Consider the following 57,671-nt stretch of genomic DNA (forward strand, 5'->3'; position numbering starts at 1 on the left):
GTGGTCGCGGTGCGCCGCGGCCGCGAGCTCCACGCGCTCACGACCCGCGCGGATCGCGTCGCCCGCCTCGCGCGCTGACCTCGAGCCGTCCGCCCGGGGGCACAAACGTGCGGCAAACGCACCGAACGAGGTGCGCAAAGGTGCACACGCCGCACGTTTACCCCCCGCCGGGTGCTGAGCGAGCGCCAGCGAGCCGAAGCGACCGCCCTCAAGCCGCCCATCCGTGCGAGCCGTCATCTCGACTCGCTCCGCTCGCTCGATAACCGGGGTGGGCTACACACAGAGGTGCGGCAAACGCACCGAACGAGGTGCGCAAAGGTGCACACGCCGCACGTTTACCCCCCACCGGTTGCTGAGCGAGCGCCAGCGAGCCGAAGCGACCGCCCTCAAGCCGCCCATCCGTGCGAGCCGTCATCTCGACTCGCTCCGCTCGCTCGATAACCGGGGCGTGGTAACGGACCTGTGCCACCCATGTGCGAACGAAGTGAGCGTGGAGCGAAGCGACCAACGCAGCGCGAAGCGCTGCCGCAGCGGAGCGTCAGCGACGTTGCCTCGCTCGCAAGGGCGCCGCTTGCGGCCCCGAAGCGTGCGAGCCGCTTCTGAAAAGAACTGCGAAGCGACCAACGCAGCGCGAAGCGCTGCCGCAACGGAGCGCCAGCGACGGTGCCTCGCTCGCCGAGTGGCGGCGCGGAGCGTCGCCCGAGCGCGTGCGAGCCGCTTCTAAACAGACAGCGTCGCGTGCCGCACGACCGTCCAGCCCTGGGGCACGGAGAGGCGGTCGGTGTGGATGGCGCAGAGGTCGTGGGCGTGCGGGTCGTTGGCGGCGCCCAGAGGTCCGACGGCCGCCATCTGGTCGCCGTAGTCATAGGTCAGGGTGGTCACTGCCTCGCGGGCACAACCCACCTTCGAGCACACTCTCTCACGCATCGGTTCAAGGCTACGTCGGGCCGGCCTCGGGCGGCGACGCCTCGCCGAGGGTGCCCGGAAGCGGGTCAGAAGAAGCGGTAGCGGTCGGGTCCGAGGTCCCACGGGTCGCAGTCGAGGTAGTCGGCCGCGGCGCGGAAGACCTCGCCCTCGATCATCATGCGGCGCTCGTTCTCGTCGACCCGGTGGAGCCGGTTCAGCCGTTCGATCGGGATGCGGTAGAGCACGATCCGCTTGCGTTCGCGGTCGGCGGTCCAGCGCGGGATGCCGTCGGCGTCGGCCTCCCGCGGCAGGCGTCCGATCTCGAAGCTGACGTCCCGCAGCTCGGGCCAGGCGCCGCGGAGGTATTCGGCGGCGGCTCCGACGGAGACGTCGAAGCGCTCGATGCGCGTGTCGATGGGCGGCAGCGGCGGGCGGACGACGGGGCTGCGTCCGACGCGCCCGTGGCGGCCGTGCCGCGCGGCGCGGGCGCCAGAAGCGGGGCGCCGCGACCGTCCCCAGAGAGCCATGTCACCAGCCTACGCAGGATCGCGCGGCCCACTCGACGGGGCGCGGATGCGGCGGAGTCGCTACGGGTAGACGACGACGGGACGCGGGTGGGCGGCGTCCGGCCAGACGGCGATGGATGCGACGGCGGAGTCGTTCGCGAATCCGATCGCGGCGTGGACGGGGGCGCCCTGCGGGTCGATCGTGTAGAGCTTGTCGGCCGTGACGTCGATGACCGCCGATGTTCCCGCGGCGATGGCGATGTCCTGCGGCTCGTCGCCGAGCCCGGCGACGGACACGGTGATGTCCTCCGCGGCGGGGTTCGCGATGCTGATCGCCGCGTCGTCCCCCGGCGGAACGGCGACGAGCGTCGCGTCGGAGAACGCGGGTGCCGCGGTGTTCCAGGCGAAGTCGGCCCCGGCGCCGAAGCCGGTCGTCTGCCACGCCGCCGCGACAACCGGCTCGGCGGCATGGATGCTGACGGTGTACGCACCCTCGTCGAGCACGCCGAGATCCTGCTCGATCGGGGCCCCGGCGGTGAGTTCGACGGGGATCGGGTCGCCGACGGGCGTTCCCTCCTCGGCGTCGGTCACCGTGACGGTGGCGGTCGTGTCGGACTCGGAGAGCAGCCGCACGATGGCGGACGCCCCCTCGGTGCCGGCCGCGTCGCCGACGACGCGGAGGCCCGGGATGACCTGGTCGAGCGCCGGGCGGACCGCCGACTGCGTGTCGACCCCGCCGGGCTCGAGCGTGCGGATGAGGCTCGACTGCAGGCTCGTGCGCACGGGCGCGCCAGTGGCGGTGATGCGCAGCACGGGGCTCTGCTCGCCGCCCGCGAGGCCGGCGAGCGGGAGCGCGACCTGCGTGCGCGCCGGGATCGGCACCGCCTCGGCTCCCGGGGGTGTGACCGGGCCGGTGGCGCCGTAGACGGTGACCTGGACGGTGGCGTTGACGTCTCCGGGGTTCGCCAGCAGCAGGATGCCCGTGGTGCCGGTCTCGGTGTCGCCGCCGGCGATCCACGACTCCATCTGCGGCGGGCGGCAGGCCGACGCGGTGAAGCCCGCCATGTCGGTGTCGGCGAGGCTCGCGGAGGACGCGGCCGCGGCCGACACCGCCTCGCGCCCGTCGGGCCGCTGCACGTAGCGCGTCGCGGCGGCCTCGCCCTCGATGGTCGGCTGCGCGAGCGCATCCGATCCCGGCTCGTCTCCGCGGTCGTTGCCGACGGTCACGGCGCCCGGTCGTGCGACCGACAGGGCGGACGCCTCCTCCGCGGAGCGGCCGAGGGCGAGCACGGGCCCGTCGCACGCGAGCACGGTCTCGGCGGGCGCGGGCGTGATCTCGAGCATGCGAGGCGGTGTGGAGACCGCGGGCCACGGCAGCGCGGCCGCGGCCGTCACCCCGGCCACCGCGGCGACGGCGGTGACGGCGCCGAGGATCACCCGCACTCCGAGCGCGCGCTGCGCCCCGGTGATCCTGATGTGACGGATCCTCACGCGTCCACCTCCTCGTAGCCACGTCCGACGACGCGCGGCGCCCGGCGCGACTCGCGCCGGGACGCGAACGTCGGCACGGCAAGCAGCAGCGCGATGAGCAGGGCGATCGCCTGACCGGTCGCGATCGTGCCCGCGGTCGCGCGGTCGCGCTCATCCAGGGCGGGCCTCGGAGCGGGGTCGGCGTCGAGGCGCCACAGCACTCCCTTGGCCGTCTCGCCCACGCGCACGAACCCGGGGCGCTGGTCGATCGCCGTGATCGCGTCGAGACGGCGCGTGCGGGCGGCATCCGTCTCGGTGGGCGACGTGTCTCCCGCACTCAGCAGCACGAAGCGCACGCCGACGTCGCTGAGGCGCTCCTGCACCTCGCCCGAGCTCGCGGCGACGAGGTCGCCCGCGATCTCGGCGAGAGTGCGGTCGCCGTCGTCGATCGCCTGGTCCGTGGCCTGCAGCGTCGACTGACCACCGAGGGTCTCGCTCGCGCCCCACACCAGCTGCGCGGCGACGCCGCCATCCGGCTGCGCGGTGAGTACAAGCGTGCCGAGGTCGTGCTCGTCGGCGGCGCGTGCGGTCACATACGCGGGCAGGGTCGACGCGGGGCCGTTGGTGAGCTGCGCCTCCTCGCGCGCGACCGAGGTCAGCGGCGGGACGGCGACGATGGCGACGCCCAGCACGGCGACGACCGAGGCGAGGCGTGCGAGGCTTCGTCGGCGCAGGCCGGCGTCGAGTGTGACGGCGGCGGCCGCCACGGCGCCGAGCCAGCCGAGGCTCAGGCCCGTCCCCGGCCAGACCGGCACGGGCGAGGACTGGCTGACCGCGACCTGCACGCCCGTCACGAGGTGCGCCCCGATCAGGCCGACCGCGGCGACGACGATCGCGCCGACGCCGGCGCGCCAGCGGGGCGTCATCGGCGCGACGATCCCGAGGATCCCGACCGGCAGGAGCAGCAGGGGCACCCACGCCGCCGTCGCCTCGATGCCGAGCCAGGCGAGCATTGCGCCCCAGCCGCCCGGGTCGGCCCCGGGGAATCCGGCGGCGAGCAGCAGCGGGCTTGCGGGGTCGCCGCCGTTCCAGGCACGGCCAGGATCGGCGAGCAGGGCCCACGGCGTGCCGCGCGAGATCTGCGCCTGCACGAGCGGGAGGAAGAACACGGCGCTCGGGATGACCACCCACAGCACGCGCGCGAAGCCGCGCCGGATGCGGAACGCGATGGCGAGCAGCAGCATCAGCACCCACAGCACGGCGAGGGCGGGGGCGAGCGACGGCGCGCACGCGAGGACGGCGATGAGCAGGATGGACGCCGCCCCGGACGCGCCCCAGGAGCGATGCGCCACCGATGCGGTGTAGAGCAGCCACGGCAGCAGCAGATGAAGCAGCACGGCCGCGGGGCGCCCCTCGACCAGGGCCGCCAGGAAGGTCGGGGCGAGCGCCCACAGGATGCCCGCCGTCGCGCGGACGCCGGACCTGTCGGACACGCGGGTCGCGGCGAACCATCCGCCGAGCACGGCGAGCGGCAGCGCGAGCACCCACAGCACGACCAGCGCGAACGAGGGGCTGGCGGGCCACAGCGAGCCGAGCACCGCAATCACCGCGGCGAAGGGATCGGCAGGCGACACGACATCCAGCCCGGTCGCCCGCGGCCCGTAGGCGGCGTCGGCCCAGAGGCCGGCGAGCGTGTCGCGCAGCGGCAGCAGCCCGCCGCCGCCGAGCACGGGCCAGGCGAGCAGCGGCAGGAAGGCGGCGACCGAGACGACCAGCGCGGCGAGCACGGTCCAGGCGCCGCCGCCCGAGAAGAACCGCAGCTCGCGCCGGATGACCGGCTCGCCGCCGTCCGGATCCTGATGTTCGCGCAGCTGCGCGCGTGTCGCCCGCAGCGGGGTGATCTGCGCCCACGATCCGGTGCGGAACCTGCGGATCTCCCGGCGCGAGCGCGCGACGGCCCCCAGGCGCGCCATCACCGTGACGGCGGCGGCCCATTCGGCCGGCACGCGCGCCGGCGCCTTCGCGACGAGGTGAAGCAGCGTCCGCCACAGCGCGAGCGGCAGCAGCGACAGCCAGTGAAGCGGCACGGCCCAGGCGGGGGCGTAGGCGAGTCGCCGGTGGAGCTGGGCGGTGCGCACGGCGTACGCCTGCGCCATGGGGCGCTGCGAGACGCCCGCCATGCCGGCGACCGGGGCGTGGACGCGCGCGCCGGGGGCGAGCGCCACTCGGCGGCCGCCGAGCCGCGCACGCACGCCCATGTCGAGCCCCTCGTCGGCGCCGGCGAGCGCCGGGTCGGGAAGCAGGTGCGCGCGCGCGTCGCTGCGCAGCAGGACGCCGCGGACGTCCGTTCCGAGGACGTCGTCGTCGCCGTCGTGCTGCCCCTGGTCGTATTCGCCGCCGGCGAGGGCGACGGTGCGGCCGAAGCGGGTCATGCTGACGCCGAGGGAGACGATGACGGAGGGGTCCCGCGCGTCGACGAGCTTCGGCGCGGCGATCGCGACGGACGGCGCGCGCTCGAGTGCGGCGGACAGCGCCGCGAGGGTGCCCGGCTCGGGCTGCGTGTCGTGGGCGAGCAGCCACACGGCACGCCCCTCGGGCACGCGGCCGGCGGCGAGCCGCACGGCGGAGGCGAAGGAGGTGCCTGCGGGGGCCTCGATCGCGCCCTCGGCGCCGGACGAGTCGATGAGGGCGCGGAGCTTCTGCGCCGAGCCGCACACGACGACGGTCAGGGCGTCGACGGGACGCTCCTGCGCGCGCAGGGCGGCGAGGGTGCGCTCGAGCTGGGCGGCGGCTTCGGGTGTGGCGCGCGCGACGAGGATGGCGTGGACGGCGGGGGGCATGTCGCGGGCAACTCTAGGTCGCCGTCACTCCCGATCCGGCGCCACGCGCCGATGACCGAGGGATTGCTAAGCGACCCCGCGCTTGAGCTTGCGGCGCTCGCGCTCGCTGAGGCCGCCCCAGATGCCGAAGCGCTCGTCGTTCTGGAGCGCGTACTCGAGGCACTGGGTGCGCACGTCGCATGAGGTGCAGATGCGCTTGGCGTCGCGGGTCGAGCCGCCCTTCTCAGGGAAGAAGGCCTCGGGGTCGGTCTGCGCGCAGAGCGCGTCGCTCTGCCAGGCGAGGGCGCTGTCCTCTTCGGGCTGCGGCGTGCGGACGCCGGGGACGCCCAGGCTCACCGGATCGACGAACCAGTTGTCCGGAACGCCGGAACGGTACTGCGATGAGGACATTTCGCTCTCCCACTCCTTCAGGCCCGACGGGACGACGTGGAAGTAATTACACCCGTGTCATTCGCAAAGATCAAGCCGCAGATCGTAAAGCCTCAACCGAGACATGAACCTTCATTGAGCCCCGTCGGCGTGTCGCGCCCGGCGTGTCGCGCCGATTCAGGCCGCGGCGGTCGCCTGCCTGCCGGCCTCCGCGTCGGCGGATCCGGGCTGGGCGATGAACGCCTCCCCCTCCCCCGTGATCCGCAGCTCGGGCTCGTCCGGCGTCGCGAACACGGCGCGGCCGGGGGTGAGCTCGACGGCCGCTCCCGCGCCCTCGACGACCACGGCGCCCTGCGTCGCGAGCACGATGACCGGACCGGACGGCCGGATCACCGCGGGCGACGCGCCGGACACCCGCGCGCGCATCAGGGCGAAGTCGGGCACGTCCGCGGGGAACGCCTCGACACCGCGCGCGCCGTCGCCGGCCGACACGGGCAGCACGACCGGCACGGGGCCGGGCGTCGGGTCGAGGATGCGCAGCAGCTCGTCGACGTCGATCCGCTTGGGCGTGAGGCCGCCGCGCAGCACGTTGTCGCTTGCGGCCATCAGCTCCACGCCGAGGCCGGCCACGTAGGCGTGCAGCATGCCGGCGCGCAGAAACACGCTCTCGCCGTGATGCAGCACGACGTAGTTCATGAGGAGCGCCACGACGACGCCGGGATCGCCGGGGTACCAGAACGCGAGTCGGCGCGCGTTGGCGAGCTCGGCGGCGAACTCGGTGGACTGCGCGTCCGCGAGCGCCGCCACGATCGCGTCGACGACCTCCTGGGCGTCCCCGGACAGCAGCCAGCCGATCGCGGCGGCGAGGCCGTCCTCGTCCGTCAGCCGGCGGCGCAGCGGGTCGGCAGCCTCGCCGAGCGACTCGAGAAGGCGGCGCGTCGCGTCGAGCTCGCGCAGGCCGCAGAGGGCCTCGAACCGGTCGGACAGCGCGACGATCATCTCGGGCTTGTGGTTGTCGTCGGCGTAGTTCCGCGCCGCGCCCTCCGGCAGCTGCGACTCCCGCGCGAACGCCTCCTCGGCCTGGGCCTTCGAGGGGTGGACCTGGATGGACAGCACCGAGGATGCGGCAAGCAGCTTCAGCAGGTACGGCAGCCGGCCGTCGACGCCGTGGGCGGCGCCCTTGTCGGCGATCCAGCGGTCGAGCGTGAGGCCCGATCCGTCGTCGAGCTCCGACGGGTCGGACGGGTGGTCGCCGAACCAGATCTCGGCCTCGGGGTCTGCGGCCTCCGGGCGTCCCTGGAGGGCGGCGATCAGGGAGCGGGACCCCCAGGCGTAGTCACGCGGGGCGTTGGTGATGGGTACGAGCACGACCCCAGGTTATGCCTCGGGGTCACGGTAGCCTGGGAGGCACAATGGCCCAGATCACGCGGTATACGTCAGATACGCCTCCGGTCGCTCCGGAGCGCGAGGCCACGAGCCATCAGCTGCTGCGCGCGTATGCCGCATTCGTGATGTTCTCCGGGTTCGCCCACTCCGCGTGGTGGAACCTGCTGGGTCAGGCGGGCGCCGCCGTGGTGCTGGCGCTGACGACGGCCGCATCGATCGCGATGTGGGTGCCCCTCATCCGGCGGCACGGGCTGCGCTGGCGCCGGCTGCCGTGGATCGCCCTCGCGTACGTCGCGTGGGCGCTCGTGTCGGTGCTGTGGTCAAGCTGGCCGGGGGCCACGCTGCTGACCTGGACGCTGCTCGCCGCCGGCACCCTGCAGGGCCTGTTCTTCGCGCACGTGCTCACGTGGCACGAGCTGCTGCGGGCGCTGGATGTCGCCCTGAAGTGGGTCATGGGGCTGTCGATCGCGATCGAGCTGTGGGTCGCGCTCGTGCTGCGCCATCCGCTGCTGCCGAACTTCGTCTCCCCGCCGGAGGGCTTCGACCCGCACTGGTACTGGGTGCGCGGTCAGATCTTCGACGCCCTCATCGGCGAGCGCATCCAGGGCATCGTCGGCAACGCGAACTACCTCGGCGTGCTGTGCGTTCTCGCCTTCATCGTGTTCGCGATCCGTCTTGCGACGCACCCGCCGTACGCCGCGATGCAGACGGTCTGGATCGCGCTGACCGCCGTGCTGTTCGTGCGCTCGGGCTCGGCGACGGCGCTCGGGGCCTTCGCGGGGGCGTTCATGGTGCTCCTCGCCGTGCTCGTGATGCGCCGCGCGCGCACCGCCGGCGAGCGCACCCGCCGCTACCTGCTCTTCGCCGGGGTCGGCGCCGTCGGCGCGGTGTTCGTGTTCTCCCTCTGGGACCGCGTGCTCGGGATGCTCGGCCGCGACGGCTCGCTGACCGGTCGCGACGAGATCTGGAGCACCGTCTGGGAGCGGGCGATCATGCATCCGGTCCACGGCAACGGGTTCTCGAGCCCGTGGGTTCCGTGGGAGGACGCGTTCGACGGCTGGATCGTCGACCACGGCCTGTCGGTCTTCCACGCGCACAACATGTGGCTCGACGTGTTCTTCCAGCTCGGCGCGATCGGCGTGATCCTCGTGTTCGTCGCCTACGCCGCGATGACCTGGCGCGCGTGGTTCTTCGCGGTCGACCGGCCCCGCTGGGATCTCGACGCCGACCGCCCGTTCTCGCCCGTGTCGATGCTCCCCCCGCTCATCGTGGCGACGCTGCTCGTGCAGGGTCTGACCGAGTCCGGGCCGATCATGCTGTGGGGCTGGACCCTCCTCGTGCTGTTCTCGTTCAAGATGAAGCTCGCCCCGATCGTGGGCGTCGGGGCCGACGCGCCCGCGGGGGATCCCTCGCGATGACGCCCGCCGGCGGAACGCCGGGTTGGCTCATCCGGCTGCTGCAATCCGCCGATTTCGCGCGCGCCTTCACGGTCGCCGCCCTGGGCGCGGGGTTCGCCGCGATGCTGATCGGGCGGACGGCGGGGCCGGTCACCCTGGTCACGATCGTCGTCGCGCTCGACGTGATCGGCGTGGCGATCCTGATCGCACGGCGCGACGAGCTGACCCTGCTGCGCTTCGCGCCGACGAGCCTGCTGGCGTTCCTGGCGTGGACGCTCGCCAGCGTCGTGTGGACGTTCGACGAGGCGTCCACCCTCTCGGGATGGCTCGAGCTGTTCGGCTGGGGCCTGCTCGCCCTCGTGATCGCCCATGTGCGCGACACGCTGCAGACGGTGCGGGCCCTCGGCGACGTGCTGCGCTGGCTCCTCGGTCTCTCGCTCGGCGTGGAGATCCTGGCGGGCATCCTGCTCGACATCCCGATCCCATTCCTCGGCGTCGCGGGCGACATCGCCGCCGGCGGACCGGTGCAGGGAGTGTTCGGCACGCGCAACATGCTCGGGTTCGTCGCCGTCATGGCGCTGATCACGTTCGCCGTCGAATGGCTGACGCAGTCGATCTCGCGGAGGCTGTCGGTGTTCTCGCTGACCCTCGCCGGGCTGCTGGCGGTGCTGTCGGCCTCCCCCACGGTGCTCGTGCTGGCCGCGTCCGTCGCCGTCGCGACGCTCGCGCTGGGCCTCGTGCGCCGCGCGGCGCCCGACCAGCGGCGGCGGACGCAGGTCGCGGTCGCCACCGTCACGATCGTCGTGCTCGCCGCCTGCTGGGTGCTGCGGCACCGGATCATCCGCCTGCTGGATGCGGCATCCGACTTCTCCGTGCGTGCCGACCTGTGGAACCTGATCCTCGACTGGGTCCGCCCGCGCCCGGTGCAGGGCTGGGGCTGGCACGGCGTATGGCATCACGGGCCGGGCGATCGCGAGCCGTACCCGTTCAACGTGATCAACTTCACGCTCGACGACACGCACGCCTCGGCGCTGAATGCGTACTTCGACGTGCTGATCCAGGTGGGCTGGGCGGGGCTGCTGCTGTTCGGTGCGCTGTGCGCCGTGGCGATGGTGCGCTCCTGGCTCGTCGCCGGCTCGCGGCGCTCGGTGGTGCACGCCTGGACGCCGCTCATGCTGGTCGCCCTGCTCGTCGACTCGATGTTCGAGAGCTTCACCCTGACGGGCCTCGGCTGGATGATGCTCGTGGTGTGCGCGGTGCGCGCCGGGCAGTCGCGCTCGTGGCGCGAGCGCATCCGCGACCTGGCCGACGCCGGGGGATCCCAGGATCCCTTTACTCGTCCGGGGTAGGCTCGTCTGCGGTCCATCGCCCTCGATCGTTCGGAGCAACCACGTGCCGCATGTCCTCCAGAACGTGGTCTTCCCCCTCGACCGCGACCCCGATCTGATCCCTCTGTACTTCGACGCCGACACCTGGTCGGTCATCGATGACGAGGCGGTCCGGGTGACCGAGCACGCGCGGCTCGGCGACGTTCTTGGACGCGGTTCCATGGTGGTCAAGCCGAGTCGCCGCGTCTCGTTCGCGTCGTACTTCAACGCGTTCCCCGCCTCCTACTGGCAGCACTGGACGAGCGTGCGCTCCATCCGCCTCACCGTGCGGACCTCCGGATCGGGCACCGTGCTCGTGTACCGCTCGAACGGCGCCGGCGTCGCCCAGCGCATCGACACGCGCGAGGTGGATGACGCGGCCGAGTCGACCTTCGACATCCCGCTCACGCAGTTCAGCGACGGCGGCTGGATCTGGTTCGACCTCGTCGCCGACGACACACCGCTGACGCTCGAGCGCGGCGAGTGGAGCACCGAGCACGAGCCCGTCCGCACCGGCAAGGCGTCGCTCGGCATCACGACGTTCAACAAGCCGAACTACTGCGTCGACACCCTCACGGCCCTCGGCGAGGCGCCCGAGCTGCTCGAGCTCGTCGACCGCGTGTTCCTCGTCGACCAGGGAACGCGCAAGGTCGCCGACGAAGAGGGCTTCGACGCCACCCACGCCGCCCTCGGCGAGAAGCTGCAGGTCATCGACCAGCCGAACCTCGGCGGCTCGGGCGGCTTCGCGCGCGCGATGCTCGAGTCGCTCGACAGGCCCGAGAGCGACTTCGTCCAGCTGCTGGACGACGATGTGCGGATCGAGCCGGAGTCGATCCGACGCTCGATCCTGTTCGCGCGCTACACGACGACGCCGATGCTCGTCGGCGCGCATATGTTCGACCTGCTCGACCGCCCGCGCCTTCACGCGTGGGCCGAGGTGGTCGACGAGGTGCCCTTCATGTGGCGGAACCTGTTCCAGGACCGGATGCCGCACGATTTCCGGCGCGCGAACCTGCGCCAGTCTCCGCTGCTGCACATGCGCATGGACGCCGACTACAACGGCTGGTGGATGTGCCTGATCCCGCTGGACGTCATCCGCCAGGTCGGTCTCGCCCTTCCGGCGTTCATCAAGTGGGACGACGCGGAGTTCTGCCTGCGCGCCCGCGAGGCCGGCTTCCCCACCGTGTCACTGCCCGGTGTGGCGCTGTGGCACGTGTCCTGGGTGGGCAAGGACGACTCGATCGACTGGCAGGCGTACTTCCACGCCCGCAACCGCATCGTCGCGGGCCTGCTCCACTCCGGCGTGCCCCGCGGCGGCCGCCTCATCCGGCACAGCCGACGGGTCGACCTGAAGCACCTGATGATGATGCAGTACTACCCCGTCGCCCTGCGGGCGCGTGCCCTGCGCGACGTCCTGCGCGGGCCGCAGCACCTGTGGGAGACGCTGCCGACCGCGATGCCGGATGCGCGCGCCCTCGCGGCCCGCTTCCCCGAGACCGCGGTCCACACCGATCCCGAGACGGTCCTCCACTCGCGGCGCGGCCGCCAGGTGTTCCCTCCCGGCGAGCCGACCGACACCCCGTCCGGGCTGCGACTGCGCACCTTCACTGCGCGCACCCTGCTCGCCCACCTGCTGCACAAGCCGAACCCCGCGAACCTCGAGACCCCCGAGGTCGAGTTCGGCAAGAACGACGCGCACTGGTGGCGTCTGCCGCACTTCGACAGCGCGCTCGTCAGCGCCGCCGACGGCTCGGGCAAGAACATCTACACGCGGGACCGCCGCCGCTTCCGGCACATGCTGCGGGACTCGGTCCTGCTGCACCGCCGACTCGAGCGGGAATGGCCCCGTCTGGCGAAGGAGTACCGCGACGCGCTTCCGCAGCTCGTCGCGGCGGAGAGCTGGCGCGGCGTGCTGAAGGGCGGCGAATGAGCATCATGGAGACCCCCCAGGTCCCGGCGGGCGACGACGTCGCCTTCGATCCGGCATCGGCGACGATCGTCGTCGTGACGTACAACCGCTCGCACCTGCTGAGCGGGCTGCTCGAGTCGGTCATCCGGATGGACCCGAAGCCCGGGCACGTCGTGGTCGTCGACAACGCGTCCTCGGATGACACCACGCAGGTCGTCGAGTCGTTCCGCGACCGCCTCGGCACCCAGCTCGTCTACCGCCGCCTCGATGAGAACACCGGGGGCGCCGGCGGATTCAGCGCGGGCATGGAGACCGCCTACGACCTGGGTTCCACCTGGATGTGGCTGATGGACGATGACGTCGAGGTGCTTCCCGACGGCCTCGCCCGCATGGGCGACTGGGCGCCGCGCTTCCGCAGCATCCAGGGCCGCCGGTACGACTACGACGGCAGCGAGTTCTACTGGCAGTACCGAGTCTCGGTGCCGCTGGGCATCCCGATCCCGTTCGCCCCGGCCGACTTCGACGCCTCCGGCTACCGCGAGATGAACTCGGGCTGCTTCGAGGGGATGTTCATCCACCGCGACATCGTGGCGCAGATCGGTCTCCCCGATCCGCGGTTCTTCATCTACTGGGACGACACGATCTACGGCTGGCTCGCCTCGCGTGTCACGCCCGCCGCGATCGTGAACGAGTTCGTGCTGCGCCGCACACGCGAGATCAAGCAGTGGGACATGGGCGTGCGTCACTTCAACGCGTCCAGCGACATGTACCGCTACTACATCCTGCGCAACCGCGGCATCATGAAGCACTACTACGAGGAGCACGGCGCCTACCGTCCGCTCGCGTTCGCCGTCGGCACTGCCGCGACGTTCGCGAAGGAGATCCTGCGCCTGGCGTTCGTCGAGCGGAAGATCACGCGCGTCGGCTGGTCGAACCTGATGAAGGGTCTTCGCGACGGCCGCGCCATCGCGCGGGACACCTCGTGGCGGGTGATGCCGGCCCTGACGCCGACGGCGCCTCAGGGCCGCTGAGACCGTGCTGAGCATCGCTGACGATGCGGTCGTCGACCCCTCCGTCCGGCTCCTGCATCGCGACGGCGACCGCGACATCGCGATCGGAGCCCGCACCAGGATCTATCGCGGGGGCGAGATCCTCGGCCCTGTGCGCATCGGAGAGGACGTCTTCGTCAACCGCGACGCGTACATCCGCCCCGGAACTGTGCTGGGCGACCGGGTGAACCTCGGCCCGTTCGTGCGCCTCATCACGGACACGCACGAGATCGGCGGGCATGACAGGCGGGCCGGCGAGGTGCGGCACGACCCGATCGTCGTCGGCGCAGGGACGTGGATCGGGGCGGCGGTGACCGTCGTCGCCGGCGTCACGATCGGCGCCGGCTGCGTGATCGCGGCGGGTGCGGTGGTGACCTCCGACGTGCCAGACGACACGCTGGTCGGCGGAGTGCCCGCCGCGGTGATCAGGCGGCTTCGCTGACGCTCGCGCGCGAGCCGGAACCCGACCGGCGCTCCCACCTCATCGGAGTGAGTGTGATGCCGACCGCGAAGACGGCGCCGTGGATCATCGGGATGATGTACCGGGACAGTGCGATCGGGCTCGCGACGAGGAACGCGAGGGTGACGAACAGCGGCACGAGCATGAGCACGTGCAGCCAGCTGCGACGACGGATCGCGTAGGCGAGCGCCGCGAGCGGGATCAGCGAGGCATAGAGCGCCTTCGAGGACAGCAGGTTCCCCTCGTTGAAGGCGATGGTCAGGTCGTTCATCGTCGACCGCGCCCCGTCGAGCGCCGCCGGCTCGTACAGCGCGTCGGCGATCGCCTCGACCTCGGCGCGGGACGTGGTCTCGAGGCTGCGAGAGGTCCAGAAGTCGATGTACTGATCGAGCGACAGCGTGTTCTGCATCGACAGCCGCGTCACGGGCGCGAAGTACTCGTAGGTGTTCGCGATCGTGGCGGACGCCGCGGTGGCCGGGTAGCGGATGACCTGTGCGGCCCAGACCCGGAAGTACTCGAGCTTCTGTCCCGTCGTCGACTCGAGGTTCCACCGGCCCTTGACGCTGTCCGACCGCGTCGGCACATACGCCTCGGCGAGGCCGTCCCAGCGCAGCACCGCGTCGATCGCCGCGCGCTCCTCCTCGGGGATCTCGGCGCCATGCTCGGCGGCGATCCGCGCGGTCTGCTGGACGGGAACGGTCATCATGTCGGTCGAGGTGCCGGGCGTGATCCCCCACGCCGAGACGAGGAGCATGGGCCACGCGAGGCCGGTGAGCGCGAGTACGCCGGCGACGGTGAGCCCGATGCGCACTCGCAGCGCGCGCGACACGACGACGACGAGCACGACCGCGCAGATGAGCACGAGGTACAGGCTGGTCCGCTTCGAGAGGATCAGCAGCGTGGTCACGGCGATCGCCGCGAGCGCCACGCGCGGACGCGCCAGCACCGCCCCCCGGGTCCGCAGCGACTCCGCGAAGAGCACGAGGAAGGGCAGCCAGAACACCGCCGCGAAGGCGTCCTTGCTCATCACGGACGGCGCCATCACGAACGCGGGAAGGACCGCGACCGCGACCGTCAGCGCCCACCGCGCCACCGAGGGCATTCCGAGACGAGACAGGTAGACGAGCACGAGAGCGACGCCTGCGGCGGTCGCCGCCTCCTGGAGGAGGAGGTAGATGAACAGGCCCCAGCGGTCGTCTCCCAGGGCGTCCCCGAGGTTCCAGAAGAGACCGAACACCATCGTGTCGAACCACGGGTGGTGATCGGTCTGATTCTGCAGTCCGAGCCATTGAAGCTTCTGCGTGATGGTGTCGGAGTCGACGTTCCCCGGGAAGTGCACGAGCAGCCAGGCGAGCCAACCGACGAGGATGGTGCCCGCGCTGGGCAGCAGCCATCGCCGCATCGCCTCCCTCATCGGGATGATGCCGGTGGGCTCGAGCCCGTCGTCCGCCCATCGGCGGTCGAGCAGCCGGAAGACGCCGAGCAACGGCAGGTAGACGAGGATCGCGAGGCCCGCGCCCACGATCACCGCGCCAGCCGCAGCGCTGGCGGAGGACGCGATCAGCTCAGCGCTCTCCGACTCGCGATACGAGTACCCGACCACCGTGAACACGGCGACGAGGACGACGACGACGGCGGCGGCGGGGTCCCATGCCCGGCCAAGGAGCGTGCGCATGCCTCAGGCCTCGGGCTCGCGCCAGCCGCGCCACTGCTCGAAGGAGCCGTTGAGGAGCTGCGAGTCGCTGCGCTCCCAGGTGTGCTTCGACGAATGCCGGATGTACATGTAGCCGAGGGAATGCGTGCGGTATCCGATGCCGCCCTGCGACTCGACACGGATCAGCACCGAGCGATCCGTCGAGTTGGGCGTCGGCCGCCAGCCGCCGAGACCATCGAACGTCGCCCTTGACAGGAGCATCGCCCCTCCGGCCAGCTGATCGTGGTACCGCTCGGTCGCGAACGTGCGATGCACGGTCTGCTCGGCCTCCTCGAAGTAGAGGTACTCGGTCGTCTTGCCGACGATGTCGGCGCGCGAGTAGAGGTGCGCGAGCACGAGGTCGAACACGTGGTGCTCGCTGTACCAGTCGTCGTCGTCGAGCTTGGTGATGAGGTCACCCGACGAGCGGCGCACTCCCTCGGCGAGCGCCGCTCCGAAGAGGACGGTCTCGGGCTGCTCCACAACGGTGACGTCGAGGGCGCCGAGGTCGAGAGCCGAGAGATCCGGCGCGGCGACGCCATGCGCGACGACCACGACCTCCATGTGCGGGTACGTCTGCGCCGCCATCATCTTCAGGACACCCGGGATGAGGTCGGGACGCATCGTCGAGAGCACCACGCTCACCGACGGAAGGTAGCGGTGCCCCGTGCGGTGCTCGATCGCCGAGGCGAGGCGGAGGAATCCGCCGTGGTCGTGCATCGCCGCCCTGCGCAGGGCGACGGAGCGACGCTCGCGTGCCAGGCCCTTCACTGCGCGGTAGGGCTGCCGGGCGAGCTCGACGATGCGCGGCGACAGTCGCGCCGGCTCGATCTCGATGTTCTCGGGAAGCGAGTGAAGGATCACCCCCGCGGCGGCGAGCTCTGCGAACCGCGTGGTCAGCCCCTCCGGAAGGGCGCCGCGGACGCCGCGAAGCGCCGAAAGGTCCGCTGCCTCCACTCCCCGGAGCGCCGCCACGTCTCTGGCTGTGAGCGGGTCGGCGAGCGAGAAGGCGATCGGCGCGACGGCGTCGGCGCGGGGGCCGGTGGCATCCAGGCGCGCAACGCCCTGCTGCCTGTCAAGAACGAGCCGGCGGGGCGGAGGCGACGGGGAGAAGCTCAGCAGACGCCCGATCGGATTGTGCACGTTGAGGTCGACGACGGGCAGCTCCCTGCGCGGGTACCCAAGCAGCGCCTCCCCCACCGGCAGCTGATAGACGGCGTCCTCCGCCTCGCGCGCGAGATCGGTCTCCGCGGTGATCAGGACGTCGGCCTTGCGCAGGTGGGCGCCGTTGAGCGCCGGAGCGATGGCCTCGAGCTGCGGCACACGGCGACTCGGCAGCAGGGACAGCACGCCGCCATCGACGCTCCCGTCGACGGCGACGAGCGGGAAGCCCGCCCCGACGACGGGCGCATCCGGGGTGAAGGCGGGAATCAGCGCGTTGACGATGCGGGCAAGCGACTGCGGCTCACTGAGCGCGATGTGCGCGGAGGCCGTCCGCCGGGCGGCGTCGAACGAGACCTGGCTGGTCTTCACGTGCGGCAGCGGCGCGATGGCGCCACGCCAGCGCGCCGACGGCGGATCCCAGCGATCGATGCGGATCCGAACGTCCTGCGTCATCACGTCGGCACCGCTCACGACGACGTGCCGCAGGGCGTCGACGTCGGCGACGCGCAGCCGAACAGGTTCGCCATCCGGCAGTGCCAGGGTGCCGGCCCGCAGCGTCGACGCGTCAGCCACGGCGCCCCCGCCGTCCCGCTCAAGAGCGTCCGTCTCGGCATGGCGGCGGAACCAGCGGCTGAATGACATATGCGGAATCGGCTCCTGGTCGGACGGGGCGGCTGCCGACGGGCGGCGCGGCCGCGGGCGCGGCGGGAAAGGAGTCTAGCCTGAGAGGCTCGTCGCCCCGTGTGAGCGCCCGTGGAGCCACTCCCCAGGGGAGCAGAGGGCCGGTCACCTAGACTGATGCGGTGATCAGGCCCGCCGTTTCCTCCGAGCCCCGCCCCATCGTCTTCCAGAATCAGTGGCGTGACGTCTTCGACGGGACGCTCCCGGAGGACTGGGAGCCGACGAAGTCCGTCTCCGTGGTGATCGCGGCATACAACAGCGCCACCCTGCCGCTGACCCTCGCCTCGCTCGCTGCTCAGGACTACCCCGAGGAGCTGCTCGAGGTCGTCGTCGTCGACGACGGAAGCGAGCCGCCGGTGGTGCTGGGCGACGTGGTGCCGCGGAACCTGCGGCTGATCCGCGTCGAGGAGGGCTGGGGCCGCTCGAACGCGACCGACATCGGGATCAAGGCCACCTCGGGCGACATCATCTACTGGGTCGACTCGGACATGATCCTGTTCCGCGACAACGTCCGGCAGCACGCCAAGTGGGCCCACTTCATCCCGGAAGCCGCGACGATCGGCGACAAGGGCTTCATCGAGTCGTGGGACTACACGCCCGAGACGGTGTATAAGAAGGTGCTCGACGGCACGATCGGCGACGACTACGACCGCTCGACCTTGCACGAACACTGGTCCATCCAGATCTACCGCGATACCGACGACCTCAACACGTCACACGGACGGAACTACTCCACCCACATGGGGGCGTGCGCCTCGGTCACCCGCGAGGTCTATGACCGCACGTTCGGTCAGGACACGCGGCTGCATCTGGGCGAGGACACCGAGATCGCCTACCAGCTATGGCAGGCGGGCGCCGTGTTCATCCCCGTGCACGAGGCGCTGACCTGGCACCTCGGTCCCGGCACGGTGCAGAACCACGCGGCGAAGGTCGCCCACGTCAATGACGCGCACTTCGCCCAGCGCATGCCGATCCCCCGCTACCGCCGCACCTCGGACAACCGCGTCTGGGAGGTGCCGCTCGTCAAGGTCGTCGTCGAGGTGACCCTGGAGACGGCCCACCTCGCGCGCAACTGCGTGGACAGGGTGCTCAACAGCACCCTCACCGATGTGCACGTCGTGCTCGTCGGGCCGTGGTCGACCCTCGATGAGGGGCGGCGCAAGATGCTCGCTGACCCACGCACCGAGCTCTATCTGGTGCAGGAGTGGTTCCGCACCGACAACCGCGTGATCTTCGCCGAGGCGGTGCCCGACACCGTCTTCCCGGCGCCGTACCGCGTCGACCTGCCCGTGACCGTCGGAGTCACCAGCGACAGCCTGATGCAGATGTACCGCCACATCGACGGAGACCGCCTCGGCGCGGTCCGCTACTTCACCCCCGGCCACACCAAGGACGAGTCGGTGACGATCTGGGATTCGGCCGCAGTCGCCCGCGCGCGTCGCTACGTCGGCGGCGACGCCGTGCTCGAGGACGTCGTCGACCGGGTCTGGGGATTCCAGTGGGGCTCGAACGACCGCGCGCAGCTCATCGACCTGCGCGAGGCCGACCTCTCGGAACGCGTGACCCGCGTCGAGCCGAGGGTCGCCCAGCTCGAGGCCGAGCTTGCCGTACTTCGGCAGAGCGCCCGGCCGGCATCGCTGCCGCGGCAGATCGCCCGGCGGATGAACGAGCTCTCCGGGAACCGGCTCGCACCGGCCGCCCGCGGCGTCAACGCACGCCTGGGCGGGGTGCCCGCTGCGGCACTGCGCCGCCTTCGTCGAGCGCTCGGCTGATCGACGGGATGGCGTCTCTCACAGACAGCGCTCGGCAGGCAGGTCTCACGGACCGGGCTCGGCAGGCGGGCTTCCGGCCCGACATCCAGGCTCTCCGGGCCATCGCTGTCCTGAGCGTGCTCGTGTACCACCTCTGGCCGGACAGCGTGCCCGGAGGCTTCGTCGGCGTCGACGTCTTCTTCGTGATCAGCGGGTACCTCATCACGTCGCATCTCGTGCGTGAGCGCGCGAACACGGGTCGCATCGCCGTGGGCAGGTTCTGGGCCCGCCGCGCCGCGCGTCTCCTGCCGGCCTCGCTCCTCGTGCTTGCCGCGACGGCGGTGGCGGTCATCGTCTGGGCGCCGCGCTCGCTCTGGGAGCAGTTCCTCGCCGAGATCGCCTCGTCCGCGCTCTACGTGCAGAACTGGCGGCTGGTCTCGGACAGCGTCGACTACCTTGCTGCGGAGAACAGCGCATCGCCGGTGCAGCATTTCTGGACGCTCTCGGTCGAGGAGCAGTTCTACGTCGCGTTGCCCCTGCTGCTCCTGCTCGCCTGCTTCGTGTTCCGTCGACTGCCATGGCGCGCGGTCATGATCGGCACGCTCGCGGTCGCCACGGCCGCCTCGTTCACCTACAGCGTGCTGCTCACGGACTGGTCGGCGAGCGCGGCCTACTTCTCCACGCTCACCCGAGCCTGGGAGTTCGGCGTCGGCGCGCTGATCTCCTTCCTGCCCTTCGCCGGGCGTCGCGCCGCGGCGAACCTGCTCGCGGCCCTCGGCGTCGTCCTGATCGCGTCCAGCACGGTCCTTCTCTCGGGCGAGGTGCCCTTCCCGGGCTCCGCAGCCCTTCTCCCCGTGGCGGGGGCAGCCGTGATCGTGTGGGCGGGCGGCGGCTCATTCCTGGCCGGAGCGGGTTCGGCACGTCCGATCCGCTTCCTCGGGGACACGTCGTACGGGATCTATCTCTGGCACTGGCCGCCGATCGTGCTGCTGCCGCTGGCGACCGGGCATGACCTGACGATGCCGGAGAAGCTCGGCACCGCAGCCGCCGCGATCGCACTCGCCGGGTTCTCGACCCGGTTCGTCGAGAATCCCGTGCGGCTGTCGCCCCGGCTGCTCGCCGGGCGCCGCCCGCTCATCGTGGCGGTCTGGACGGCCGCCGGCATGGCGTGCGTCCTGGCGATCACCACCGCCGGGGCTGCATCCGCCGAGCTGCAGGAGGAGCGCAGCCGCACCCTGACGGCCGAGCTGCTCGCTGCGCCGCCCGACTGCCTCGGCGCGGCGACCCTCGCCTCGGGATCCTGCGAGAACCCGACGCTCGATTCGCTGCCGCTCGTACCGGACCCCGCGATCGTCGGGGAGGACAACTCGTACCGTGGTGACTGCTGGACCAGCGGAGACGACGGGACGCTGCGCGCGTGCACGTTCGGACCCGAGCACGACTACTCGCGACGCCTCGTTGTGATCGGCGACTCGCACAGCAACGCCTACCTCAGCGCGTTCGAGCGGATGGCGCAGGACCGCGGCTGGCGCGTGGATGTCATGGGCCGTGCAGCCTGCTACTGGACCGACGTCACCACGGAGCTCGCGACGCGGCAGCAGACGGAGGGCTGCGCCGAGTGGCGCGCCGCGGTCGCCGAGTACGTCGCCGACGCCGGGGATGCCGATGCGTTCGTCGTGACCCGGTCCTCAGGAGGCGAGGACGCCGACGAGCGGACCGTCGCCGGCATGGTCTCGGCCTGGGGGGCGCGCCCCGACCACGACATTCCCGTCCTGGCGATCCGCGACAGCCCGCATCTCTCGTCCGACACCGTGCAGTGCATCGAGTTCGACCCGGAACGTGCCGCGGAGCGCTGCGGAAAGCCGATGGACGAGGCACTGCACGACGACGGACAGGCTGAGGCCGTTCGGCGCGACCCGAACGCGGCGTTGATCGACCTCACCGACCTCTTCTGCACCGAGGGGATCTGCCCGCCCGTGATCGGCGGCGTCGTCGTCTACCGCGACGGCCATCACCTCACCGCCACCTACGCCACGACGCTCTCGCCCACCCTCGCGGATCGGATCGACGCAGCCCTCGAGTGACCCGTCCCGAGCACGTCGCTCTCGGTTCGGGGCCGCTCGCGCCTCATGCGCGCTCGACGCGGAGGATCCCGCCTCCGGCGCTCGGGATGCGCTGCACGGTGAATCCCCCGCGCTCCTCGAGGGCCGCGCCGGCCGCGGTACCGGCCGCGTCGTCATCCAGCACCCAGATCGTGTTGCTGTCGGCGAACGCGGCGGTGTCGTCGACGTCGCGCAGCACGTGCGCCGCCTCGTCGCCGCAGATGCGGATGAGCTCGTACGGCTGCGGCGCGGTGACGAACAGCTCGGCGTACTGCGCGAACGGCAGCTCCTCCACCCGGTTCTCCAGCGAGCGATAGGCGCGGGGGTCCTCCTCGAGCCGCGTGCTGACCACGAGCGTCGTCCGCACTCCCGAGACGGCCGCGGAGTATGCGGTCCGCACGCCCACGAGCAGCATCCTCGACACGCCGAGCGACCGCGCGAACGCGGCGGCCGCCTGGTCTCCCGGCCGGGGAGGCAGCGGCAGGGCGCGCGGCACCTCGAGCGCGTCGAGCAGCGCGATGGCGTTGCGCGACACCTTCATCACCTCGCGGCCCTCCGCGTGAAGGATCCGCTGCCCCGGCAGCGAGTGGAAATCCTGCTCGAGGCCGCGCGCTTCGCCGATCGTGCGGAAGTTCCGGTGCTCGGGCCCCCGGCGGCGGATGATCCGCAGCCGGCACCCCTCGAGCTCGGCCAAGAGGAGGACCGCGTGGAATGCCGACCCCTCATCGCCCGCGATCACCTCGGCGCGGGCGAGGTGATCGAGCTGCTCGCGCACGGTCAGCCGCTCCGGATGGATCACGAACCAGCCGGCCGCCCGCAGGTGCCTCTCCGCGAAGACGGCGCTGACATCGCGCACGTCGCTGTCGATCGCGCTGCGGGACAGCCAGATGCGGCGGCCGGGCTCGCGAGGCGGGCCGGAGTGGCGCGCGAGGAACCGCGCGTGGTCCGGATGGATCCAGTCGTCGTATCGGTAGCCGATGTCCGGCACGTGAAGCGTGGCGAAGCGCGTGGGTCTGGTCACGAACTGGATGGGATTGCGCACGCCGAGGATCTCGAGGATCTCCCGCTGCCATGACCGGAACCGCTCGCGGTCGCCCCAGTGGTGGGCGGCGGTCCAGACGATCGGCAGCTCGGGGTGCTCGGCCGCGTACCAGAGCCGGGCGAGGCTCTCCAGCAGGAAGTGCCCGTAGTGCATGTGCAGGTCGCCCGCATAGATCGCCTCGGGCACGTCCGCCTCGGCGATGTCGGGCAGCAGGTCGCGCGGGATCGGCACCCCGCGGAGTCCGGAGCGGCGATCGGTCGCTGTTCCCTCGACGAACCGGCCGTGCCCGTCGAAGACCCCCATCAGGAGCTCGCCGGGGCGGTCGTCCCGCGTCATCACGGGGTAGACGACGGCCGAGGTGACGACCCGGTTCTCGAGGCGCTTCATTCAGGTCACTCTACTGCCGGAGGGAAGGTCACTCCGCGTTGTCCGCGTTGTACCGGTCGACGACCTCGCCGATCGGGGCGTCGAGCGCGAGCACGTGGTCGCGGATGTACAGACCGCGCGTGCAGAACCGGCGCAGGTCCTTCTCGTTGTGGCTCACGAGGAAGAGCGTGCGCCCCTCCGCCAGCAGTTCGTCGATCCGCCGGTAGCACTTGTTCCGGAAGCTCTTGTCGCCGACCGCGAGCACCTCGTCGACGAGCAGGATCGGCTCGTCGAGCTGCGACACGACGGAGAACGCGAGACGCACCTTCATGCCGTTCGAGAGGTGCTTGTAGGGAGTGCCCTCCGACTGCTCGAGCTCGGCGAACCGGATGATCTCGTCGTAGCGGCGCGCGATCTCGTGCTTGGCCATCCCGTGAAGACCGGCGGCGAGCCACACGTTCTCACGCACAGTGAGGTCGCCCACGAATCCGCCGGTGATCTCGATGAGGGGCGCGACTCCCCCGTTCACCCTCACCTCTCCCTCGTCGGCGAGCAGCACGCCGGCGACGAGCTTGAGCAGCGTCGACTTGCCCTGTCCGTTGCGTCCCACCACGCCGATCGACTCGCCGGGGCGCACGGTGAAGGACACGTCGCGCAGCGCCCAGAACTCGTCGGGTCGGCTCCGCCGCGACGCGTCCGCGAACATGTCCTTGATGCTGCGGCGACCGCGCCGGTTGCGGCGGAACCGCACGCCGAGGCCAGAGACCTCGATCGCCGGTCGGTCGGCGATCGCCGGCATCGCATCCCGTGTCATCACAGCTCCTTCAGCAGCGGACGCTCGAGCCGGCGGAAGGAGAACGCGCCCACCGCGAGAAGCAGCAGGCAGATCACCGCCGACATCGTCACGGCGAAGGGATCCCACGCTTCGGGGAAGAACCCGACGCGATACAGCGTGAAGATCCCCGCGAGCGGGTTGAACGCCATCAGCTCCCGCAGCGCGCCGGGAAGGTCCCCGACCGCGTAGATCACGGGCGACGCGTAGAACAGGGCACGCAGGATGAGCCGCGTCGTCCGCTCGAGGTCGGCGAACAGCACGCACAGCGGCGCGATCAGCAGGCCGAGCCCGACCAGCAGGATCGCCTGCAGCACCACCCCCACAGGGAACAGCAGCAGCCCCCATCCGACCGGTGCTCCGGCGGCGATCACGAAGATCGCGAGCACCGGGAGGGCGAACAGGAACTCGACGCCCTTGCTGAGCACGATCCGGTTCACCCAGATCGAGCGAGGGATCGCCGTCGAGCGCACGAGCTTCGCATCCTTGTTGAACGCGCGCGTGAAGTCGGTGACGGCGGCGTTGAACCAGACCCACGACAGCAGCGCGGTGATCAGGAACACGATGTACGGCTCGAGCCCCGCAGAGCGGTCGAACACGACCGTGAAGATGAACCAGTAGATCCCGCTCATGACAAGCGGGTCGAGCACCGACCAGAGGTATCCGAGCCAGCTCGTCGCGTAGCGCACCTTCAGGTCGCGCGCGGAGAGCAGCCACAGCGAGTGGAGATAGCGCTCCAGGGTACCGGGGGCTCCGACGACGCTGCGGGTCACGGCAAGATCCTATGCGGGCCTGCCGTGCAGGAATCGTGGTCGAGGCGGCTCACGCGGGAGGCGCGTAGGTCAGATAGGTGAGCCGGCTCATCTCCCGACGCGAGCGGAGCACGCCATCGAGCACCAGCCCGATCACCCAGGACAGCGCGCCGAACAGCACGAACCCGAGGGCGAGCAGCGCCGTCGGAAGCCGCGGCACGAGCCCCGTCTCGAGGTACTCGACGATCACCGGCACACCGAACGCGATGCCCAGGAGCGCCAGGAGCGTCCCGAACAGACCGTAGAACAGCAGCGGGCGCTCGTGCCGGATGAGCTGGCCGATCAGCGCGAGGATGCGGAATCCGTCGTGATAGGTGCGCAGCTTGCTCTCGCTGCCCGCGGGGCGGTCCTTGAAGCCGACCGTCAGCTCCGTGTGGGGGACGCGGATGCTCATGACGTGGACCGTGAGCTCGGTCTCGATCTCGAACTCGCGCGATGCCGCCGGGAAGCTCTTCACGAAGCGGCGCGACATCACGCGGTAGCCGCTGAGCATGTCGCTCACGTTCGTGCCGAACACGCTGCCGACCAGCCAGTTGAAGCCGCGGTTGCCGAGCTCGTGACCCGGCCGGTAGGCGGTGTCCGTCTTCTGGCTGCGGACACCGAGCACGTGATCGTAGGGGCCCTCGCGCAGCACGCGGATCATCTCCGGCAGCGCGGCCGCGTCATACGTGTCGTCCCCGTCGATCATCACGTAGATGTCGGCCTCGACATCGGCGAAGGCCCGGCGCACGACGTTTCCCTTGCCCTTGCGCTCCTCGCGGCGGACTATGGCGCCCGCCTCACGGGCGATGTCGCCCGTGCCGTCCGTGCTGTTGTTGTCGTAGACGTACACGACCATCTCCGGCACGGCCGCCTTGAGGTCGGCGACCACCTTCGCGATGGCGAGTGCCTCGTTGTAGCACGGCACGATCGCGGCGATGACCGGTCGGGCCACGGACGGGGCTCCGTCGGAAGCGGTGGCGGTCGCGATCTCGGCGTCGGGCGTCGTCATCTCCGTGGACACATCTCCGTGGGGTTCCGAGGGAACATAGAATCGAGGCTTGCGACGCGCGCCAGCCGGCACCGTCAGAACCGCTTGAGACTATCACGCGGCAGGTTCCTGCCCCCTGACCGTCGCCCTGAGGAGACCCCCCGATGACGCGATCCGCGGCCCAGAAGCACACGCGACAGGCCGGGGCGTTCCTCGCGATCGGAGGCCTCGCGTTCCTCGTCGACGCCGCGGTGTTCAACCTGCTCGCGTTCTGGGTGACCGGTCACGGTCCCCTCTACGATCAGCCGGTGGTGGCGAAGACGATCGCCATCGTCGTCGCGTCTCTTGTGACGTACGTCGGGAACCGCTACTGGACGTTCAACGACCGCCACCTCCCGCACCGGTGGTCGCGCTACGCGCTGTTCGTCGTATTCAACCTCGTGGCGATCGGCCTGCAGCTGGGCTGCCTCGCATTCTCGCGCTACGTCCTGCACCTCGAGGGGCCGATCCCGGACAACATCGCGGGCACCCTGATCGGGCAGACTCTCGCGACGCTCTTCCGCTACCTCACGTACGACCGCTTCGTGTTCCCGCACGAGGAGCCCGCCGCGGGACAGGACGAGGGCGCGCCCGTCACGAGCGCGCCCTGATCCTGCCGCCCGCTCAGGCGTTGAGCTGGTTGTTCCACATCGACAGCGCCGAGCCGATCGCCATGTGCATGTCGAGGTACTGGTAGGTGCCGAGGCGACCGCCGAAGAACACGTCCTTCTCGCCCTTCTGCAGCTCGCGGTAGGCGAGCAGCCCCGATCGGTCGTCGGTCGAGTTCACCGGGTAGTACGGCTCGTCCTCGCGCGTCGCGAAGCGCGAGAACTCGCGCATGATGACGGTCTTGTCATCCGGGTAGACGTCCTTGCGCTCCGGGTGGAAGTGCTTGAACTCGTGGATGCGGGTGTACGGAACGTCCGCGTCCGGGTAGTTCATGACCGAGGTGCCCTGGAAGTCGCCGACGTTCAGCACCTCCTCCTCGAAGTCCAGCGTCCGCCAGGCGAGCTCGCCCTCGGCGTAGTCGAAGTAGCGGTCGACGGGGCCGGTGTAGACGATCGGCACCTGGCCGACGAGGGCCTTCTTGTTCAGGGGCTGCGACTCGTCGAAGAAGTCGACGTTGAGCTTCACGTCGATGTTCGGGTGGTCGGCCATCCGCTCGATCCACGCGGTGTAGCCGTCGGTGGGAAGGCCCTCCCACGTGTCGTTGAAGTAGCGGTTGTCGTAGTTGTAGCGCACGGGAAGCCGGCTGATGATGTCGCCCGACAGCTTCTCGGGCGAGGTCTGCCACTGCTTGGCGGTGTAGTGCGCGAAGAATGCCTCGAACAGCGGGCGCCCGACGAGCGCGATGCCCTTCTCCTCGAAGTTCGCCGCCGTCTTGACGTCGAACTCGCCCGCCTGCTCCTTGACCAGCGCGCGCGCCTCGTCGGGCGTGTACGCCGCGTTGAAGAACTGGTTGATCGTGTGCAGGTTCACCGGCAGCGCGTAGACCTGGCCCTTGTGGGTCGAGTAGACCCGGTGCACGTAGTTCGTGAACGTCGTGAAGCGGTTGACGTACTCCCACACCGACGGGTTCGACGTGTGGAACAGGTGGGCGCCGTAGCGGTGGACCTCGATGCCGGTGGTCGGCTCGTTCTCGCTGTAGGCGTTGCCGCCGATGTGGTGGCGGCGGTCGATCACCGTGACCTTGCGCCCCGCCTCAGCGGCGCGCTCGGCGATGGTCAGTCCGAAGAAACCGGATCCGACGACAAGCAGGTCCATGGCGTCACTCTCTCTGGTCGATGCGTCTCGCTCCCCGTCCGGGAGCCGACGGCGCGTCAGCCCGCGCCCATAAGATCCTAGGTGGGGAGACCTGTGGGGCCCCGAAGCGCCACAGCCGCGACTCCCAGCCGCTCCCCTGTACCGTTGAGGGCGATGAGCACCCCGGCCGACGAGACCGCTGACGACGCGGCGACGCGAGCCGACGGCGACGAGATCGCCGGGATGTCGGGCCCGGACGGGCCGCTCCTGCGCCTGTTCCGGGACCGTCGCGTCGCGTTCCTCTTCGTGGGCGCGGTCAACACCGGCATCGGATTCGCCTGGTTCGTGCTGTTCTCCTTCCTGTTCCGGATGTGGTGGCCCGGCCAGGACTGGATCGTCTTCGGCATCATCGTCGCGGCTCACGTCATGAGCACGCTCAGCGCGTTCGTCTTCTACCGCCGGTTCGTGTTCCGCGTGAGGGGTCACGTCTGGCTCGACTTCGCGCGGTTCCAGCTCGTCTACCTCGGGACGTTCCTGCTGAACCTCCTGGTGGTGCCGCCGATGAAGATCTGGCTCGGCTGGCACGAGATCGTCGCGCAGCTGCTCTTCACGGTCGTGATCGCGTTCGCCAGCTGGTTCGGGCACAGCCGCTTCTCGTTCCACCGGAAGGACGATCGGTGACCGCATCCCCCGGGGCCCCGCGTATCAGCGTCGTGGTGCCCGCCTACAACAACGGTCGCACGCTGCGCGAGACGCTCCGCTCGATCCTGGATCAGGATGTCCCCTCGCTCGAGCTGATCGTCGCCGACCACTCCTCCACCGACGACACCGCGGCCGTGATGGCGGAGTTCGCGGATGATCCGCGCGTGCGCCTGCTCACCACCGAGGCGGGTGGCGGCGCGGGCCGCAACTGGAACCGCGTCACCGAGGCGGCGACCGGCGAGTTCCTGAAGCTCGTGTGCGGCGACGACATCCTGCGCCCCGGCGTCCTGGCGCGCCAGGCCGGCATCCTCGAGCGCACGGGCGCGGTGCTCACCGCGTGCCGCCGCGACGTGGTCGACGCCGAGGGGCGCGTGCTCATGGCCGGATGGGGCCTCCGCGGCCTCGGTCGCCTGATGCCGGGCCGCGACGCCGTGCGCAAGGCCGTGCGCGCCGGATCGAACCTGTTCGGCGAGCCCGCCTCGGTCATGATGCGCCGCGATCTGCTCGCGGCGGAGGGCGGCTGGTTCGACCGGTTCCCGTACCTCATCGACCAGGCGACGTACAGTCGGGTGCTGCTGCACGGCGACTTCGCCCCCGATCCCGAGGTGGGCGCCACCTTCCGGATGAGCGACACCCAGTGGAGCGTCGCGCTCGTCGCCGAGCAGGCGGGCCAGGCCCACGGCTTCCACGCCTGGCTGCACAAGACGCACCCGGGTGTGCTCTCGTCGTTCGACCGCCGTTACGGCGACCTCCGCGCCTCCCTCATGGCCCGGGCCCGTCGCCTCTCGTATCGTGTGCTTCAGAGGAGAATGCGATGAACCAGCTGGAGCCCACGGAGGGCACCGCGCCGTACGTCCACCGCATCAGTGTCGTGATCCCCGTCTACCAGGGCGAGAAGACCCTGCACGGTGTCGTCGACGAGCTGCGCCCGCTCACCGCCGCGTTCACGACGCCCGAGGGCCACCACGCGCGCGTCGAGGAGGTGCTGCTCGCCTACGACCGCGGCCCGGATCAGTCGGACCGCGTCATCCGAGAGCTCGCCGCGGCGAACTCCTGGATCGCGCCCGTGTGGCTCAGCCGCAACTTCGGCCAGCACGCCGCCACGCTCGCCGGCATGGCGAGCTCGGGCGGCGAGTGGATCGTCACGATCGACGAGGACGGGCAACACGACCCGAACCAGATCGGGATCATGCTCGACGCGGCCCTGAACCAGCGCGCCGACCTCGTGTACGCCGCACCGGTGAACACCCCGCCGCACGGCTTCATCCGCAACGCCGCCTCGAAGGCCTCCAAGCGGGTGCTCGAGACGATCTTCGGCGGCGGCCACGCCTCGCGCTTCCACAGCTACCGGCTCGTGCTCGGCGAGATCGGCCGGAGCGTCGCGGCGTACGCCGGCACCGGCGTGTACCTCGACGTCGCGCTCAGCTGGGTCGCCGCGCGCACCGTCACGGCCCCCATCACGCTCCGCGAGGAGGGCGACCGTCGCTCCGGCTACTCGTTCCGCCGACTGTTCGCCCACTTCTGGAGCATGGTCCTCACCTCGGGCACGCGGGGCCTGCGGCTCGTCACCGCCGCGGGCGGCATCGTGTTCGCCCTCGGGATCGTGTTCGCCCTGTACCTCGTCGTCGCGCGGATGGTCAGCGGCGAGCTCATCGAGCCCGGGTGGACCTCGCTCATGGTCGCCCTGCTGCTCGGCACCGGCGTGGTGCTCGTCGCGCTGGGGATCATCGCCGAGTACCTCGGCGTCGCCGTGAACATGGCGCTCGGCAAGCCCACCTACCTCATCGTCCGCGACCCCTCGATGGGCCCGCTGGGCCGCGTCGACCCCTCGCACCGCTCGCCGGGGCCGTCCGGGACGCGATGACCGATCCGGCGCGCTGGATCATCGGCCGGGGCCTGCTCGGGCGGGCCGTGGCACGCTCCCGCGCCGACACGCCGTTCGCCGCAGCCGTGCCGTGGAGTGATCCGGATGCCGCGGTCCCCGCGCTCGAAGCGGGCCTCGCCGCGTTCGTGGCGGAGGCCCAGCCCGACGCGCCCCTCGAGGTGCACTGGTGCGCGGGAAAGGCGGTGACCTCCACCCCGCGCGAGGTGGTGTTCGCCGAGGTCGACGTCTTCCGCGGGTTCCTCGCCGCCGTCGCCGAGCTGCCCGACGCCGACCGCGCCCGCCTGACCATCACCCTGGCCTCGTCCGTGGGCGGCGCCTACGCGGCCGCCGCGCATCCGCCGTTCACCGAGGACACCCCCACCGCCCCCGCCTCGGCCTACGGCGAGGGGAAGCTCGCCATGGAACAGGCGCTGCGCGAGACGGCCGAGTCGGCGGGCATCCGCGCCTTCGTCGCGCGGATCACCAACCTGTACGGCCCCGGGCAGGACCTCGGGAAGGCGCAGGGCCTCATCTCGGTGCTTGCGCGCGCCCATCTCACGGGCAAGCCCGCTTCCGTGTACGTGCCGCTCGACACCCTGCGCGACTACATCTACGAGGACGACGCCGCCGCGATGATCTCCGCTGGAGCCGCGCGCGCCGCCACCACCCCGCGCGGCACCATGACGGTCAAGATCGTCGGCAGCGGGCGCGCTGTCTCGATCGGGGCGCTCGTCAGCGAACTGCAGCGCCTGCGCCGCCGCCACGGAGCGATCGTGCTGGGCGGAGGCGGGGACGCGCGGGGTCAGGCCCTCGACCTGCGGGTGCGCTCCCGCGTCTGGCCCGAGCTCGACGCCCTCGCCCGCACCTCGCTGCCGGAGGGCCTGCACCGTGTGTTCACGGCGCAGCTCAGCGGCGCCGCGATCGGCTGACGGCACGCAGCACGAGCCAGCCGGCTCCGGTCAGCGCGGCGAGGACGGCGCCCGCTACCATGAGGGGCATCGCGGGCGGTTGGAACCGCACCGTGACGGTCTCGCCGGCGGCGACATCCGACACGTCGACGGTGAGCAGCCAGCCGCGCAGCGGATCGACGATGCTCGCTCCCCCGCTCGCGGAGTAGCCGGGGAAGTCGAGGCGGCTGAAGACGATGCGTCCGTCCTCCCCGGCCTCGTCCACCCTGAACGTCACCTGCGTGTCGTCCTGCTCGACGACGGTGACGTCGGTGTCGTCCGCCTGCCACGCGATCCCGCCGGCGCTCGGCAGCACCTCGTCGCGCTGAAGCAGCCAGGTGTACTGCCCCTCCTCGGCGACGTGCCATCCGTCCGGTGCGTCGGGCTCAGACGGGAAGGTGCGCTTCATCGCGACGATCGTCGAGACCGACATGAGATCGCTCAGGCGCTCCCCCGTCGTCTCGTCCGTCGCCCAGAGGGCGTCGAGCCCCTTCGCGCAGGTGACTCCGCGCAGGTCCATGCAGAGGTCCTCGGTGAACGCCGTGTACGGGAGCACCGTGTAGAGGTTCGAGACCTCGGTGTCGCTGAGGTACCAGAGGTTCGCCATCAGGCGCTCGTCCCAGCTCGCCGCGTCGTTCTGACCGGCATTGGTGTCGCCGACGACGAACCCGTCGCCGTGCGGCTCGACGAGCACCTGGCGCATCGTCGCGACGTCGGGGGCGTCGCCGTCCGGCAGCGGCGAGCGCGGCATCGCATACATCTGCGCCGCCACGGCGACGGCTGTCACGAGCAGGGCGCCGAGCACGGCGATCGCCGTGCGGCGGGCGCGTGACCACGCCTCGCGGTGGGCGACCCACCACAGGGCGACGAGAGCGGCCGTCTGCAGCGCACCGGCGACCGCGATGCTGCGCCACGAGTGAGGATCGTTCGCCCAGGCGAGGGCGGCCGTCACCACGATCGCGATGCCGCTCAGCAGCCGGCCGCTGCGCGTGATCAGGCGCGGGTAGGCGCGGGAGGCCGCGACGGCGAACAGGATGACGACCGCGAGGACGAGGTACGGCATAAACCGCAGCGGCCAGCGGATCGGCCCCATGTGGCTGGGGGCGAGCACGGCCCAGAGGGCGATGCCGCCGAAGATCAGCAGCGGCAGGCACCGGCGCACCGCGACGCGCGACATCGGCAGCACCAGCGGCAGCAGCGGCAGCAGCCACGCGATGTAGGCGAGTGGTGCGAGTGTCACGTCGCCGTCCCACGAGCGGATCGTGCCGGCGACCGACGGCGCTCCCGCCGCGGCGAGGTCGGTGAGATCGGCGTTGAGGAAGAGGTAGTTGCCGAAGGGCGCGTCCCCCCGCTCCGAGACGGGCGCGGTCAGCAGCCCCGGCAGGTAGACGAGCACCGTCAGCGCGCCGCCCCACACGGAGGCCAGCAGCGTGCGCACCACGCGCGCACCGTCGCGGCGGATCGCGTGACGGACCAGCGTCTCGACGAGCACAACGACCAGCGCCATGACGCCGAACACGTAACCGAACGTGATCAGCACGTACGAGGTCAGCAGATACGGGATGGGCGAGTGCCGCGCCTCGACCGCGCGCCGCAGCGCCCACCACACCCACGGCAGGGCCGCGGCGTTGAAGAGGCCGGTCGACCAGGAGGCGGCATCCATGTAGACGGTGAAGCCGCCGAGCGGGACGAGGACGGCCGCGAGCGCCGCCCACGGACGGTGCGCGCCGAACGAGCGCGCGAGCAGATGCACTCCGAGCGCCATGAGCGCGAGGACGGCGACCTTGAGGAAGGTGACGAACACGACGGGATCCGTGCTCGCCCGCGCGGCGAGGCCGATCAGCCAGACCAGGGGGTTGAGGACGCCCCACTGCCCCTCCGCGAGGTAGTTGCCCGCCTGCCAGGCCGACGGATCCAGCAGCGGCAGCCGCCCCTGCAGCAGCAGTTCGCCGAGCTGCCACCACTGCCCGAACGACCCGCGCTCGGTGTCGTCGGCGAAGTAGAAGCGCGGCTCGCGCACCAGTCGGGCGAGCGCGAGCACGATCGTGACGGCGACCGCGAGGGCGGGCCAGGCGGCGCGGGTCAGAAGAACACCTCGCCTCGAGCGGGGCGCGCGCGCCGGGGCGATGTCGTTCACTGCCTGCCTCTCCAGCCACCGCTGTGGCGCGGTCCGCGGCATGTGATCGTAGCAACCGCGTCCGACCCGGCGGTGCAGGCGCGCCTTCCTGGACGCATCGCCCATCGGCCGGTTCTTCGCGTGTGACACGATGGGGGCGTGAAAGGCATCATCCTCGCGGGCGGCTCTGGCACCCGACTCCACCCGATCACGCTTGGCGTCTCGAAGCAGCTGGTCCCCGTGTACGACAAGCCGATGGTGTACTACCCGCTGTCGACGCTGATGCTCGCGGGGATCGACGAGATCCTCGTCATCACCACCCCGCACGACGCGGATGCGTTCGAGCGCCTCCTCGGCGACGGGTCGCAGTTCGGCGTGTCCATCACGTTCGCGCAGCAGCCCTCTCCCGACGGGCTCGCGCAGGCCTTCACGATCGGCGCCGACTTCATCGGCGACGACAAGGTCGCGCTCGTGCTCGGCGACAACCTCCTCTACGGCCCGGGGCTCGGCACGCAGCTCAAGCGCTACGCCGACGTCGACGGCGGCGCGGTGTTCGCGTACTGGGTGGCCGAGCCGACCGCCTACGGCGTCGTGGAGTTCGACGAGAGCGGCAAGGCCGTCTCGCTCGAGGAGAAGCCGGCCCAGCCCAAGAGCAACTACGCCGTTCCGGGCCTGTACTTCTACGACAACGACGTGGTCGAGATCGCCCGGGGGCTGAAGCCGTCCGCGCGTGGCGAGTACGAGATCACCGACGTCAACGCCGCCTACCTCGAGCGCGGCAAGCTCAGCGTCGAGGTGCTTCCCCGCGGTACCGCGTGGCTGGACACCGGCACGTTCGACCAGATGAGCGACGCCAGCGATTATGTCCGCACGATGGAGCGCCGCACCGGCCTGCGCATCGGCGTGCCCGAGGAGGTCGCCTGGCGACAGGGCTTCCTGACGGACGACCAGCTGCGCGAGCGCGCCGAGAAGCTGCTGAAATCGGGTTACGGCCGATACCTGCTCGATGTGATGGAAAGGGGACGTTGATGCGTCTGCTCGTGACCGGAGGGGCCGGCTTCATCGGCTCCAACTTCGTGCACCACGTCGTGGAGCACACCGATCACCACGTGACGGTCCTCGACAAGCTGACGTACGCGGGAAACCGCGCGTCGCTGGACGGCCTCCCCGAGGATCGCGTCGCGTTCGTGCAGGGCGACATCGCGGACGCCGCGGTCGTGGACACGCTGGTCGCGGATGCCGACGCGGTCGTCCACTACGCGGCCGAGTCGCACAACGACAACTCGCTCGATGACCCGCGTCCGTTCCTGGACACGAACATCATCGGCACCTACACGCTGCTGGAGGCGGCCCGCCGTCACGACGTGCGGTTCCACCACATCTCCACCGACGAGGTGTACGGCGACCTCGAGCTCGACGACCCCGAGCGCTTCACCGAGCGGACTCCCTACAACCCCTCGTCGCCGTACTCGTCGACGAAGGCGGGATCCGACCTGCTGGTGCGGGCCTGGGTGCGCTCGTTCGGCGTGCGCGCGACGATCTCGAACTGCTCGAACAACTACGGCCCGTACCAGCACATCGAGAAGTTCATCCCCCGTCAGATCACGAACGTGATCCGCGGCATCCGTCCCAAGCTCTACGGCAAGGGCGAGAACGTGCGCGACTGGATCCACGCGGACGACCACTCGTCGGCCGTGCTGACGATCCTGGAGAAGGGCGAGATCGGTCAGACGTACCTGATCGGCGCCGACGGGGAGCAGAACAACAAGGACGTCGTCGAGCTCATCCTCGAGCTCATGGGACAGCCGCGCGACGCGTACGACCACGTCGCCGACCGCCCCGGCCACGACCTGCGGTACGCGATCGACTCCACGCGCCTGCGCACCGAGCTCGGCTGGCAGCCGAAGTACCGCGACTTCCGCTCGGGGCTCGCCGCCACGATCGAGTGGTACCGCGACAACGAGGCCTGGTGGGCGCCGGCGAAGGACGCCACGGAGGCGTTCTACGCCTCGAAGGGGCAGTAGATGACCGCGGAACTCGGCAAGTCGCTGACCGCGACTCCGACGACCATCGACGGTCTGCTGCTGTTCGACCTTCCCGTACACGGCGACGCGCGCGGCTGGTTCAAGGAGAACTGGCAGCGCGAGAAGATGGTCGCGCTCGGCCTTCCCGACTTCGGGCCGGTGCAGAACAACATCTCCTTCAACGAGTCCGCCGGCGTCACCCGCGGCATCCACGCCGAACCGTGGGACAAGTGGGTCTCCGTCGCCTCCGGCCGCGTCTTCGGCGCCTGGGTCGACCTGCGCGAGGGACGCGGCTTCGGCACCGTCTTCACCACCGAGCTCGACCCGTCCAAGGCGGTGTTCGTGCCCCGCGGCGTGGCGAACTCGTTCCAGACCCTGGAACCCGCCACCGCGTACGCGTACCTCGTGAACGACCACTGGTCCCCCGACGCGTCCTACTCGTTCGTCAACCTCGCCGACGAGACCGTCGCGATCGAGTGGCCGATCCCGCTGGAGCAGGCCGAGATCTCCGACAAGGACCGCGCCCACCCGCGCCTGGCCGACGCCACCCCCGTGCCGCCGCGGCGTGTGCTCGTGCTCGGCGCCGCCGGCCAGCTCGGCCGCGCCCTGCATGCCCAGCTGGGCGATGCCCCGCACATCGAATACGCCACCCGCGCAGACCTCGACCTCACCGCCCCCGGGCTCGAGCACTCCCGTCGCTGGGCCGACTACGGCGTGATCATCAACGCCGCCGCCCACACCGCCGTCGACGCGGCCGAGACCGCCGAAGGCCGCGGCGACGCCTGGGCCGCCAACGTCACCGGCGTCGCCGCGCTCGCCCGCATCGCCGCCGCGAACCGCATCACCCTCGTCCACGTCTCCAGCGACTACGTCTTCGACGGCACCCAGCAGCGCCCCTACACCGAGGACGACGCCATCGCCCCGCTCGGCGTCTACGGGCAGACCAAGGCCGCCGGCGACGCGATCGTCGCCACCGTGCCCCGCCACTACATCCTGCGCACCTCGTGGGTCATCGGCGAGGGCGGCAACTTCGTCGACACCATGGCCTCCCTCGCCCAGCGCGGCATCGACCCCCGCGTCGTCGACGACCAGGTCGGCAGGCTCACCTTCACCACCGACCTCGCCCGCGCCATCGCGCACCTGCTCGACACCGGCGCACCCCACGGCGTCTACAACGTCACCAGCGCAGGCGAGCCCCGGTCGTGGGCCGACATCGCCCGCCGCGTGTTCGAACTGAGCGGACACGACCCCGCCCGGGTCACCCCCGTCTCCACCGCCGAGTACTTCGCCGGCGCAGACCGGCCCATCGCGCCGCGCCCCGCCCGCAGCGTGCTCGACCTGTCCAAGATCACCGCCACCGGCTTCACCCCCGCCGACATGGACGAGGCACTCCAGCGACACCTCCGCCGCTGAGCCACCGATGGCGCCTCACCGCATTCGCCGCGGGGCGCCTCCGACCGGGCAGTCTGCCCGTTCGGCATGCGGACCTATACTCGATCCGATGAGATCTGGTCCGCAGGTGCTGGTGTTTCCGACCTTCGACGAGAACCCGTACCTGAACCTGCTGGGGCTCGCCCCCCGCGCGAACGGGTTCCGCTTCCTCGGCTCCGACACGTACCGCGCCCTCATCCGCCAGGCGTCCCGACTCGGGCACGGCGACGTGCTCCACATCCATTGGACGACGCCGCTCCTGCAGCAGGCCCCCTCCGAAGCGGCCGCCGTGAGGCGGCTGCGCGGGCTCACCGCGCTCTTCTCCCGGCTTCGCCGCCGCCGGGTCAGGATCGTGTGGACGCTGCACAACCGGCTCCCCCACGAACTGCGACACCGCACCCTCGAGATCCGGCTCTACCGCGCTCTCGCCGCCGCCGCCGACGTCATCCACGTGATGTCGCCGGCGACGGCGGAGGTCGTCGCCGACGTGGTGGCGCTCGATCCCGCCAAGGTTCGGATGCTCCCCCACCCGAGCTATGAGGGGATCTACGACACCGGGATCGACCGCGCAGCCGCACGCGCCTCGTTCGGGCTCGCCGACGACGAGCGCGCTGTGCTCTTCTTCGGTCAGATCCGGCCTTACAAGGGCGTGACGGAGCTCATCTCCGCCGCGGCACGCGCCGCCGACACGGGCGGGCAGCCGATCCGCCTGCTTCTCGCCGGTGCCGTCAAGGAGCAGTCGCGCGAGGAATTCGCGGCCTCGATACCGCCGGGTCTCGGGGCGATCGCGCACCTCGACTACGTTCCCGACGCGGACCTCGCGCGGTGGTTCCGGGCAGCGGACCTCGCCGTGTTCCCCTACCGCTCGATCCTGAACTCCGGGAGCGTCCACCTTGCGGCGACATTCACCCTGCCGGTCGTGCTGCCGGACGAGCCCCACCTGCGCCGGCAGTTCGGGTCGCGGGCGTGGGTCCGCTTCTTCGACGTCGAGGACGCGGTCGGGTCGATCTCCGATCTGCTCACCGCGCCGCTGCCGGCCGTCGACGGCGCCGACTGGGACGACTTCCTGCGCGAGCTCTCGCCGTGGGAGGTGTCCCGCGGCTACGCGGCGATGCTCGCTGAGCTGTCCGACTGGCAGGCGCCGCGCGGCATGCTCAGCGCGGATGCAGCCGGGACAGTCCGATGATCATCGCGCGTCGCAGGGCACGCGGAAGCGCATGCCGACGGCGGCGCACGACGAGGACGCCGTCGATCCGGTCGTAGAGGAACCGATCTGCCGCGGCATACGCGGGGGGCTGGACAGGTCCCCCGACGGCGAGCACGTCACCGGTCTGCGGATCGGAGATCGCGGGTCGGAGAGGCCGGTGCATGGGCAGCGACGCCGCGGGGAACCGCGCGGTCCAGCCGATGCGGCCGGCTCCCGCGTCTCGCCACGTCACCTCCGCGGCGGCGATCACGGGCACGCCGGTCGCCCCCTCGCGCAGACCGTCGAGCAGCACCGGGAGGCCCCTCGGCTCCTCCGCGCTGACGGTTCCCGCCAGCACGAGCACCGAGCCGCCACGCACCTGTTCGGCGCTGGCGTCGAGTTCGCCGCGTCGTCGCGCCCGCTCCGCATCGCCCGCCGCGCTCGCGAGCGCTTCGGGAGAGAACATCAGCGCGCGCGGCCCGAGGACCCTGTGCGCGGCGCGCACGAGCTTCCGCCAGCGTCCTGCAGCCTCCACGCCGTGCGGAGCGGACAGCTGACGCGCGAGCCGCTCCGTCAGTACGTCCCGCTCCTGAGGTCCGAGGAGCTCCGAATCCGCAAGTCGCTCGAGGAGAAGCAGCCATTCGTGGATCGTCTCGTCGTCGTCGACGACCTCGCCGCTCGGCTCGAGCAACCGGGCGACGACGCCGGCCGCATCCAGATCGCCCTGCGCCGCGAGTCGCATGACGAGGCCTCGCAGCGGATCGACGCGGTCCGCTCCCTCTCCCACGTCCGGGTCGCCGATCAGCGCCCGCAGCCGACGCAGCGCCGCGACGACCTCCGCGTCGTCGGCCGCGTCCCTGCCTCGGGAGCCGACATAGCGGGCGACGGCGACGTAGCCGTCGCGGTCCCAGACGAGCAGGGAGTACGCGCGGAGGACGCCGACCTCGTCAGCGTCGACCAGGGCGCGAGCGCACTCCGTCTCCTGGCCGAGATAGCTCAGCAGCGATCGGGCGGACCCCGCCCCGGCGGACATCGAGCCGGCGCCCGGGCGCTCGCGGTAGACGTACACGACATCCGGCACCACGTCGATCCGGTCGGCCGCGAGATACGCGGTCACCATCGGCACGATGTCGTTGGAGCGCGGGACATCGGGGAACCGGATCCCGGTGCTGTCCCAGAAGGAGCGGCGGAATGCGCGGTTCCAGCAGGGGCGGCTGAACAGCAGTGTCGGCGCGTCGGTCAGCGCGATGCCCTGTGCCGGGCGGTCGAATGCGGGCATCGCATCCGTGGGACGCCAGGTGTGGACGGCGCGGAACTTCAGATAGTCACCCACCGCCATGTCGGAGCCCGACCGCTCGAGACTCGCCACGAGCGCCCGGTACGCCCCATCGGGGACGAGGTCGTCGCCGTCGCAGAAGATCAGGTAGCGCCCCTTCGCCTCCGCGGCTCCGCGGTTGCGCGCCGATCCGCCGCCGGCACTGCCGGCGATCACCAGCCGCACGCGCGGATCGCGCTGCGCGTAGGCGGCGACCAGCTCGCGCGTGCCGTCCGTCGACCGGTCGTCGACGACGACGACCTCCATCGCGGGGACGTCCTGTCGCAGCACAGAGTCCATCGTCTGAGCGAGCCACGGCCGCACGTCATGCGTGGGGATCACCACCGTCAGGAGCGGGCTGTCGCTCTCCGGCGGCGTCATCTCGCAGTCCCCTGGCACATCACGACAAGGATAGGCGACGGCCCCGGGGCGACCCCTCATCCGGCATATGCGAGGATGAGAATCGTGTGTCCGCGGGCGGCTGCTGCGCGGATGAAGAGAGGAGTCCCTCGAGATGAAGCTGAGTGTCTTCGGCTGCGGTTACCTGGGTGCGGTGCACGCCGCGGCGATGGCCTCACTGGGTCATGACGTGATCGGTGTCGACCCCGATGCGGCGAAGATCGCGAAGCTGTCCGCGGGACAGACGCCCTTCTTCGAGCCCGGCCTCCCCGAGATCCTGAGCGACGCCATCGCCTCCGGTCGCCTGCGCTTCACGACCGACCCGGCCGCCGCGGCCGACGCCGACGTGCACTTCATCGGGGTCGGCACCCCGCAGCGCAAGGACAGCGCCGGGGCCGACATGACCTACGTCAACCAGGCGATCGCCGACCTGCTTCCGCACCTGAAGCCCGGGTCGCTGGTGGTGGGCAAGTCCACCGTCCCCGTCGGCACCGCCGCACGGCTGGCGGAGCTGGTGAACCCCACCGGGGCACGGCTCGCATGGAACCCCGAGTTCCTGCGGGAGGGGTTCGCGGTGAAGGACACCATCGAACCCGACCGCCTCGTCTACGGCGTCGCCGACGAGACGAAGGATGAGGACACCGCGATCCTGGACGAGGTGTACGCCACGGCACTGTCCACCGGCACTCCCCGCATCGTCACCGGCTACGCCACCGCCGAGCTTGTGAAGGTCGCGGCGAACTCGTTCCTCGCCACGAAGATCAGCTTCATCAACGCGATGGCGGAGATCGCCGAGGTCACCGGCGCCGACGTCACCCAGCTCGCCGACGCGATCGGACACGACGCCCGCATCGGCCGCCGCTTCCTCAACGCCGGCGTCGGGTTCGGCGGCGGCTGCCTTCCCAAGGACATCCGCGCCTTCACCGCCCGCGCCGAGGAGCTCGGCAAGGGCGAATCGGTGGCATTCCTGAAGCAGGTCGACGAGATCAACCTGCGCCGCCGCCAGCGCATCGTCGACCTCGTCGTCGACTCCTTCGAGGGCCGCCCCTTCGGGCACCGCGTCGCCGTGCTGGGCCTGGCATTCAAGCCCGACTCCGACGACATCCGCGACTCCCCCGCCCTCGACGTCGCCGTGCGCCTCAAGGGCCTGGGAGCCGAGGTGATCTCCCACGACCCCGAGGCGATGGACAACGCCCGCCGCATGCACCCGCAGCTGACCTACGCCGACACCGCCGAGCAGGCCCTCGCCGGCGCCGAGGCCGTCGTCGTCGTCACCGAATGGCGCGAATACCGCGACCTCGACCCCGCCGCCACCGCCGCCCTCGTCGACCGCCCCGTCGTCTTCGACGGCCGCAACGTCCTCGACCCCACCGCCTGGCGCACCGCAGGCTGGACCTACACCGGCATGGGCCGCTGAGGCGGACGTGAACTCCCGCGTCGCGATCGTCGTCCGCACCAAGGACCGCCCGCTCTTCCTCCGACGAGCTCTCGGCAGCATCGCGGCGCAGACGCTGGTCGACTGGCAGTGCGTGATCGTCAACGACGGGGGTGACCCGTCGGCGGTCGACGCCGCGATCGAGGCGCTCGACGAGGCGCACCGCGGCAAGATCCGCGCAATTCACCATGAGCAGCCGCGAGGCCGATGGGTGAGCGCGAACGCGGGCGTGCTCGCGACGACCGCTCCCCTGCTCGTGCTTCACGACGACGACGACACCTGGCACCCCGACTTCCTTGCGCGTGCGGTCGCCTACCTCGACCGGCTTCCCGAGCGCGTGGGGGTCGTGTCCCGCATCGAGATCAGGTGGGAGGAGCTGCGGGACGGGACGTACGAGACCGTCTCACGCGAGACCTTCCAGCCCGACCTCCCGGTGCCGACGCTTGCCGACACGCTGCTGTTCAACCGGTTCGTGCCGATCGGCTTCGTGTACCGGCGCGCGCTTCACGCGGAGTTCGGCCTGTACGACGAGCGCCTGCCCGTCATCGGCGACTGGAACTTCAACCTCCGCGTCCTGGCGAAGCACCCGCTCGACTACCTCGACGACGCGGTGCCGTACGCGTACTGGCATCAGCGCGTGGGCGACACCGGCGACGCCGGCAACAGCGTCATCGCCGCCCGCGGTGACCACGCGAAATACGACGCGCTCATCCGCGATGAGGAGCTGCGTCGGCACGTCGAGGAGCACGGCCTCGGGCTCGTGCTCTACCTGACGAAGTTCATCGACCGGCGCTTCGTCGAGGTCGAGAACGGCATCCGCGGCGAACTGCGGCAGACGAGCCCGCTCTCCTCGCGCCTCGTGCCGCGCCTGCGGCGTCTGCTGCGCCGCTGAGCGCTCAGTGCGGCGTGGAGCGGATCGTCTCCACGGCTTCCTGGATCGGCCCGTCGTAGATCTTGCGTCCCTTGTGGATCACGATGCCGCGGTCGCACAGTCGCCGGACGGTGTTCATGTCGTGGCTCACCACGAGCATCGTGACGCCGCGGGCGGTGAGGTCCTCGATCTTCTGATAGCACTTCTCGCGGAAGGGAGCGTCGCCGACGGAGAGCACCTCGTCGACGAGGAGCACGTCGAGGTCGACGTGGATCGCGACCGAGAACGCCAGGCGCATGAACATGCCCGACGAGTAGTGCTTGACCTCCTGATCGATGAAGTCGCCGATCTCGCTGAACGCCACGATGTCGTCGAAGCGCTCCTCGATCTCCTTCTGCTGCATGCCGAGGATCGCCGCGTTGAGGTAGACGTTCTCGCGCCCCGAGAGGTCGGGGTGGAAGCCGGCTCCGACCTCGATGAGCCCGGCGACGCGGCCTCGTGTGAAGACCCGTCCCGCATCGGGCTCGAGCACGCCGGACACGAGCTTCAGGGTGGTCGACTTGCCCGATCCGTTGAAGCCGAGCACGGCGACGGCCTCGCCCTCGCCGACCTCGAAGCTGACGTCATCGAGCGCGAGGAAGATGTCGCTGCGCACCTTCTGCCGCTTGAACCAGCCGACGAACGCCTCCTTGAAGGAGTGCGTGTTCCGCTTGAGGAACTCCTTGGTGACGTGATCGACGATGATCGTCGGTCGCGTCGCGGTGGCTGCTGCGAAGGTGTCGGACATGTCGGTGCGCCTCACAGATCCTGCGCGAACGAGCGCTCGAAACGACGGAAGACGAGTTGGCCGATCACGAGGAAGGCCGCGCAGAGCACGACGGCGCCGGCGGTGTACAGCTCGAAATGCGGGGCGAAGCCGTGGAAGCGCTCGTCGGGGATGGTCGGCTGCCAGAACGCGTAGTGGAAGTACTCGACCGCGATCGTGAGGGGGTTGACCATGTACACGTACAGCACCCACTCCGGCAGCTTCTCGGCGACCAGGGTCCACGTGTACAGCACGGGCGATGCCCAGGTCGCGAGCATGCGGAGGATCTCGACGAAGTTCTGCGCGTCGCGGAACCGCACGTTCAGCCCGGCGAAGAACAGGCCGAGCCCGAGGGACGTCGCACCCAGGATCAGCATCCCGAGCAGAGCGGCGCCCAGCGCGGCGAACGTGGGGATCCATCCGGTGAGAACGCACACGACCAGCAGGATGGCCAGCTGCGGCAGGAAGTGGACGAACGCGACCCACACGGCGGCGATCGGGAAGAGCTCGCGCGGCAGATAGATCTTCTTCACCAGGGCACGGTTGTCGACGATCGAGCTCGTCGCGTTGCCGAACGCCTCGTTGAAGAAGTTGACGGCCACGAAACCCGAGAACAGGTACACGGGGAAGTTCTCCAGACCCCGGTCCATGCCGAAGATGAAGCCCATCACCAGCCAGTACACGAGGAACTGGATGCCGGGCTTCACATACGACCAGGTCCACCCGAGCACGGAGTTGCGGTACCGGGTCGCGGTGCCCTTCCGGACGAGAAGCCGGAGGAGATATCGCCACCGCAGGACGTCGAGCAGGCCGCGGCCGCGTCCCGGGACGTCGAACTCCGAGAGATCAACCGTTGTCAATCGTGCGCCCCGCTCTTCCTTCGACCGGTCTGAGAAGACCGTCTTCGATCCTATACCTGGTCATCTGAGCCCCTCTCATGGGACTCAGAGGTCCGCGTGGACCTGCCACACGCGCTCGGCCGCTCCCGCCCAGGAGAACGCCCGCGACCTGTCCTTCGCCAGCACGCGAAGGCGCCCGGCATCTCCCGTGAGCGCGCCGTCGCTGAGCGCGTCCACCACGGCGTCCTCGAGCCCCGTCTCGGGGACCAGGATGCCGCCGTCCAGCACCACCTCACGGTGCACGTCCGAGTCGACGGCGACGACGGGCGTGCCGAGCGCCATCGCCTCGACGACCCGCCACGGCCACGCGCCGCGCGGCGAGGGGGCGATGAACGCGGCCGCGGTGTCGAGCACCGCGGCGCGGTCGCCGCGGTCGAGGCCGGCGAGCGCGTGCACCCGATCAGCGGCCACGCCGGAGGTCGCCGCGAGATCCACCACCGCCTGCTCCTCCCCCGCCGGCACGTCGATCACGACGACGTCGAAGGCCGTCGGCGCCGCAGCACGGAAGCCGGCCGCGAGGCCGTCCGAGGCCCCCGTCCCGCCTGCGAGCACGACGCAGGCCCGCGGCACGCCGAGATCGCGACGCCGCGCATCGGCATCGGAGGGCGCCCCGAAGCCGTCCGGCTGCGCGCCCGCGATCACGCGCACCCGTTCCCCCAGCCGCGCGTGCGACTCGAGCCGCTCCGCCATCGCGTGGGTCGGCACGACCACCGCGTCGGCGTGACGCACGGCGCGGCGCAGCATCCCCCGCTCCCACATGACGCTCGCCCGGGGAAGCTCGTCCGGCGCCTCCCAGGCGCGCAGATCCCACAGCGTCACGACCGTCTGGTCGTTGTCGTTGATGCGGTCGTGACGGATGAGCGGCGCCATCAGCGTCGGCGAGTGGATCATCCCGCCCCCGACGCCCGCGACGACGCCCAGCTGCCACGCGGCAGCGGTCTCGCGTCGGCCGCGCGGGAGCCTCCGCGTCTCGGCGACGCCCTGCACCGGGGCGAACTCGCCCTGGGGCACGATCGCCTCCACGGAGCAGCCGGCCGGCGTGGCCTCGACGAGTGCCGCCGCGAGCGATTGCGAGGCGAGGGCGAGGTCGGGATGGGTGGGCGCGACCAGCTGGTCGAGCACAACCCGGAGGCTCACCGTCATGTCTCGAAGCGTAGCCAGTGAGCCTCCGAGGACGCACGGCCCTCGCGGCGCGCTACTCCGTCGGCTCCGGCGTGGGCGCCGGCGGGTGGAGGGCGTCGGCGACCATCTGCCGGATCACCACGAAGTCGGGGGCCTCGGGGTCGACAAGCGGTGGGATCAGCTCGATCGTGGTGACCGGCTGCTCCTTGGCCTTGAGCCCGAGCTCGACGAAGTACGACAGCATCGACTGGGGCAGATCGGTCTCCACGAGGTCGGTCCCGGCGTTCGCGACCTCCTGGAAGCGCGTCAGCACCGTGGTGGGCGTGAACTGCGCGAGGATCGCCTGCTGCAGCTGGCGCTGGCGCTGCATCCGGTCCCAGTCGCTCGTCGTGTACCGCGAGCGGGCGTACCACTGTGCGGTGTCGCCGTCCATGCGCTGCACGCCGGGCTCGATCCAGCCGATCGCCCACTCCTCGGCGGGCTGCCCCTCCCAGGCGGGGCCGCCGCCCTTGGGCAGCCGCTCGGTCACCTCGATCTCGACGCCGCCGAGCGCGTCGATCAGGTCGGCGAAGCCGTGCATGTCGATGAAGACGTAGTACGGGATCTCGATGCCGAGGATCCCCTCGGCGGCGGCCTTCGTCGCCTCCACGCCCGGCGAGGAGCCCTGCGAGTCGGCGTCGGGATAGAGCCCCTCGCCCTTGTCGTCGCGGCAGTTCTCCGCCGCGTTGCGCAGCTGGTTGATGCCGCCGTCCCAGCCGCACTCCGGGTCGCCGTGTCCCTCGAAGCCGTCCGGGTAGAGGTCCTGCATCGGCCCGGGGCTGAACGGGAAGTCGCGGATGTCGCGCGGGATGCCGGTGATCGTGGTGGCGCCGGTGTCGGCGTTGATCGAGACGACCGAGATGCTGTCGAACCGCATGGAGTCACGGCCGTCGCCGCTGTCGGCGCCGAGAAGCAGGATGTTGTAGTACCCGTCGCTCGGCTCCACCGGCGCGGCGCTCTGACCGAAGATCGACCCGAGCGCGTCGCGCGCCGCTCCGACGGAGCTGGCTGCGTACGCCGCGGTGCCGCCCGAGACGACCATCAGCAGGATCGACAGCACGGCGATCCCGTAGCGCGCGGGGGTGCGGGTCTTCACGAGCCGCACGAGCCGGAGGGTGTCGATCCCGAGGACCATCCAGAGCACGCCGTAGCCGGCGATCGCGATCTGGACGACCGTGAGCAGGATGGGCCCGACGATCGGGGCGAAGAGCACGGACGTCACGCCCGACCGCCAGAGCATCAGACCGAGGCCGAGCAGGATGGCCGCCGTCCAGGAGAACAGGGTCGCGGCGAGGCCGAATCGACCGAGGCGCCGGCTGCCGGCGAGCACCTGGGCGGAGCCGGGGATCAGCCATCCGAGGATCACGAGCCACCAGCCGCGGCGCGTCATCGCGTCGGGCGCGGCGGAATCGGGGTGGCGCATGGGGCGCTGCTCGATCAGCGCCCGCCCGTGCGGCGAGCGCCGATCGCGGGCGGCCGCGTACGACCCCGCGCCCACTGCCGTCACAGAGCGTCCCTCGACGCGGCCCGCCCGATCACAGCGATTCCTTCAGGCGGGTGTTCTTCTCCTCCACCTGACGCTCGAGCTCGCGGGCGTAGTCCTCGATCCGGTCCGCGATGCCGGGATCGGCGGCGCCGAGGATGCGCGCCGCCAGCAGGCCCGCGTTGCGCGCACCGTTGATCGACACGGTCGCGACCGGGATGCCGGCCGGCATCTGCACGATCGACAGCAGCGAGTCGAGCCCATCGAGGGTCGACAGCTGCACGGGGACGCCGATGACCGGCAGCGCCGTCATCGACGCGAGCATGCCGGGAAGGTGCGCGGCGCCGCCGGCACCGGCGATGATCGCGCGCAGCCCGCGACCCCGTGCTTCCCGCGCGTAGCGCATGAGCTTGTCGGGCGTGCGGTGGGCAGAGACGACCTCCGCCTCGTGCGGGATCCCGAACTCGGTGAGAGCGGCGGAGGCGTCGGCCATCACGCGCCAGTCGGAGTCGGATCCCATGACCACGCCGATCAGGGGGGCGTCGGAGGAGTTCAGCACGCGTTACAGGGTAGGCGGGCAGCCTGGAGTTTCCCGGATGCGACCCGGAACCGGCATCTGATTCCCCCGGCCTCGGCCGTGCTGGCCGAGCAGGAAGGGACCGCGCGAACGATCAGGATCGCGAGCAAGCCCCCCACCTGCAAGCGAAGCGCAAGATCCGGATCACGAGCAAGCCCACCTGCGAGCGCAGCGAGCGTGCCCCGGATGGGGCCCCGCAGCGCGCAGCGCTGCCCGCCACGGAGCGAAGCGACGCGGTGTCCCTCGCCGAGCGGCATCCGCGAAGCGGGTGCCCGAGCGCGTGGGACGCGCGAGCGAAGCGAGCTACAAGACCGCGCGCGAGCGCAGCGAGCTATCAGGAACGGAAGAAGCCGGCCGCGGCCCGCGCCTCGTACACGGCGTCCTCGAGGTCGTCGCCGACGGCGTTGACGTGGCCGACCTTTCGTCCCGGGCGGGGATCCTTGCCGTAGGTGTGGATCTTGGCTGTGGGGTGCTCGGCCATCGCCACCGCGAAGCGGTCGGTCAGGCCACCCTCGGCCGGGCCACCGAGGATGTTCACCATCACCGCCCAGTCGGCGAGCGGATCGGTCGCCCCGAGCGGCAGGTCGAGCACGGCGCGCAGGTGCTGCTCGAACTGGCTCGTGACGGCGCCGTCCTGCGTCCAGTGGCCGCTGTTGTGCGGCCGCATCGCGAGCTCGTTGACGAGGATGCGCTCATCCGCGGTCTCGAACAGCTCGACCGCGAGCATGCCGGTGACGCCGAGGCCCTCGGCGATCGTGACGCCGAGGCGCGCCGCGACCTCCATGAGCCGCTCGCTCGCCCGCGGCGCCGGGGCGATGACCTCCGCGCAGACGCCGTCGCGCTGGACGGTCTCGGCGACGGGATAGGCGACGACCTGCCCCGAGGGGCGCCGCGCCACCTGCTGGGCGAGCTCGCGCGTGAAGGGAACGAGCTCTTCCGCGAGCAGCGGCCCGTCGGACGCGGCGAACCACTCGGCGACGTCGGCCGGGTCGGACACCACCCGCACGCCCTTGCCGTCGTACCCGCCACGGGGGGTCTTCACGACCGCGCGGCCGCCGTGGTCGTCGAGGAAGGAGCGCAGGTCGGCCTCGTCGGCGACCGCCGCCCAGTCGGGCTGGGGCGCGCCGAGCTCGGCGAGGCGGCTGCGCATGACGAGCTTGTCCTGCGCGAACTGCAGCGCCTCCGGACCGGGGTGCACGGCGACGCCGGCGTCGACGAGCGCACGCAGCACCGGCTGGGGCACATGCTCGTGGTCGAAGGTGATGACATCCACGTCGCGCGCGAACGCGAGCACCGTCTCCGCGTCGCGGTAGTCGCCCACCGCGGTGGCCGCGAGCGAGGCGGCCATGGCCTCGCCCTCCGCCAGGACCCGCAGTTCGACGCCGAGTTCGACCGCGGGGGCGATCATCATCCGTGCGAGCTGTCCGCCGCCGACCACGCCGACCGTTTTCGTCATGCGGCCATTCTCTCAGAGCGTCCGCGGGCGCTCGCGACCCCCGGGGAGGCCCCGGCCCTACGACGGCGTCGGGATCCCCTGGCTGTCGCGGTGCGCGAGGATCTGGTTCAGCTCCACCTGATCGGCGAGCACCTCGCTCACGAGCAGCGGGTGCGCCACGTCGCGCAGCTCGATCCGCCCCTCCATGCCGTCCGAGAGGGTGAGCGTGCCGGTGCCGCGCATACGTTGCGAGGCGCTGCGACGCGTGGCGACCGTGTAGCCCCGCGCGTGCGAGAGCTCGGACCGCGAGCGCGACAGCAGGCCGTGGCGGCTGATCACGCGGCGGGTGGTGATCGTGTAGCTGCGCGAGAGCCACACGAGGTACGGCAGGATGACGCCCGCCACGACGAGCACGACGGCGGCCGCGATCAGCATCCAGTCCGCGAACGGCGCGGGGAGATTTCCGTAGAAGAACCCGGTGGCTCCGGCGACCGCGATCAGCAGCAGCGCAGACCAGACAAGACCACCCGCGTGATCGCGCATCGTCGCGATCGTCATCTCGGGCGCGCGCGTCCCCGGCGGCGGCGTCGCGAGGCGCGCGGCGGGGGTCGGCTGGCTCATGGCTCCATTGTGCCCAGGGCGTCGGACATCCTGGGCCCCTGACACGCAGGCGGGGTCGAGGCCGCCGGTCAGCGCACGTGCACGACGTCGCCCGCCGAGACGGCCGTGCCCGCGACGACGAGGCGTCCGTCGAGGTCGATGTCGGTCGCGGCGCCACGCAGGGCCGATCCGTCCGGAAGCGACACGGTGACCTCCCGCCCGAGCGTGAGGCACAGCGCCGTCACGGCGTCGCGCACTGCCTCGCGACCCTCACGAAGGGAGGCGAGCAGCCGGTCGAGCTCGGTGAGGTACGTGGCGATCAGGGCGTCCTCGTCGCAGGTGGCACCGAGCGCGGCGAACGACGTCGCGGTCGGCACGGGCAGATCACCCGGGCTCATCGCGGTGTTGATGCCCGAGCCGATCACGACCGTCTCGAGGCCCGCGGTGCCCTCCGCGAGGATCCCGCAGATCTTCCTGCCGTCGACGAGCACGTCGTTCGGCCATTTCAGCCCGGTGTCATGCCCGGGAAGCTGGGCGCGGACCGCGGTCGCCATCGCCGCGCCCGCCGCCAGCGGGATCCACCCGCGCGCGGCCGGCGGCACATCCGGCACGCGCACCAGCACCGACACCGCGAGCGATGAACCGGCGGGCGCCTGCCACACCCGGTCCCGTCGGCCCCGTCCCGCCCGCTGATCCCGTGTGAGCAGCACCGTCAGGTGCGGCAGCTCCGGATCGGCACCCGCCGCGGCGACCAGATCGGCGTTCGTCGATCCGGTCGCATCCACCTGCCGCCACTGGCCGGCGATGCGCCGCGCCCGCTCGAACTCCATCCCCGAAGCCTACGGCGGGGACGTCGCCCTGCCCTGACCCGCGGGCCGCGCGGGCCGGGTGTCGGATGGCGACACGCGACACAGGATCCGCGCGGTCGTTGTGCATGGCCGCCAACGTGGCCGTCAGGCCCGTCGATAGGGTTGAACGCGTGACCGAACCGACTGCGCCCACCGACAACGCGTCCGCCGAAGCCGCGTCCGAGAACGTGTCGACGACCGCCGGCCGGATCGCCGATCTCCGCGCCCGCTACAACGAGGCCGTCGTCGCGTCCGAGGAGAAGGCCCGCGAGAAGCAGCACGCAAAGGGCAAGCTCACCGCCCGCGAGCGCATCGAGCTGCTCGTCGATCCCGGCAGCTTCGTCGAGTTCGACGAGTACGTGCGCCACCGCACGACGGCGTTCGGCATGGACAGGTCCCGTCCGTACGGCGACTCGGTCGTCACCGGCGTCGGCACCATCCACGGCCGCACCGTCGCCGTCTACGCCCAGGACTTCACGACCTTCGGCGGATCGCTCGGCGAGGTCGCCGGCGACAAGATCATCAAGGTCATGGAGTTCGCCCTTCGCGGCGGCATGCCGATCATCGGCATCCTCGACTCGGGCGGGGCGCGCATCCAGGAGGGCGTCATCGCCCTCGGCAAGTACGGCGAGATCTTCCGCCTGAACACCCAGGCCTCCGGCGTCATCCCGCAGATCTCGATCATCATGGGCCCGGCCGCGGGCGGCGCCGTGTACTCCCCCGCCCTGACCGACTTCGTGATCATGGTCGACAAGACCAGCCAGATGTTCGTGACCGGTCCGGATGTCATCAAGACCGTCACCGGCGAGGACGTCGGCATGGAGGAGCTCGGCGGCGCCTACACGCACAACACCCGCTCGGGCGTCGCGCACTATCTCGCCGAGGACGAGGACGACGCGCTCGACTACGCGCGCACCCTTCTCGGCTACCTGCCCGACAACAACATGGCCGAGCTTCCCGTGTACGAGGCCGACTTCGAGTCGGAGACGACGGATCCGGATCGCACGCTCGACACGATCGTCCCCGACTCCCCGAACCAGCCCTACGACATCCACGAGGTCATCTCGCACGTCGTCGACCGCGGCGACTTCCTCGAGGTGCAGCCGCTGTTCGCCCCGAACATCGTCGTCGGCTTCGGTCGCGTCGAGGGCCGCACGGTCGGCGTGATCGCGAACCAGCCGTCGCAGATGGCGGGCACGCTCAACATCGAGGCCGGCGAGAAGGCCGCCCGCTTCGTGCGCTTCTGCGATGCGTTCTCCGTGCCGATCGTGACCCTCGTCGACGTGCCCGGCTACCTCCCCGGCACCGACCAGGAGTGGACGGGCGTCATTCGCCGCGGCGCGAAGCTGCTGTACGCGTACGCCGAGGCCACCGTGCCGCTCGTCACCGTCATCCTGCGTAAGGCCTACGGCGGCGCGTACATCGTGATGGGCTCGAAGCAGCTCGGCGCCGACATCAACCTCGCGTGGCCGACCGCCGAGATCGCCGTCATGGGCGGCCAGGGCGCGGTGAACATCCTCTACCGCGGCGAGCTCAAGCGTGCCGAGGAGGCCGGCGAGGACGTCGCCGCCGTGCGCACCCGCCTCGCCAACGAGTACACGTACAACGTCGCTTCGCCGTTCCTCGCCGCCGAGCGCGGAGAGCTCGACGGGATCATCGAGCCCTCGGCCACCCGGGTGGCGATCGCCAAGGCCCTGCGCTCGCTGCGGGGCAAGCGGGCCGAGCTGCCGCCGAAGAAGCACGGGAACATCCCGCTGTGACCCCCGGCGACCAGATCGATCCCCCGCGCGTCGAGGTGGTGCGCGGCATGCCGACCGACGACGAGCTCGCGGCGCTCCTCGCCGTCGTCGGCGAGGAGTACACGCGCGAGGCAGAGGAGGCGGTCGCGGACGACAGCCGCCCCTCTGCCTGGCAACAGACCCAGCGCGCGCTGCGCCAGCCGCTGCGGCCCGGGATCCCCTGGGGCCGGTTCTCGGGCTGAGCCCCGGATCCTCGAGATCACAAGGTTCGACGGGCGGTTGAAAGTGTCCCCCAAAGTACCTACAGACGCCGAGGTTGCATCCCGCGGATACTTGGTGTGGAAACGCTTAGCGTTGGCCGACCACCGTCCCAGGGTAGACGGATGTGACTGCGGCCCATAGCGGACGGTTTTCGGGTAACCGTTCCGCGACCGGTGGGGGTGGCATAGCCACCCCCACCTCTCTTTTTAGACCAGGCTCGCACGCGTTCTCTTTAGAAGAGGCTCGCACGCTCGCGCCGACGCTCCGCGCCGGCACTCGTGAGCGAGGCACCGTCGCTGGCGCTCCGTTGCGGCAGCGCTTCGCGCTGCGTTGGTCGCTTCGCTCCACGCTCACTTCGTTCGCACCGGGCACAGGCCCCTATACCCACCGCCCGGTTATCCGTACGGACCGCCCGGTTATCTGTACCCACCGCCCGGTTATCGAGCGAGCGGAGCGAGTCGAGATGACCGACTCGCACATGTCGGTCGCTTCGGCTCGCAGGCTCGCTCAGCAACCGGTGGGGGTAAACGTGCGGCGTGTGCACCTCATCGCGCCCTGTTCGGTGCGCTCGCCGCACCTTTGCGTGCACTCACCCCGGTTATCGAGCGAGCGGAGCGAGTCGAGATGACCGACTCGCACATGTCGGTCGCTTCGGCTCGCAAGCTCGCTCAGCAACCGGTGGGGGTAAACGTGCGGCGTGTGCACCTCATCGCGCGCTGTTCTGTGCGTTTGCCGCACCTTTGCACTCCCACCCCGGTTATCGAGCGAGCTTGCGAGTCGAGATGACCGACTCGCACAGGTCGGTCGCTTCGGCTCGCTGCGTTCTTTTGAGAAGCGGCTCGCACGCGCTCGGGCGACGCTCCGCGCCGCCACTCGGCGAGCGAGGCACCGTCGCTGACGCTCCGCTGCGGCAGCGCTTCGCGCTGCGTTGGTCGCTTCGCTCCACGCTCACTTCGTTCGCACAGGGGCACAGGTCCGTTGCCCAACCCCGGTTATCGAGCGAGCTTGCGAGTCGAGATGACCTACTCGCAGCGGGGGCGGGGCGTCAGCGGGGGACGCCGGGGCGCGGGACCTCGCGCCAGAGCTGCACGTCGTCCTCGTCCGTCAGGCCGTCGCCGCCCGGCGACCGGCCGACGATCGTGATCGCCACCTCCGGGTCGGGGGCCGTGCGGATGATGATGCGCGCGGCATCCGTGCGGCGCAGTGTATCGGCGAGCTCGTGGCGCACCGTATCGAGGTCCTCGGCGTCGATGTCGTCGAGGCCGCCCTCGTCGAACACGGTCACGGTGGCGCCGCGCAGGCGCAGCGCGCTGATCGCGTCCCGCACGTCGTCATCCAGCAAGCGCGCGCCGCGCAGCTCGTCGCGCAGGCTGCCCTCGGCAAGGCGCGCGGTCGTGCGCTCCTCGTCGGTGAGGGCGCCGTCCGCCGCGATCACACGGGACAGGATCGGCCCGGCGACGGCAAGCGCGTACTGCACGCGCCGCCGCCGCTCCATCCGGCGCACCGCCTGGCTCGCCTGCCACGCCGAGGTCGCCTGCTGCAGGGCCGCGAGGCGCGCGGTGTCGCGGTAGGCGCGATCCGTGAAGACCAGCAGCAGCTGCGCCAGCGCCACCCACACCGCAGAGCCGACGAGTCCGAGCGACATCGCGGAGACAAGGCCGATGGCGAGCGACGACTCCACCGTCAGGATGACGACGCCGATCCAGGCGTGAATCGGCCGGTGACGCGCGCAGACGATGGTGAGGACGGCACCGACCGCGCCGAGGTACCACGTGGCGTGCGACGCGGTGCGTCCGTCCGGAGGCGTGTAGGCGGTCACGATCAGCGGCAGGGCGGTGGTGCCGACGAGCACCACCGCTGCCGTCCAGCGCGGCAGTACGCTCCCCGCCCGATCCCGCGCCGACGCGTCGGCCGCCGGCTCGCCGGCCGCATGCGGCTCCTCGACGAACAGAGCGATGAACGTCAGCGCGAGGTACAGGGAGACGGCGACGATCGGGCCCACCAGCCCGCCGTCCGGACGGAGGAGACCCCGGACGGCGAAGTACGCGGTCAGCGCGAGCGCGATGACATCGAAGACGCGGCGGACGCTCCTCATGCTCGCTTCTCCCCCGCCCACGTCAGCGCCACGACGGTGCCGCGCGCGCCGGATTCGATCGACGCCTCGCCGCCCACCGCGGCCATGCGCGCGAAGATCGACGCGCGGATGCCGAGCCGATCCGCGGGGATGGCCGCCACGTCGACGCCGGGGCCCGTGTCGGACACCTCGACGCGCACGCCGCTCCCGTGGCGCGACACCACGACGCGCAGGCCCGCTCCCTCGGCGTGCTGGACCGCGTTAGCGATCGCCTGCGTCGCGGCGAGCACCACGGCGCGCGCGACACGGCCGGGGACGACGGCCGTCGCGTCCTCGAGGTCGGCGCGCTCGGCCTCGAGCGAGACGCCGAGCTCCTCGGCCGAGTGCTCGATGCCGGCGGCGACCCAGCTTCGCGGCACCGGCTCGTCGCTTCCCTCCGGGTCATCCGACTCCGCGTTCGCGAGGCGGGTCAGCGCCTCGCGCGCCATTGACACCGCAAGCTGCCGCTCACGGTCGCTGTGGGCGCGTTCCGCCGCGATCAGCGCGGCGAGCACGCTGTCGTGCATCAGCGCCGCGACGGCGATGCGCTCCTGCTCGCCCGCATCGGCGGACGCCGCGGCCGCGTAGGACAACACTGCCTGCACGCGGGCCGCATCCACTCCGGCGGCGACTCCCCGCAGCACCCACCCGACCGTCACGAAGACGAGCCCGAGGATCAGGGCGACCGAGATGTCGTAGCCGACCCCGACCCAGAACTCCGGCGCGAAGCCGCCGCGGACGAGCCGCACCACGGCGTAGAGGACAGCCGTGCCGATCGCCCACACGTACTGCCACGGCAGCGGGAAGGCGACCATCGCGCCGACGACAGCGAGGTTGATCAGGTAGAAGGTCCAGGGCTGCACCCCCGGATCGGGGGCCGTGCCGGCCGTCACGGCCGGCCATGCCAGAAGCCCAAGCGGATAGAGGACCGCGAACACCCCGGAGGCGAGCCGCGCCCCGCGACCGAGCAGGCAGCAGGCGGTCATGACCGCGAGACTCAGGAACAGCACCGCATGGAGCACCGCGTGCGGCACCCCGATGTCGTAGATGTCCCACGACAGGACGAATCCCTGGCCGCCGATGGCGAGGCATCCGACCGCCACCGTGATCTGGATGATCCGCTCCATCCGCGTGGACGTGTAGCGGCCTGCCGTCTCGACGGTGCGGCCGGCGGGCGGCAGCGTGCCCCATGCCGCGTCGATGACGCCCTGGGGGGATGTCACCGGGTCATTCCCCCGCCGACCCGTCGACGATGCCGTCCTCCATCGCGCGGCGCAGCAGATCCACCTTGGTCGGCGCGGGCCGGCCGACCTCGATGTACTTCATGCGCACGCGCGTGATGTTCTCCTTGGCGGTGGAGTACGCGACACCGAGGCGGTCGGCGACGATCTTCAGCGGAAGGCCGGCGGCGTAGAGCCGCAGCACCTCGCGCTCGCGGGTCGACAGCTGCGCGTCGGCGAAGGCGCGGTCGCCCTCGACGGCGCTCGCCCACTCGACGTTGTTGAGCGGCTCGCCGCGCGCCGCGGTGCGCACGGCCCCGAGCACGTCGTCGAGCGGGGATGCCTTGCTGACGACGCCGACGGCTCCCGCCGCGAGCGCCTCGCGCACGGCCGCCGGGCGGTCGGCGACGGAGTGGATGATGACCGCCGACTCGCCGGCGAGGGCGACGACGTTCTCGGTGACGGTGGTGCCGTCGCCGAGCGTCAGGTCGAGCAGCACCACGTCGGCGGGCGGCGCGGCCACGCTCAGTCGCCACGCGCGGTACTCGGCAACGCTCGCTCCCGCGAACACGACGTCCTCGCCGTCGCGCTGGAGGGCGGCGACGAGTCCGAGGCGAACGGACTCGTGGTCGTCGATGAGGGCCACACGGGTCATGGCGAGAGCCTATCTGCCACCCGGCCCGCCTCCCGCTCGGCCGACTGCGCGCCGGCCGCGACGAGCGCCACCGCGCGATCCCATCCGATGAGGGCGGCGCCGATGGCCATCACCGCCAGCATCATCGGCAGCAGCGACACGACGACCCCGAACCAGTCGTCGCCGTTCGGCTGCATGAAGGGATACGGCACCCGGTTCGTCACCGCGGGGAACCAGATCGCCCGAAGGATCGTCAGCACGCCGTAGGCGACGGGGAACAGCGGCCACCACAGCAGGTCGCGCCAGGTGGTCTTTCCGCGCGGGCCGAACGCCAGCCAGTCGATCAGGATCCCGGCCGGCATCACGTAGTGCGCGATCAGGAGCGCGATTCCCTGCAGCGACTCCGCGGGATCCGGCACGAAGACCTCGTCGAACGGGTTCGCCCCGTGCGCGAGCATCGAATGGGCGATGAGCGCGATGAAGAGCATCCAGGTCGCGATCGCCCCGCGCAGGCGCGGGGCGGGCAGATCCGGAGACCGGCGCACCCACATCGTCCAGACGCCGACGACGAGGTACCCGAGCAGGATCGCGTTCGTGATCGTCGTCAGGTACGAGACCGAGTGGGATCCGACCATGAAGCCGAACACCGAGATGGCGACGAGCAGCCCGCGGAACCAGAACTGGGGGGCCGCAAGAAGACGTCTCACGGCCTGATGATAGCCGCGGGACGGCGTCAGCGCTGAAGGATGGCGACGGCCTCGACGTGGTGGGAGTTCGGGAACAGGTCGTAGGCCTGGATGCTCTGCAGCTCGTACCCCGAGGCGCGGAAGTAGCCCACGTCGCGGGCGAGGGCGACCGGATCGCACGCGACGTACGCGACGCGCGAGGAGCCGAGGTCGGCGATCCCCTCGACGACCTCGCGGCCCGCTCCGGAGCGGGGCGGATCGAGAAGCGTGACGCCGCGCGTGAGCATCTCGCGATCGAACAGGCTCGCCTGGTTCGACACGCGCGACAGGAACCGGTCGACGCGCGCCGTGACGGCCTCCGCGCCGAACTCCTCGAGGTTGCGCTCGGCGTGCGCCGTCGCGCGCGGCTCCGACTCGACCGTCGTGATCCTCGCGCTTCCGGCGAGGTCGCCGAGGGCGGCGGCGAACAGGCCGACGCCGCCATAGAGGTCGAGGTGCCAGGCGTCGCTGGAGAGTTCGCCGAGGGCGTCGCGGACCGCGCGGTCGAGCGTCGCCGCCGCGGCGCGGTGCACCTGCCAGAAGGCGCCGGCATCCACCTGGAACTCGCGGTCGCCGACGCGCTCGGTGACGACCTCGGGCACGACGCGCTCGGGCTTGGGGGCGAAGCGGCGCCGGCGGTCGCCGGTGCGGGCCGCGCGGCGGATGGTGCGGACCGCGCCGTCCGCCGGCTGCACGAGGTCGATCCGACCCTCGGGCGCCTTGCGCACGGCGAGCGCGACGGCCTCGATCTCGGGCGTCGCAAGCGGATACGCGTCGACGGGGATCACGGTGTGGCTGCGCGCGGCGTACGGGCCGATGCGGCCCTCGGCGTCGACGTGGAGGCTGACGCGGGTGCGGTAGTGCGTGCCGTCGGCGGTGCCTCGGACCGTCGGGTGGTCGCCGCCCAGCAGGTCCTCGGGGCCCCGCACCTCGACGTCGATCTCGGTTCCCGCGAAGCGCTCGAACGCCTCGCGCAGCACCTGGGCCTTGAGCGCCCGCTGACGCGGCAGGGAGATGTGCCCGAAGTCGGCACCGCCCGGACGCGCCTCGGGGGCCGTCGAGATGTCGGCCTGCGCCCACACGTGGGGGCGGCGATCTGGCGACGCGTCGAGGACCTCGAGGGCCTCCGCGCGCGCGAACGACTTCTTCACCTCGGTGATCCGCGCCCGGATCCGCTCGCCGGGAAGGGCGTCGGGGACGAAGACCACGAGACCTTCCTCGCGCGCGACGAACACTCCCCCGTGGGCGACCCCGGTCACGTCCAGGTCGACGACATCCCCGCTCTGCATCCGTCCATCCTCTCAGCCCGCGCCTGACCGAACCCCTCGAACCCTCCTGAGAGGATGACGTCATGCAGGTCTGCCTCGCCTCGACGTCCCCCGCCCGCCTGATGCTGCTGCGGCAGGCCGGCATCGAGCCGGTCGCCCTGGCGCCGGCGGTCGACGAGGAGGCGGTGATCGCCGAGACCGAGGCCCGGGAGGAGCGCATCCTGCCGCCCGCCGAGCACGTGCTGCTGCTTGCGCGCCTCAAGGCGGCGGATGTCGCGCGGCGCGTGCGCGAGGAGCACCCCGGATTCGAGGGCGTCGTGATCGGCGGCGACTCGATGTTCGAGCTCGACGGCACCGTCTACGGCAAGCCCTACACCCCCGAGGCGGCGACCGAGCGGTGGACCGGGATGCGGGGGCGCACGGGCGTCCTTCACTCGGGTCACAGCGTGTTCCTCGTGACCGGCGACGACGAGCCGGTGGAGGCGCACGCGGTCGCCGAGGCCGCCGTGACGTTCGCCGCCGACGTCGACGACGCCGAGATCGCCGCCTACGTCGCGACCGGAGAGCCGCTTCACGTGGCGGGGGCCTTCACGGTCGACAGCGTCGGCGGCGCCTTCATCGAGCGCGTCGAGGGCGACCCGTCGACCGTGGTGGGCATGTCGCTGTCGACGGTCCGCCGCCTCGTGCGCGAGCTGGGCGTCGCCTGGCCCACCCTCTGGAACCGTCCGGCGTAGCGCGGATGCGGGAGGCGTGACGGCG

50 protein-coding genes (1 of these 50 cut by a window edge) are annotated in these 57,671 nt (G+C 71.1%); 22 read left to right on the forward strand and 28 right to left on the reverse strand.

Features of this window, described 5'->3' with window-relative positions; translation table 11 throughout:
- Positions 1–78, forward strand: the 3' end of a protein-coding gene (locus ABD161_RS02025) for an RDD family protein (RefSeq protein WP_343999223.1). The gene continues 810 nt to the left of window position 1, outside the view; only the last 78 of its 888 coding nucleotides appear in the window; the start codon falls outside the window, past its left edge; its stop codon occupies positions 76–78.
- A 642-nt stretch (positions 79–720) separates the two neighbouring features.
- Here ABD161_RS02025 and ABD161_RS02030 read toward each other — a convergent pair.
- The 6 genes from ABD161_RS02030 to manA all read right to left on the reverse strand — a co-directional run bounded on the left by ABD161_RS02030 (position 721) and on the right by manA (position 7,459).
- Entirely contained in the window at positions 721–927 is a 207-nt protein-coding gene (locus ABD161_RS02030; RefSeq protein WP_343999225.1) for a DUF3499 family protein, read from the reverse strand.
- A 65-nt stretch (positions 928–992) separates the two neighbouring features.
- Entirely contained in the window at positions 993–1,433 is a 441-nt protein-coding gene (locus tag ABD161_RS02035) for a hypothetical protein (RefSeq protein ID WP_343999227.1), read from the reverse strand.
- 60 nt (positions 1,434–1,493) lie between these two features.
- Positions 1,494–2,903 (reverse strand): DUF5719 family protein, encoded by a 1,410-nt coding sequence (locus tag ABD161_RS02040; RefSeq protein WP_343999229.1) that lies wholly within the window; start codon positions 2,901–2,903, stop codon positions 1,494–1,496.
- Positions 2,900–5,722 (reverse strand): glycosyltransferase, encoded by a 2,823-nt coding sequence (locus ABD161_RS02045; protein ID WP_343999231.1) that lies wholly within the window; start codon positions 5,720–5,722, stop codon positions 2,900–2,902. The genes ABD161_RS02040 and ABD161_RS02045 overlap by 4 nt, the downstream gene beginning before the upstream one ends.
- Positions 5,723–5,788: 66 nt before the next feature.
- Positions 5,789–6,112 (reverse strand): WhiB family transcriptional regulator, encoded by a 324-nt coding sequence (locus ABD161_RS02050; protein WP_343999234.1) that lies wholly within the window; start codon positions 6,110–6,112, stop codon positions 5,789–5,791.
- A gap of 156 nt (positions 6,113–6,268) precedes the next feature.
- A complete protein-coding gene (gene manA, locus ABD161_RS02055; RefSeq protein ID WP_343999236.1) occupies positions 6,269–7,459 on the reverse strand; it encodes a mannose-6-phosphate isomerase, class I in 1,191 nt (396 codons plus the stop codon).
- A 44-nt stretch (positions 7,460–7,503) separates the two neighbouring features.
- On the opposite strand from manA, the gene ABD161_RS02060 reads away from it, so the two are divergent.
- The 5 genes from ABD161_RS02060 to ABD161_RS02080 are packed head-to-tail and all read left to right on the forward strand — an operon-like array spanning position 7,504 to position 13,641.
- Positions 7,504–8,895 (forward strand): O-antigen ligase family protein, encoded by a 1,392-nt coding sequence (locus ABD161_RS02060; RefSeq protein ID WP_343999238.1) that lies wholly within the window; start codon positions 7,504–7,506, stop codon positions 8,893–8,895.
- Positions 8,892–10,223, forward strand: coding sequence for an O-antigen ligase family protein (locus ABD161_RS02065; RefSeq protein ID WP_343999240.1), 1,332 nt, complete (start codon positions 8,892–8,894; stop codon positions 10,221–10,223). Before ABD161_RS02060 ends, ABD161_RS02065 begins: the two co-directional genes overlap by 4 nt.
- A 43-nt stretch (positions 10,224–10,266) precedes the next feature.
- Positions 10,267–12,171, forward strand: a complete 1,905-nt coding sequence (locus tag ABD161_RS02070) for a glycosyltransferase (protein WP_343999242.1) — start codon at positions 10,267–10,269, stop codon at positions 12,169–12,171.
- Between the two features lie 5 nt (positions 12,172–12,176).
- Complete coding sequence (locus ABD161_RS02075; RefSeq protein ID WP_343999244.1) at positions 12,177–13,181, forward strand: glycosyltransferase; 1,005 nt, start codon at positions 12,177–12,179, stop codon at positions 13,179–13,181.
- Positions 13,182–13,185: 4 nt separating this feature from the next.
- A complete protein-coding gene (locus tag ABD161_RS02080) occupies positions 13,186–13,641 on the forward strand; it encodes an acyltransferase (protein WP_135112646.1) in 456 nt (151 codons plus the stop codon).
- Here the strand turns inward: ABD161_RS02080 and ABD161_RS02085 are convergent.
- Positions 13,625–15,334, reverse strand: coding sequence for a DUF6020 family protein (locus ABD161_RS02085; RefSeq protein ID WP_343999246.1), 1,710 nt, complete (start codon positions 15,332–15,334; stop codon positions 13,625–13,627). The genes ABD161_RS02080 and ABD161_RS02085 overlap by 17 nt on opposite strands.
- 3 nt (positions 15,335–15,337) lie before the next feature.
- Positions 15,338–17,089 carry a glycosyltransferase family 2 protein gene (locus ABD161_RS02090; RefSeq protein WP_343999248.1) on the reverse strand — a complete coding sequence of 584 codons (1,752 nt, stop codon included), beginning with the start codon at positions 17,087–17,089 and terminating at the stop codon, positions 15,338–15,340.
- 230 nt (positions 17,090–17,319) lie between these two features.
- Here ABD161_RS02090 and ABD161_RS02095 point away from each other — a divergent pair, with 230 nt between their 5' ends.
- Both ABD161_RS02095 and ABD161_RS02100 read left to right on the forward strand, forming a co-directional pair.
- Entirely contained in the window at positions 17,320–18,969 is a 1,650-nt protein-coding gene (locus ABD161_RS02095; RefSeq protein WP_343999251.1) for a glycosyltransferase family 2 protein, read from the forward strand.
- Positions 18,970–18,977: 8 nt separating this feature from the next.
- On the forward strand, positions 18,978–21,032 hold the full coding sequence (locus tag ABD161_RS02100) for an acyltransferase family protein (RefSeq protein WP_343999253.1): 2,055 nt from the start codon (positions 18,978–18,980) through the stop codon (positions 21,030–21,032).
- 43 nt (positions 21,033–21,075) lie between these two features.
- On the opposite strand, the gene ABD161_RS02105 is transcribed toward ABD161_RS02100, so the two are convergent.
- From ABD161_RS02105 to ABD161_RS02120, 4 genes are read right to left on the reverse strand one after another with little or no spacing between them, the layout of a single operon-like run.
- Entirely contained in the window at positions 21,076–22,479 is a 1,404-nt protein-coding gene (locus ABD161_RS02105; RefSeq protein WP_343999255.1) for a glycosyltransferase family 61 protein, read from the reverse strand.
- Positions 22,480–22,507: 28 nt separating this feature from the next.
- Positions 22,508–23,272, reverse strand: a complete 765-nt coding sequence (locus tag ABD161_RS02110) for an ABC transporter ATP-binding protein (RefSeq protein WP_228066511.1) — start codon at positions 23,270–23,272, stop codon at positions 22,508–22,510.
- Entirely contained in the window at positions 23,272–24,063 is a 792-nt protein-coding gene (locus ABD161_RS02115) for an ABC transporter permease (protein WP_343999257.1), read from the reverse strand. Before ABD161_RS02115 ends, ABD161_RS02110 begins: the two co-directional genes overlap by 1 nt.
- A gap of 49 nt (positions 24,064–24,112) precedes the next feature.
- Complete coding sequence (locus ABD161_RS02120; RefSeq protein ID WP_135115180.1) at positions 24,113–25,093, reverse strand: glycosyltransferase; 981 nt, start codon at positions 25,091–25,093, stop codon at positions 24,113–24,115.
- A 143-nt stretch (positions 25,094–25,236) separates the two neighbouring features.
- Between ABD161_RS02120 and ABD161_RS02125 the strand changes: the two genes are divergently transcribed.
- A complete protein-coding gene (locus ABD161_RS02125) occupies positions 25,237–25,722 on the forward strand; it encodes a GtrA family protein (RefSeq protein WP_343999260.1) in 486 nt (161 codons plus the stop codon).
- Between the two features lie 13 nt (positions 25,723–25,735).
- Here ABD161_RS02125 and glf read toward each other — a convergent pair whose 3' ends face one another.
- Positions 25,736–26,875: a UDP-galactopyranose mutase gene (gene glf, locus ABD161_RS02130; RefSeq protein ID WP_343999263.1), complete on the reverse strand. Its 1,140-nt coding sequence runs from the start codon at positions 26,873–26,875 to the stop codon at positions 25,736–25,738.
- A 153-nt stretch (positions 26,876–27,028) separates the two neighbouring features.
- On the opposite strand from glf, the gene ABD161_RS02135 reads away from it, so the two are divergent.
- From ABD161_RS02135 to ABD161_RS02150, 4 genes are read left to right on the forward strand one after another with little or no spacing between them, the layout of a single operon-like run.
- On the forward strand, positions 27,029–27,535 hold the full coding sequence (locus tag ABD161_RS02135) for a GtrA family protein (RefSeq protein ID WP_167760791.1): 507 nt from the start codon (positions 27,029–27,031) through the stop codon (positions 27,533–27,535).
- Positions 27,532–28,374 (forward strand): glycosyltransferase family 2 protein, encoded by an 843-nt coding sequence (locus ABD161_RS02140; protein ID WP_343999265.1) that lies wholly within the window; start codon positions 27,532–27,534, stop codon positions 28,372–28,374. The genes ABD161_RS02135 and ABD161_RS02140 overlap by 4 nt, the downstream gene beginning before the upstream one ends.
- Positions 28,371–29,420, forward strand: coding sequence for a glycosyltransferase (locus ABD161_RS02145; RefSeq protein WP_343999267.1), 1,050 nt, complete (start codon positions 28,371–28,373; stop codon positions 29,418–29,420). Before ABD161_RS02140 ends, ABD161_RS02145 begins: the two co-directional genes overlap by 4 nt.
- Complete coding sequence (locus ABD161_RS02150; protein ID WP_343999269.1) at positions 29,417–30,349, forward strand: NAD-dependent epimerase/dehydratase family protein; 933 nt, start codon at positions 29,417–29,419, stop codon at positions 30,347–30,349. Before ABD161_RS02145 ends, ABD161_RS02150 begins: the two co-directional genes overlap by 4 nt.
- Here the strand turns inward: ABD161_RS02150 and ABD161_RS02155 are convergent.
- Complete coding sequence (locus ABD161_RS02155) at positions 30,327–32,504, reverse strand: hypothetical protein (RefSeq protein WP_343999271.1); 2,178 nt, start codon at positions 32,502–32,504, stop codon at positions 30,327–30,329. The two genes, ABD161_RS02150 and ABD161_RS02155, sit on opposite strands and share 23 nt — an antisense overlap.
- 138 nt (positions 32,505–32,642) lie before the next feature.
- On the opposite strand from ABD161_RS02155, the gene rfbA reads away from it, so the two are divergent.
- From rfbA to ABD161_RS02175, 4 genes are all read left to right on the forward strand, one after another.
- Positions 32,643–33,512 (forward strand): glucose-1-phosphate thymidylyltransferase RfbA, encoded by an 870-nt coding sequence (rfbA, locus tag ABD161_RS02160; protein WP_135115174.1) that lies wholly within the window; start codon positions 32,643–32,645, stop codon positions 33,510–33,512.
- Positions 33,509–34,507 (forward strand): dTDP-glucose 4,6-dehydratase, encoded by a 999-nt coding sequence (gene rfbB / locus ABD161_RS02165; protein ID WP_343999274.1) that lies wholly within the window; start codon positions 33,509–33,511, stop codon positions 34,505–34,507. The genes rfbA and rfbB overlap by 4 nt, the downstream gene beginning before the upstream one ends.
- On the forward strand, positions 34,508–35,920 hold the full coding sequence (gene rfbD / locus ABD161_RS02170; RefSeq protein WP_343999276.1) for a dTDP-4-dehydrorhamnose reductase: 1,413 nt from the start codon (positions 34,508–34,510) through the stop codon (positions 35,918–35,920). It abuts the gene before it with no gap.
- An 88-nt stretch (positions 35,921–36,008) separates the two neighbouring features.
- On the forward strand, positions 36,009–37,124 hold the full coding sequence (locus tag ABD161_RS02175; RefSeq protein WP_343999278.1) for a glycosyltransferase: 1,116 nt from the start codon (positions 36,009–36,011) through the stop codon (positions 37,122–37,124).
- Here ABD161_RS02175 and ABD161_RS02180 read toward each other — a convergent pair.
- The gene (locus ABD161_RS02180; RefSeq protein ID WP_343999280.1) at positions 37,093–38,820 is read right to left on the reverse strand and encodes a glycosyltransferase; all 1,728 of its coding nucleotides are present in this window, start codon (positions 38,818–38,820) and stop codon (positions 37,093–37,095) included. The genes ABD161_RS02175 and ABD161_RS02180 overlap by 32 nt on opposite strands.
- A 133-nt stretch (positions 38,821–38,953) precedes the next feature.
- Here ABD161_RS02180 and ABD161_RS02185 point away from each other — a divergent pair, with 133 nt between their 5' ends.
- Positions 38,954–40,255, forward strand: coding sequence for a UDP-glucose dehydrogenase family protein (locus tag ABD161_RS02185; protein ID WP_343999282.1), 1,302 nt, complete (start codon positions 38,954–38,956; stop codon positions 40,253–40,255).
- 7 nt (positions 40,256–40,262) lie between these two features.
- Complete coding sequence (locus ABD161_RS02190) at positions 40,263–41,165, forward strand: glycosyltransferase family 2 protein (RefSeq protein WP_343999284.1); 903 nt, start codon at positions 40,263–40,265, stop codon at positions 41,163–41,165.
- Between the two features lie 4 nt (positions 41,166–41,169).
- On the opposite strand, the gene ABD161_RS02195 is transcribed toward ABD161_RS02190, so the two are convergent.
- From ABD161_RS02195 to ABD161_RS02230, 8 genes are all read right to left on the reverse strand, one after another.
- Positions 41,170–41,931 (reverse strand): ABC transporter ATP-binding protein, encoded by a 762-nt coding sequence (locus ABD161_RS02195; protein ID WP_343999286.1) that lies wholly within the window; start codon positions 41,929–41,931, stop codon positions 41,170–41,172.
- 11 nt (positions 41,932–41,942) lie between these two features.
- Entirely contained in the window at positions 41,943–42,809 is an 867-nt protein-coding gene (locus ABD161_RS02200) for an ABC transporter permease (protein ID WP_194210334.1), read from the reverse strand.
- Positions 42,810–42,893: 84 nt separating this feature from the next.
- Complete coding sequence (locus ABD161_RS02205; protein ID WP_343999290.1) at positions 42,894–43,991, reverse strand: glycosyltransferase; 1,098 nt, start codon at positions 43,989–43,991, stop codon at positions 42,894–42,896.
- A 52-nt stretch (positions 43,992–44,043) separates the two neighbouring features.
- Positions 44,044–45,432 carry an LCP family protein gene (locus ABD161_RS02210; RefSeq protein ID WP_135115183.1) on the reverse strand — a complete coding sequence of 463 codons (1,389 nt, stop codon included), beginning with the start codon at positions 45,430–45,432 and terminating at the stop codon, positions 44,044–44,046.
- A 112-nt stretch (positions 45,433–45,544) separates the two neighbouring features.
- Positions 45,545–46,012 carry a 5-(carboxyamino)imidazole ribonucleotide mutase gene (gene purE, locus ABD161_RS02215; RefSeq protein WP_343999474.1) on the reverse strand — a complete coding sequence of 156 codons (468 nt, stop codon included), beginning with the start codon at positions 46,010–46,012 and terminating at the stop codon, positions 45,545–45,547.
- Between the two features lie 391 nt (positions 46,013–46,403).
- Entirely contained in the window at positions 46,404–47,525 is a 1,122-nt protein-coding gene (locus ABD161_RS02220) for a 5-(carboxyamino)imidazole ribonucleotide synthase (RefSeq protein WP_343999292.1), read from the reverse strand.
- A gap of 57 nt (positions 47,526–47,582) precedes the next feature.
- A complete protein-coding gene (locus ABD161_RS02225) occupies positions 47,583–48,125 on the reverse strand; it encodes a PH domain-containing protein (RefSeq protein ID WP_343999294.1) in 543 nt (180 codons plus the stop codon).
- A 68-nt stretch (positions 48,126–48,193) separates the two neighbouring features.
- A complete protein-coding gene (locus tag ABD161_RS02230) occupies positions 48,194–48,934 on the reverse strand; it encodes a biotin--[acetyl-CoA-carboxylase] ligase (RefSeq protein WP_135115162.1) in 741 nt (246 codons plus the stop codon).
- Between the two features lie 149 nt (positions 48,935–49,083).
- Here ABD161_RS02230 and ABD161_RS02235 point away from each other — a divergent pair, with 149 nt between their 5' ends.
- Entirely contained in the window at positions 49,084–50,712 is a 1,629-nt protein-coding gene (locus tag ABD161_RS02235) for an acyl-CoA carboxylase subunit beta (protein WP_343999296.1), read from the forward strand.
- Positions 50,709–50,933, forward strand: coding sequence for an acyl-CoA carboxylase subunit epsilon (locus ABD161_RS02240; RefSeq protein ID WP_343999298.1), 225 nt, complete (start codon positions 50,709–50,711; stop codon positions 50,931–50,933). The genes ABD161_RS02235 and ABD161_RS02240 overlap by 4 nt, the downstream gene beginning before the upstream one ends.
- Positions 50,934–51,997: 1,064 nt before the next feature.
- Here ABD161_RS02240 and ABD161_RS02245 read toward each other — a convergent pair.
- Genes ABD161_RS02245 through ABD161_RS02265 form a run of 5 tightly spaced genes read right to left on the reverse strand, consistent with a single transcriptional unit; the run spans position 51,998 to position 56,933 of the window.
- Positions 51,998–53,047, reverse strand: coding sequence for a hypothetical protein (locus ABD161_RS02245; protein ID WP_343999300.1), 1,050 nt, complete (start codon positions 53,045–53,047; stop codon positions 51,998–52,000).
- Entirely contained in the window at positions 53,044–54,288 is a 1,245-nt protein-coding gene (locus tag ABD161_RS02250; protein ID WP_343999302.1) for a sensor histidine kinase, read from the reverse strand. The genes ABD161_RS02245 and ABD161_RS02250 overlap by 4 nt, the downstream gene beginning before the upstream one ends.
- A 4-nt stretch (positions 54,289–54,292) precedes the next feature.
- Positions 54,293–54,940 carry a response regulator transcription factor gene (locus tag ABD161_RS02255; protein ID WP_135115562.1) on the reverse strand — a complete coding sequence of 216 codons (648 nt, stop codon included), beginning with the start codon at positions 54,938–54,940 and terminating at the stop codon, positions 54,293–54,295.
- Positions 54,937–55,626 carry a Pr6Pr family membrane protein gene (locus ABD161_RS02260; RefSeq protein ID WP_343999305.1) on the reverse strand — a complete coding sequence of 230 codons (690 nt, stop codon included), beginning with the start codon at positions 55,624–55,626 and terminating at the stop codon, positions 54,937–54,939. Before ABD161_RS02260 ends, ABD161_RS02255 begins: the two co-directional genes overlap by 4 nt.
- A 26-nt stretch (positions 55,627–55,652) precedes the next feature.
- Positions 55,653–56,933 (reverse strand): class I SAM-dependent RNA methyltransferase, encoded by a 1,281-nt coding sequence (locus tag ABD161_RS02265; RefSeq protein ID WP_135115560.1) that lies wholly within the window; start codon positions 56,931–56,933, stop codon positions 55,653–55,655.
- Positions 56,934–56,995: 62 nt separating this feature from the next.
- Here ABD161_RS02265 and ABD161_RS02270 point away from each other — a divergent pair, with 62 nt between their 5' ends.
- Positions 56,996–57,646, forward strand: coding sequence for a Maf family protein (locus ABD161_RS02270; RefSeq protein WP_343999308.1), 651 nt, complete (start codon positions 56,996–56,998; stop codon positions 57,644–57,646).
- Positions 57,647–57,671: the final 25 nt, after the last annotated feature.

The sequence above is a fragment of the Microbacterium paludicola genome, assembly GCF_039529675.1.
Classification (GTDB): domain Bacteria; phylum Actinomycetota; class Actinomycetes; order Actinomycetales; family Microbacteriaceae; genus Microbacterium; species Microbacterium paludicola.

Coding starts and splice junctions, on each gene's coding strand:
- ABD161_RS02030 (WP_343999225.1), bottom strand. CDS start 927: ATGCGTGAGAGAGTGTGCTCGAAGGTGGGTTGTGCCCGCGAGGCAGTG.
- ABD161_RS02035 (WP_343999227.1), bottom strand. CDS start 1,433: ATGGCTCTCTGGGGACGGTCGCGGCGCCCCGCTTCTGGCGCCCGCGCC.
- ABD161_RS02045 (WP_343999231.1), bottom strand. CDS start 5,722: ATGCCCCCCGCCGTCCACGCCATCCTCGTCGCGCGCGCCACACCCGAA.
- ABD161_RS02050 (WP_343999234.1), bottom strand. CDS start 6,112: ATGTCCTCATCGCAGTACCGTTCCGGCGTTCCGGACAACTGGTTCGTC.
- ABD161_RS02060 (WP_343999238.1), top strand. CDS start 7,504: ATGGCCCAGATCACGCGGTATACGTCAGATACGCCTCCGGTCGCTCCG.
- ABD161_RS02065 (WP_343999240.1), top strand. CDS start 8,892: ATGACGCCCGCCGGCGGAACGCCGGGTTGGCTCATCCGGCTGCTGCAA.
- ABD161_RS02075 (WP_343999244.1), top strand. CDS start 12,177: ATGGAGACCCCCCAGGTCCCGGCGGGCGACGACGTCGCCTTCGATCCG.
- ABD161_RS02085 (WP_343999246.1), bottom strand. CDS start 15,334: ATGCGCACGCTCCTTGGCCGGGCATGGGACCCCGCCGCCGCCGTCGTC.
- ABD161_RS02100 (WP_343999253.1), top strand. CDS start 18,978: ATGGCGTCTCTCACAGACAGCGCTCGGCAGGCAGGTCTCACGGACCGG.
- ABD161_RS02105 (WP_343999255.1), bottom strand. CDS start 22,479: ATGAAGCGCCTCGAGAACCGGGTCGTCACCTCGGCCGTCGTCTACCCC.
- ABD161_RS02110 (WP_228066511.1), bottom strand. CDS start 23,272: ATGACACGGGATGCGATGCCGGCGATCGCCGACCGACCGGCGATCGAG.
- ABD161_RS02120 (WP_135115180.1), bottom strand. CDS start 25,093: ATGACGACGCCCGACGCCGAGATCGCGACCGCCACCGCTTCCGACGGA.
- ABD161_RS02125 (WP_343999260.1), top strand. CDS start 25,237: ATGACGCGATCCGCGGCCCAGAAGCACACGCGACAGGCCGGGGCGTTC.
- glf (WP_343999263.1), bottom strand. CDS start 26,875: ATGGACCTGCTTGTCGTCGGATCCGGTTTCTTCGGACTGACCATCGCC.
- ABD161_RS02135 (WP_167760791.1), top strand. CDS start 27,029: ATGAGCACCCCGGCCGACGAGACCGCTGACGACGCGGCGACGCGAGCC.
- ABD161_RS02145 (WP_343999267.1), top strand. CDS start 28,371: ATGAACCAGCTGGAGCCCACGGAGGGCACCGCGCCGTACGTCCACCGC.
- ABD161_RS02150 (WP_343999269.1), top strand. CDS start 29,417: ATGACCGATCCGGCGCGCTGGATCATCGGCCGGGGCCTGCTCGGGCGG.
- rfbD (WP_343999276.1), top strand. CDS start 34,508: ATGACCGCGGAACTCGGCAAGTCGCTGACCGCGACTCCGACGACCATC.
- ABD161_RS02175 (WP_343999278.1), top strand. CDS start 36,009: ATGAGATCTGGTCCGCAGGTGCTGGTGTTTCCGACCTTCGACGAGAAC.
- ABD161_RS02180 (WP_343999280.1), bottom strand. CDS start 38,820: ATGACGCCGCCGGAGAGCGACAGCCCGCTCCTGACGGTGGTGATCCCC.
- ABD161_RS02185 (WP_343999282.1), top strand. CDS start 38,954: ATGAAGCTGAGTGTCTTCGGCTGCGGTTACCTGGGTGCGGTGCACGCC.
- ABD161_RS02195 (WP_343999286.1), bottom strand. CDS start 41,931: ATGTCCGACACCTTCGCAGCAGCCACCGCGACGCGACCGACGATCATC.
- ABD161_RS02205 (WP_343999290.1), bottom strand. CDS start 43,991: ATGACGGTGAGCCTCCGGGTTGTGCTCGACCAGCTGGTCGCGCCCACC.
- ABD161_RS02210 (WP_135115183.1), bottom strand. CDS start 45,432: ATGCGCCACCCCGATTCCGCCGCGCCCGACGCGATGACGCGCCGCGGC.
- purE (WP_343999474.1), bottom strand. CDS start 46,012: ATGGGATCCGACTCCGACTGGCGCGTGATGGCCGACGCCTCCGCCGCT.
- ABD161_RS02220 (WP_343999292.1), bottom strand. CDS start 47,525: ATGACGAAAACGGTCGGCGTGGTCGGCGGCGGACAGCTCGCACGGATG.
- ABD161_RS02225 (WP_343999294.1), bottom strand. CDS start 48,125: ATGAGCCAGCCGACCCCCGCCGCGCGCCTCGCGACGCCGCCGCCGGGG.
- ABD161_RS02230 (WP_135115162.1), bottom strand. CDS start 48,934: ATGGAGTTCGAGCGGGCGCGGCGCATCGCCGGCCAGTGGCGGCAGGTG.
- ABD161_RS02245 (WP_343999300.1), bottom strand. CDS start 53,047: ATGAGGAGCGTCCGCCGCGTCTTCGATGTCATCGCGCTCGCGCTGACC.
- ABD161_RS02255 (WP_135115562.1), bottom strand. CDS start 54,940: ATGACCCGTGTGGCCCTCATCGACGACCACGAGTCCGTTCGCCTCGGA.
- ABD161_RS02265 (WP_135115560.1), bottom strand. CDS start 56,933: ATGCAGAGCGGGGATGTCGTCGACCTGGACGTGACCGGGGTCGCCCAC.
- ABD161_RS02270 (WP_343999308.1), top strand. CDS start 56,996: ATGCAGGTCTGCCTCGCCTCGACGTCCCCCGCCCGCCTGATGCTGCTG.